The organism is Rhodococcus sp. KBS0724, from assembly GCF_005938745.2.
Classification (GTDB): domain Bacteria; phylum Actinomycetota; class Actinomycetes; order Mycobacteriales; family Mycobacteriaceae; genus Rhodococcus_F.
Map to the genome: position 1 here is coordinate 2943699 of NZ_VCBX02000001.1, position 57671 is coordinate 3001369.

55 protein-coding genes and 2 pseudogenes (2 of these 57 cut by a window edge) are annotated in these 57671 nt (G+C 62.1%); 38 read left to right on the top strand and 19 right to left on the bottom strand.

Features of this window, described 5'->3' with window-relative positions:
• From FFI94_RS13560 to FFI94_RS13575, 4 genes and pseudogenes are all read left to right on the top strand, one after another.
• Positions 1-772, top strand: the final stretch of a protein-coding gene (locus tag FFI94_RS13560; RefSeq protein ID WP_138868323.1) for an ABC transporter substrate-binding protein. 842 nt of this gene lie to the left of the window's left edge; the window shows 772 of its 1614 coding nt (coding positions 843-1614); the start codon falls outside the window, past its left edge; it ends in the stop codon at positions 770-772.
• A gap of 125 nt (positions 773-897) precedes the next feature.
• Positions 898-1872, top strand: a complete 975-nt coding sequence (locus FFI94_RS13565) for a DUF2332 domain-containing protein (RefSeq protein ID WP_138868324.1) — start codon at positions 898-900, stop codon at positions 1870-1872.
• Between the two features lie 83 nt (positions 1873-1955).
• Positions 1956-2380, top strand: a pseudogene (locus FFI94_RS13570) (hypothetical protein).
• 137 nt (positions 2381-2517) lie between these two features.
• The gene (locus tag FFI94_RS13575) at positions 2518-3918 is read left to right on the top strand and encodes a cytochrome P450 (protein WP_138868325.1); all 1401 of its coding nucleotides are present in this window, start codon (positions 2518-2520) and stop codon (positions 3916-3918) included.
• Here FFI94_RS13575 and adhP read toward each other — a convergent pair whose 3' ends face one another.
• Positions 3919-4959, bottom strand: a complete 1041-nt coding sequence (adhP, locus tag FFI94_RS13580) for an alcohol dehydrogenase AdhP (RefSeq protein WP_185993194.1) — start codon at positions 4957-4959, stop codon at positions 3919-3921.
• Positions 4960-5168: 209 nt separating this feature from the next.
• Here adhP and FFI94_RS13585 point away from each other — a divergent pair, with 209 nt between their 5' ends.
• From FFI94_RS13585 to FFI94_RS13615, 7 genes are all read left to right on the top strand, one after another.
• A complete protein-coding gene (locus FFI94_RS13585) occupies positions 5169-5753 on the top strand; it encodes a biotin transporter BioY (RefSeq protein WP_185993195.1) in 585 nt (194 codons plus the stop codon).
• The gene (locus tag FFI94_RS13590) at positions 5750-6856 is read left to right on the top strand and encodes a class I adenylate-forming enzyme family protein (RefSeq protein WP_138868326.1); all 1107 of its coding nucleotides are present in this window, start codon (positions 5750-5752) and stop codon (positions 6854-6856) included. Before FFI94_RS13585 ends, FFI94_RS13590 begins: the two co-directional genes overlap by 4 nt.
• Positions 6853-7980, top strand: a complete 1128-nt coding sequence (locus FFI94_RS13595) for a thiolase family protein (protein ID WP_138868327.1) — start codon at positions 6853-6855, stop codon at positions 7978-7980. Before FFI94_RS13590 ends, FFI94_RS13595 begins: the two co-directional genes overlap by 4 nt.
• 10 nt (positions 7981-7990) lie before the next feature.
• The gene (locus FFI94_RS13600; protein ID WP_138868328.1) at positions 7991-9373 is read left to right on the top strand and encodes an AMP-binding protein; all 1383 of its coding nucleotides are present in this window, start codon (positions 7991-7993) and stop codon (positions 9371-9373) included.
• Positions 9374-9441: 68 nt separating this feature from the next.
• Positions 9442-10614: a helix-turn-helix domain-containing protein gene (locus tag FFI94_RS13605; protein ID WP_138868329.1), complete on the top strand. Its 1173-nt coding sequence runs from the start codon at positions 9442-9444 to the stop codon at positions 10612-10614.
• Between the two features lie 147 nt (positions 10615-10761).
• Positions 10762-11583: an alpha/beta fold hydrolase gene (locus tag FFI94_RS13610; protein WP_138868330.1), complete on the top strand. Its 822-nt coding sequence runs from the start codon at positions 10762-10764 to the stop codon at positions 11581-11583.
• Positions 11584-11690: 107 nt separating this feature from the next.
• Complete coding sequence (locus FFI94_RS13615) at positions 11691-12305, top strand: hypothetical protein (RefSeq protein WP_260684094.1); 615 nt, start codon at positions 11691-11693, stop codon at positions 12303-12305.
• Positions 12306-12320: 15 nt separating this feature from the next.
• Here FFI94_RS13615 and FFI94_RS13620 read toward each other — a convergent pair whose 3' ends face one another.
• A complete protein-coding gene (locus tag FFI94_RS13620; RefSeq protein ID WP_144298288.1) occupies positions 12321-12674 on the bottom strand; it encodes a hypothetical protein in 354 nt (117 codons plus the stop codon).
• 346 nt (positions 12675-13020) lie between these two features.
• Here FFI94_RS13620 and FFI94_RS13625 point away from each other — a divergent pair, with 346 nt between their 5' ends.
• Together FFI94_RS13625 and FFI94_RS13630 are read left to right on the top strand one after the other, a co-directional pair.
• Positions 13021-13209, top strand: a complete 189-nt coding sequence (locus FFI94_RS13625; RefSeq protein WP_185993196.1) for a helix-turn-helix transcriptional regulator — start codon at positions 13021-13023, stop codon at positions 13207-13209.
• Between the two features lie 9 nt (positions 13210-13218).
• Positions 13219-13869, top strand: coding sequence for an orotate phosphoribosyltransferase (locus tag FFI94_RS13630; protein ID WP_260684096.1), 651 nt, complete (start codon positions 13219-13221; stop codon positions 13867-13869).
• A gap of 113 nt (positions 13870-13982) precedes the next feature.
• Here the strand turns inward: FFI94_RS13630 and FFI94_RS13635 are convergent, their stop codons facing one another.
• The 5 genes from FFI94_RS13635 to FFI94_RS13655 all read right to left on the bottom strand — a co-directional run bounded on the left by FFI94_RS13635 (position 13983) and on the right by FFI94_RS13655 (position 18818).
• The gene (locus FFI94_RS13635; protein WP_138873171.1) at positions 13983-14909 is read right to left on the bottom strand and encodes an aminoglycoside phosphotransferase family protein; all 927 of its coding nucleotides are present in this window, start codon (positions 14907-14909) and stop codon (positions 13983-13985) included.
• Positions 14910-15046: 137 nt separating this feature from the next.
• A complete protein-coding gene (locus FFI94_RS13640; RefSeq protein WP_138868333.1) occupies positions 15047-15841 on the bottom strand; it encodes a phosphotransferase in 795 nt (264 codons plus the stop codon).
• Between the two features lie 75 nt (positions 15842-15916).
• A complete protein-coding gene (locus FFI94_RS13645; RefSeq protein ID WP_138868334.1) occupies positions 15917-16612 on the bottom strand; it encodes a TetR/AcrR family transcriptional regulator in 696 nt (231 codons plus the stop codon).
• A complete protein-coding gene (locus FFI94_RS13650; RefSeq protein WP_138868335.1) occupies positions 16609-17427 on the bottom strand; it encodes a Fic family protein in 819 nt (272 codons plus the stop codon). The genes FFI94_RS13645 and FFI94_RS13650 overlap by 4 nt, the downstream gene beginning before the upstream one ends.
• The gene (locus FFI94_RS13655) at positions 17424-18818 is read right to left on the bottom strand and encodes a putative nucleotidyltransferase substrate binding domain-containing protein (RefSeq protein WP_260684098.1); all 1395 of its coding nucleotides are present in this window, start codon (positions 18816-18818) and stop codon (positions 17424-17426) included. The genes FFI94_RS13650 and FFI94_RS13655 overlap by 4 nt, the downstream gene beginning before the upstream one ends.
• A 200-nt stretch (positions 18819-19018) precedes the next feature.
• Between FFI94_RS13655 and FFI94_RS13660 the strand changes: the two genes are divergently transcribed.
• From FFI94_RS13660 to atzF, 5 genes are read left to right on the top strand one after another with little or no spacing between them, the layout of a single operon-like run.
• Entirely contained in the window at positions 19019-20542 is a 1524-nt protein-coding gene (locus FFI94_RS13660) for an amino acid permease (RefSeq protein WP_138868336.1), read from the top strand.
• The gene (locus FFI94_RS13665) at positions 20539-21444 is read left to right on the top strand and encodes an urea amidolyase associated protein UAAP1 (RefSeq protein ID WP_260684100.1); all 906 of its coding nucleotides are present in this window, start codon (positions 20539-20541) and stop codon (positions 21442-21444) included. Before FFI94_RS13660 ends, FFI94_RS13665 begins: the two co-directional genes overlap by 4 nt.
• The gene (locus tag FFI94_RS13670; RefSeq protein WP_138868338.1) at positions 21441-22094 is read left to right on the top strand and encodes an urea amidolyase associated protein UAAP2; all 654 of its coding nucleotides are present in this window, start codon (positions 21441-21443) and stop codon (positions 22092-22094) included. Before FFI94_RS13665 ends, FFI94_RS13670 begins: the two co-directional genes overlap by 4 nt.
• Positions 22091-24103 (top strand): 5-oxoprolinase/urea amidolyase family protein, encoded by a 2013-nt coding sequence (locus FFI94_RS13675; protein WP_138868339.1) that lies wholly within the window; start codon positions 22091-22093, stop codon positions 24101-24103. Before FFI94_RS13670 ends, FFI94_RS13675 begins: the two co-directional genes overlap by 4 nt.
• The gene (gene atzF / locus FFI94_RS13680; protein ID WP_260684101.1) at positions 24100-25788 is read left to right on the top strand and encodes an allophanate hydrolase; all 1689 of its coding nucleotides are present in this window, start codon (positions 24100-24102) and stop codon (positions 25786-25788) included. Before FFI94_RS13675 ends, atzF begins: the two co-directional genes overlap by 4 nt.
• Positions 25789-25815: 27 nt before the next feature.
• Here atzF and FFI94_RS13685 read toward each other — a convergent pair whose 3' ends face one another.
• The gene (locus tag FFI94_RS13685; RefSeq protein ID WP_138868340.1) at positions 25816-26244 is read right to left on the bottom strand and encodes a pyridoxamine 5'-phosphate oxidase family protein; all 429 of its coding nucleotides are present in this window, start codon (positions 26242-26244) and stop codon (positions 25816-25818) included.
• Between the two features lie 57 nt (positions 26245-26301).
• On the bottom strand, positions 26302-27600 hold the full coding sequence (locus tag FFI94_RS13690) for a serine hydrolase (protein WP_138868341.1): 1299 nt from the start codon (positions 27598-27600) through the stop codon (positions 26302-26304).
• A 175-nt stretch (positions 27601-27775) separates the two neighbouring features.
• Between FFI94_RS13690 and FFI94_RS13695 the strand changes: the two genes are divergently transcribed.
• Positions 27776-28597 carry an acyl-CoA thioesterase II gene (locus tag FFI94_RS13695; protein ID WP_138868342.1) on the top strand — a complete coding sequence of 274 codons (822 nt, stop codon included), beginning with the start codon at positions 27776-27778 and terminating at the stop codon, positions 28595-28597.
• Here FFI94_RS13695 and FFI94_RS13700 read toward each other — a convergent pair.
• On the bottom strand, positions 28591-29202 hold the full coding sequence (locus FFI94_RS13700; protein ID WP_397495441.1) for a hypothetical protein: 612 nt from the start codon (positions 29200-29202) through the stop codon (positions 28591-28593). The genes FFI94_RS13695 and FFI94_RS13700 overlap by 7 nt on opposite strands.
• A gap of 89 nt (positions 29203-29291) precedes the next feature.
• On the opposite strand from FFI94_RS13700, the gene FFI94_RS13705 reads away from it, so the two are divergent.
• Both FFI94_RS13705 and pdxT read left to right on the top strand, forming a co-directional pair.
• Complete coding sequence (locus tag FFI94_RS13705; RefSeq protein WP_138868343.1) at positions 29292-30146, top strand: acyl-CoA thioesterase II; 855 nt, start codon at positions 29292-29294, stop codon at positions 30144-30146.
• Positions 30143-30748, top strand: coding sequence for a pyridoxal 5'-phosphate synthase glutaminase subunit PdxT (gene pdxT / locus FFI94_RS13710; protein ID WP_138868344.1), 606 nt, complete (start codon positions 30143-30145; stop codon positions 30746-30748). The genes FFI94_RS13705 and pdxT overlap by 4 nt, the downstream gene beginning before the upstream one ends.
• Here the strand turns inward: pdxT and FFI94_RS13715 are convergent.
• Complete coding sequence (locus tag FFI94_RS13715) at positions 30745-31680, bottom strand: hypothetical protein (RefSeq protein WP_138868345.1); 936 nt, start codon at positions 31678-31680, stop codon at positions 30745-30747. The genes pdxT and FFI94_RS13715 overlap by 4 nt on opposite strands.
• Positions 31677-32033 (bottom strand): GntR family transcriptional regulator, encoded by a 357-nt coding sequence (locus FFI94_RS13720; protein WP_138868346.1) that lies wholly within the window; start codon positions 32031-32033, stop codon positions 31677-31679. The genes FFI94_RS13715 and FFI94_RS13720 overlap by 4 nt, the downstream gene beginning before the upstream one ends.
• Before the next feature lie 146 nt (positions 32034-32179).
• Between FFI94_RS13720 and FFI94_RS13725 the strand changes: the two genes are divergently transcribed.
• From FFI94_RS13725 to FFI94_RS13770, 10 genes are all read left to right on the top strand, one after another.
• Entirely contained in the window at positions 32180-32935 is a 756-nt protein-coding gene (locus FFI94_RS13725) for a YebC/PmpR family DNA-binding transcriptional regulator (protein WP_033234674.1), read from the top strand.
• 131 nt (positions 32936-33066) lie between these two features.
• Complete coding sequence (gene ruvC, locus FFI94_RS13730; RefSeq protein WP_138873174.1) at positions 33067-33639, top strand: crossover junction endodeoxyribonuclease RuvC; 573 nt, start codon at positions 33067-33069, stop codon at positions 33637-33639.
• Positions 33636-34232, top strand: coding sequence for a Holliday junction branch migration protein RuvA (gene ruvA / locus FFI94_RS13735; protein ID WP_138868347.1), 597 nt, complete (start codon positions 33636-33638; stop codon positions 34230-34232). Before ruvC ends, ruvA begins: the two co-directional genes overlap by 4 nt.
• Positions 34229-35326, top strand: coding sequence for a Holliday junction branch migration DNA helicase RuvB (gene ruvB / locus FFI94_RS13740; RefSeq protein WP_138868348.1), 1098 nt, complete (start codon positions 34229-34231; stop codon positions 35324-35326). Before ruvA ends, ruvB begins: the two co-directional genes overlap by 4 nt.
• A gap of 138 nt (positions 35327-35464) precedes the next feature.
• Entirely contained in the window at positions 35465-35812 is a 348-nt protein-coding gene (gene yajC, locus FFI94_RS13745; RefSeq protein ID WP_138868349.1) for a preprotein translocase subunit YajC, read from the top strand.
• 128 nt (positions 35813-35940) lie between these two features.
• Positions 35941-37674, top strand: a complete 1734-nt coding sequence (secD, locus tag FFI94_RS13750; RefSeq protein ID WP_138868350.1) for a protein translocase subunit SecD — start codon at positions 35941-35943, stop codon at positions 37672-37674.
• On the top strand, positions 37671-38891 hold the full coding sequence (gene secF / locus FFI94_RS13755; protein WP_138868351.1) for a protein translocase subunit SecF: 1221 nt from the start codon (positions 37671-37673) through the stop codon (positions 38889-38891). Before secD ends, secF begins: the two co-directional genes overlap by 4 nt.
• A gap of 2 nt (positions 38892-38893) precedes the next feature.
• Positions 38894-40627: an ABC transporter substrate-binding protein gene (locus FFI94_RS13760; RefSeq protein ID WP_138868352.1), complete on the top strand. Its 1734-nt coding sequence runs from the start codon at positions 38894-38896 to the stop codon at positions 40625-40627.
• A gap of 35 nt (positions 40628-40662) precedes the next feature.
• Positions 40663-41214, top strand: a complete 552-nt coding sequence (locus tag FFI94_RS13765) for an adenine phosphoribosyltransferase (protein ID WP_260684104.1) — start codon at positions 40663-40665, stop codon at positions 41212-41214.
• A gap of 97 nt (positions 41215-41311) precedes the next feature.
• Positions 41312-43726: a bifunctional (p)ppGpp synthetase/guanosine-3',5'-bis(diphosphate) 3'-pyrophosphohydrolase gene (locus tag FFI94_RS13770; protein WP_138868354.1), complete on the top strand. Its 2415-nt coding sequence runs from the start codon at positions 41312-41314 to the stop codon at positions 43724-43726.
• Between the two features lie 52 nt (positions 43727-43778).
• Here FFI94_RS13770 and FFI94_RS13775 read toward each other — a convergent pair whose 3' ends face one another.
• The 4 genes from FFI94_RS13775 to FFI94_RS13790 all read right to left on the bottom strand — a co-directional run bounded on the left by FFI94_RS13775 (position 43779) and on the right by FFI94_RS13790 (position 46631).
• On the bottom strand, positions 43779-44354 hold the full coding sequence (locus FFI94_RS13775) for a hypothetical protein (protein ID WP_138868355.1): 576 nt from the start codon (positions 44352-44354) through the stop codon (positions 43779-43781).
• A gap of 16 nt (positions 44355-44370) precedes the next feature.
• On the bottom strand, positions 44371-44874 hold the full coding sequence (locus FFI94_RS13780) for a flavodoxin domain-containing protein (protein ID WP_138868356.1): 504 nt from the start codon (positions 44872-44874) through the stop codon (positions 44371-44373).
• 87 nt (positions 44875-44961) lie between these two features.
• Positions 44962-45762: a peptidylprolyl isomerase gene (locus tag FFI94_RS13785; RefSeq protein ID WP_138868357.1), complete on the bottom strand. Its 801-nt coding sequence runs from the start codon at positions 45760-45762 to the stop codon at positions 44962-44964.
• The gene (locus FFI94_RS13790) at positions 45762-46631 is read right to left on the bottom strand and encodes a peptidylprolyl isomerase (RefSeq protein ID WP_138868358.1); all 870 of its coding nucleotides are present in this window, start codon (positions 46629-46631) and stop codon (positions 45762-45764) included. Before FFI94_RS13790 ends, FFI94_RS13785 begins: the two co-directional genes overlap by 1 nt.
• A gap of 166 nt (positions 46632-46797) precedes the next feature.
• On the opposite strand from FFI94_RS13790, the gene FFI94_RS13795 reads away from it, so the two are divergent.
• From FFI94_RS13795 to FFI94_RS13825, 7 genes are all read left to right on the top strand, one after another.
• A complete protein-coding gene (locus FFI94_RS13795) occupies positions 46798-47478 on the top strand; it encodes an MBL fold metallo-hydrolase (protein ID WP_138868359.1) in 681 nt (226 codons plus the stop codon).
• Between the two features lie 16 nt (positions 47479-47494).
• On the top strand, positions 47495-48766 hold the full coding sequence (gene hisS, locus FFI94_RS13800; RefSeq protein ID WP_138868360.1) for a histidine--tRNA ligase: 1272 nt from the start codon (positions 47495-47497) through the stop codon (positions 48764-48766).
• A complete protein-coding gene (locus FFI94_RS13805; protein ID WP_138868361.1) occupies positions 48756-49385 on the top strand; it encodes a hypothetical protein in 630 nt (209 codons plus the stop codon). The genes hisS and FFI94_RS13805 overlap by 11 nt, the downstream gene beginning before the upstream one ends.
• A 53-nt stretch (positions 49386-49438) precedes the next feature.
• Complete coding sequence (locus FFI94_RS13810) at positions 49439-50428, top strand: malate dehydrogenase (protein WP_138868362.1); 990 nt, start codon at positions 49439-49441, stop codon at positions 50426-50428.
• Positions 50429-50803: 375 nt separating this feature from the next.
• Positions 50804-51505: a TetR/AcrR family transcriptional regulator gene (locus FFI94_RS13815; RefSeq protein ID WP_138868363.1), complete on the top strand. Its 702-nt coding sequence runs from the start codon at positions 50804-50806 to the stop codon at positions 51503-51505.
• Positions 51506-51530: 25 nt separating this feature from the next.
• Positions 51531-52697, top strand: coding sequence for an NAD(P)/FAD-dependent oxidoreductase (locus FFI94_RS13820; RefSeq protein ID WP_138868364.1), 1167 nt, complete (start codon positions 51531-51533; stop codon positions 52695-52697).
• Positions 52698-52896: 199 nt separating this feature from the next.
• The gene (locus FFI94_RS13825) at positions 52897-54240 is read left to right on the top strand and encodes an HNH endonuclease signature motif containing protein (RefSeq protein WP_138868365.1); all 1344 of its coding nucleotides are present in this window, start codon (positions 52897-52899) and stop codon (positions 54238-54240) included.
• Between the two features lie 86 nt (positions 54241-54326).
• Here the strand turns inward: FFI94_RS13825 and FFI94_RS13830 are convergent.
• From FFI94_RS13830 to FFI94_RS13840, 3 genes and pseudogenes are all read right to left on the bottom strand, one after another.
• Positions 54327-55778 (bottom strand): annotated as a pseudogene (locus FFI94_RS13830) (APC family permease).
• A 221-nt stretch (positions 55779-55999) separates the two neighbouring features.
• Positions 56000-57013: a MerR family transcriptional regulator gene (locus FFI94_RS13835; RefSeq protein WP_138868366.1), complete on the bottom strand. Its 1014-nt coding sequence runs from the start codon at positions 57011-57013 to the stop codon at positions 56000-56002.
• Positions 57014-57028: 15 nt separating this feature from the next.
• Positions 57029-57671: the 3' portion of a HEAT repeat domain-containing protein gene (locus FFI94_RS13840; RefSeq protein ID WP_185993197.1), read on the bottom strand. It continues 23 nt past the right edge of the window; the window shows 643 of its 666 coding nt (coding positions 24-666); its start codon lies off the right edge, out of view; its stop codon occupies positions 57029-57031.

Consider the following 57671-nt stretch of genomic DNA (forward strand, 5'->3'; position numbering starts at 1 on the left):
CGCGGGAGACGTGGGATACGTCTACACCGTGAACATGGGCGGCGTCGGCAACATCAATCAGCGTGAGGGACGCGCCGCGTCTGATGTGCGGGTGCGCAAGGCAATCGTGGCGGCATTCAACCCCGACACCTTCAACGAGAGGGTCGAGGCCGGCAACGGAATGCCCGGTAGCGACATGTTCCAGTCATGGTCGCAGTGGCACGGATCCGTTGCCGGGAACGGGTACGACCCCGAGGCTGCAAAGAAGTACCTCGACGAAGCCAAGGCGGACGGATACGACGGCAAACTCACCTATGTGGGCTTGAACGACCCGGCAACTCAGCGGAGTGCGCTCGCGTTCCAGGCAATGCTGCAGGCCGTCGGATTCACGGTCGACATCGTTTACACAACCAGTATCAACGACCTCGTGAAAACCATGTACGCCCAACATGATTACGACATCGGGTATGCCGGATTCAACGTGCTCGACGAATCACCCTTCGTCCGGATGTACGGCAACCTGTACAGCGAATCGTCGTCGAACGTGATCGGTTACAAGAACGCGACCATGGATGCCCTTCTCATCGAGATGCAATCGGCCCCGACCGACGAAGATCGCAAGAAAGTGATCGAGCAAATCCAGACTCTTGTCAACGAGACGGCTCCTATGCTGGTCGTCAACACGGGCAAGTACTTCATTCCGTGGAGCAAGAACGTCTACGGAGTCACGCCGAGCGCCGACGGCATCATGTTGTTCGGAAACGCTTGGATCACACCTGATTCGACGTCGTAAAGCGTCGTAGAGAACAGGGGGAAGGCGGGGCCGCTCGGTGGGTTATCCACTCGGCGGCCCCGTCGTTATCTTTCAGGGTGATGGAAAACCTTTCCGCACCCCACCACGTTTGGTAGACATCGATGGTGGACACTTCGCTCTGGTACCGATCGTTTGCGGAAGTGGAAGCGCGAGGAAACTCCGCAATCTACGAGGAATGGGGTCTTGGAGTAGCAGCGGACCCACCGATCCTCGCTCTCATCGATCGACTTCCCGAGCCCCGCCGCCAACCCAATCTGGTTTTCGGCGCCAGTAGTCACCTCGGCGCACCTCCCAGTTCGTATGGGTTGTTTCGTCATTGGTTGACAGCTCACTGGCCTGACGTCGAAGAACTGGCACGGACCCGGACGACCCAGACCAACGAAGCCGGCCGCGCCGCCGTACTGCTTCCTCTACTCGGACTGTTGGACGGCCCACTCTCCCTCATCGAGGTTGGCGCCTCGGCCGGCCTGTGCCTCTTTCCGGACCGGTACAGCTATCTCTACGACGGCAACCGATATCTGCATCCGGTCGATGGTCCGTCCGCTGTACTGCTCGACTGTGCGACGACTGGCCATCCGCCGATTCCCGCGAAGCTCCCTGAAGTGGTCTACCGGTCGGGTGTCGACCTGAATCCGCTTGATGTGACTAACGCCGACGACATGAGGTGGTTGGAGAGTCTCGTGTGGCCTGAGCAGGACCATCGTCGACAGCGATTGCGCACTGCTGCCGCTGTCGCCAGGAAGGATCCGCCGCGTCTAATACGCGGTGATCTCAATTCCGCTGTTGCCGATCTTGTCGAGCAGGCACCTCGAGGAACAACGGTGGTGGTCTTTCACAGTGCCGTCCTCAACTACCTCGTCCCAGCGGATCGAGAGGCGTTCGTGGACGTTGTTCGCTCGTTGCCATGTCATTGGATTGCGAATGAAGGGGTCGGAGTCCTTCCCGCCATCGACGCCAAGTTGACAACGTCAGCGGAGAAATACCGCAGCAAATTTGTTGTCTCCCTGGACGGCGTGCCCCGTGCAGTGGCCGGCGGTCACGGACAGTTCCTCGACTGGGCAGATCAAACTACACGGTAAGTGTTCACCCGTTCGGGGTGATGTCCGGTTTGCTGAAACTCGGTTGACTGTCCTCACACTAATCTGCCGACGAAGGGGACGTCATGACTGCTTCGCATCAAGCTCCCGCAAACCATCCTGTGCGACAGGGCATTGCGATTGGTACTACGGTAGCGGCGGCCGCGCTGCTCTTCGTTGCGGGAATTGCTTCTCTCCTGCAAGGTATCGCAGCTCTCGCCGACAACGATATCGTGATCGTCGGAATCAATTACACATACAAATTCGACGTCACAACGTGGGGTTGGATCCACATCGTCCTGGGAATCATCGGAATTGTGGTGTCGTTGGGGCTGTTTGTGGGTCAGACGTGGGCTCGTGGAATGGCCTTTGTGATCGCAGCACTCTCGATCGTGGCGAATTCCTGTGGTTGCCCTACTACCCGCTGTGGTCGATCGTGATCATCGCACTTGATGTCGTGGTGATCTGGGCAGTCGCGACCTGGCGGCCGGCCGCTACAGATTCGATCTGATCAACATCTGAGACGGTGAAGTCGCTGGCACCCGACGGTGTCCATCGGCTTCCCCGTGTGAGTACCCGTCCTGCGTCTCTCGGCAAGTCGCCGCTCGGTGGGACGGGCAGTCGAGCGGCCCCATAGACTTCCGGCGGATGTCAGCATCAACAGGCCAGGAGTCGTCAGTGAGCATCGAAGTTCCGCCCCACCCGCCGCGGCGAGTGCCGATTCTCGGGGACATTATCGGGCTGGATCCGGTCAAGCCGATGCAGAACACGGCACGGATTCTGGCGTCGCTCGGTCCCATCTACCAGCGTCGAATTCTGACAATGCGATTGAGCTTCATCGGCGGCGTCGATTTGGCTGAGGATGTCAACGACGAGAAGCTCTGGCAGAAGAATCTGGCCCGGCCACTGCGGCAGTTGCGGCCGATTTCGGGGGACGGACTGTTCACCGCCGAAAACGACGAACCCAACTGGGCCAAAGCTCACGCGATCTTGATGCCCGGCTTCACACAGGCAGCGATGCGCGGCTATCACAACACCATGCTCGACGTCGTCACGGAGATGGCTGAGGCCTGGGACAAAGCCGACGCGCCCGTCGACGTGTCCGAGGAAATGAGCAAACTGACCCTCGAGACAATCGGCAGGGCAGGATTCGGCTATCGATTCAATTCGTACGACCGACATGATGTGGATCCGTTTGTGACGGCGATGCTCGGAGCGCTCGAATACATTCAGCAGAAGGGGCTTCCGATACCGGGCCGGGCCTTGTTCGATCGCCGTCGGCGACGCCGCCACGGCGCCGACGTCGAGTACCTGAACTCGGTGGTCGATCGAGTTATCGAAGATCGGCACGTGAACAGTCCGGATCGGCCAGATCTCCTGACCTTGATGCTCGAGTCGGTAGACCCGGAGACTGGGGAGAGACTCGATCCCGTCAACATTCGCTACCAGATCTTGACCTTCCTTGTAGCGGGCCACGAAACTTCAGCCGGCGCTTTGTCTTTTGCGCTGTGGCTGCTGTCCCAGCATCCGGAGGAAGCTTCGAAGGCTCGGGCGGAAGTTGACGCGCTGTGGCCGTCGCGGGAGATTCCGGCAGTCGAGTTCGATCAGGTGGGCAAGCTGCGTGCAGTGCGCCGAGTGCTCGACGAAACGCTTCGGCTGTGGCCCACGGCTCCGGGATATTTCCGCGAAGCCAAGGAAGACACCCTGATCGGCGGGAAATACGCCTTCCAGAAGGGCGACTGGGTCATGGTTGTCCTGCAGCGAGTCCACCGTGACAAAACCGTATGGGGCGCCGACGCAGACGAATTTCGCCCGGATCGTTTTCTGCCCGAGCAGGTCAGGTCGCGGTCCGGTGCCGCGTACAAGCCGTTCGGCACCGGACCGCGCGCGTGCATTGGACGCCAGTTCGCGTATCACGAGATGCTGATGGCACTAGCCGTCATCTTGCATCGTTACGAGTTCACAGCCGACCCGACGTATGAACTCGAGGTTCAGGAGCAGCTCACGATGCGACCGAGCGGGTTCACCGTGACGGTCACTCGCCGCTGATCAGGAATTGATTCTCGTGTAATCGAGAACGATACGGCCGTCGATCCTTCCGGCTTCCATGTCGGTGAAGATGGTGTTGATGTCCTCGAGTTTCCGAAGTGAATAGGTGGGTTTGATGAGCCCTCGGGCGAAGAAGTCCACCGCTTCGCTCATGTCCTTCCGGGTTCCGACAATCGATCCACGCACGGTCAGTCCCAACAGCACTGTGGTGAAGATATCGAGGGGGAATTTCTCCGGGGGGAGTCCGACCAGGGAGACGGTGCCGCCGCGGCGCAGACTGCCGACTGCTTGTGGGAAGGCGTGTGCGTTGACGGCGGTGACCAGTGCCCCGTGAACTCCGCCGTCAGTGAGGGCGCTGACGGCTGCGGCAGGATCTTCTACCGTCCTTGCGTTGACGGTGTGTTCGGCGCCGTGCTTGGTCGCGAGTTCCAATTTGGCGTCGTCGACATCGACGGCCACTACTCGAAGCCCCATCGCGACGGCATACTGCACCGCAATGTGTCCGAGCCCGCCGATTCCGGAGATCAGGACCCATTGCCCGGGTCGGGTGTCGGTGACTTTCAGACCTTTGTACACCGTGACGCCGGCGCACAGGATGGGTCCCACGGCGGACAGATCGACGCCGGCCGGAATGATCGGCGCGTAACGGGAGTCGACGAGCATGTACTGCCCGAAGGAGCCGTCAACCGAGTAGCCGCCGTTCTTCTGGTTCGGGCACAGGGTTTCCCACCCGGTTTCGCAGTACTCGCATTCACCGCACGCACTCCACAGCCATGCGTTTCCGACGGTGTCGCCGACGCCGATCCGGGTGACCGACTCGCCAACCGAGATGACCGTCCCGACGCCTTCGTGGCCGGGGACAAACGGTGGGGACGGCTTGACCGGCCAATCGCCATGTGCTGCATGTAAATCGGTGTGACAGACACCTGAGTACTCGACGCGTACCAACGCTTCGAAGGGGCCTGGTTCCGGGACTTCGATGTTGTCGATCGTCAACGGTTCGGTGAACGAATGCACAACCGCGGCTTTCATGGTGCCCATAACTGCACTACTCCTCGCATTACTCGACTACTTGTTCCACAGGACTGGACCGTATTCGGCATGTTCCTGCAGTGTTCGTATGTCCGTGTTCATCATGGACCCTTCCGGTCTGAAGTGTGAAGGTTCGAAGCAATCGTGCCTGGCGGGGTTACTGCGGGGGCGGCGGAGCTGCTATCTTGAACGTCGTTCAAGTATCTGGAGGAGTGGGCATGTCAAGTCTCGAGGGCGCCCAGGCGCCGCAGGTCGGCGTTCAGGCAAGGGAAATGGCTCAGATCGCGGTGTTCGCGGCGCTGATCGCTGCGTTGGGTCTGCCCGGTGCGATCACGATCGGTATCAGTGGTGTGCCCATCACACTGCAGACGCTCGGAGTCATTCTTGCCGGAGCCATCCTCGGTGCGCGGAAAGGTGTTGCGGCAGTTGCCGTCTTCATCGCACTGACGATGATCGGGTTGCCGCTGCTGTCAGGTGGACGCACCGGATTGACCGCCCTCGCCGGACCTAGTGCCGGCTATCTGGTCGGGTGGCTTCCCGCGGTCCTGTGCATCGGTTGGCTCACCGCCCGGATCCTGCCCAAGTACCCGCTTGTGCTGGGCATTCTGATCAATGCGTTTGGCGGTATCGCCGTCGTGTATCTGTTCGGCACGGCGGGACTGGTACTTCGTACGGACATGGGTATCGGCGCCGCGCTGAGCACAAACGTGGCATTTCTTCCCGGCGACGCGTTGAAAGTGGTTGTCGCGAGTGTTGTCGCCAAGGGTGTACACCGAGCTTATCCAGGACTGATTCGTCGGTGATCGGACAACTCGGGGGACACGGCGATCAGTGCGCGCTTGATCTCGGGGGCACAGTTCTCACTTATGCAGAACTTGACGCCGCGATCGAGCGATCACCTCAGGTTGCCGTGTGCGACGCGTCGGCGCTGCCGGTGCTGGAAGCGCTGATCTGCGTCTATGCCGCCGCGAGGCGCGGAACTGCGGTGATCGTGGAGGATCCAGTGGCGCGGTCCGAGCGCGGCGAGATCGATCCATCGTCGTTTCTGCTCGTCGCCACGTCTGGTTCCAGTGGACGACCGCGTCCGCTGGCCAGGACAGTGGCGTCGTGGTTCGACAGCTTCCCCGAGTTCACCACCATCACCGGCATCGAGGCACACGATCGCGTGCTCATCACCGGTCCGCTTCACGCGACGATGCATCTGTTCGGTGCAGTTCACGCACTGTGGCAAGGCGCGTGTGTCACCGACGACCCTACGGATGCGACGGTCGTGCACGCGGTTCCAGCCGTTCTACGACGCATCGTGTACGAGGCGCCGCGGTTGCGGACAGCGATAGTAGCCGGGACCATGTTGGACGACGGGGCCCGGGCTGCGGCGTCGGGGATCGAGATAGTCGAATACTACGGCGCTGCAGAGCTTTCCATTGTCGCTGCCCGGCGGGTACCTGATCCGATGCGGCTTCTCGACAGCGTCGACGCCGAGATCCGCGACGGACTCTTGTACGTCCGTTCGCCGTATCGTGTGCTGGGTGCGGCGGAGTGGTTCGGAGTCGGAGACAGAGCGGTCCTCGGAGCGAACCGGGAACTGACGATTCTCGGGCGCGGGGAGTTTGCGATCAACGTCGGCGGAACCACGGTCATGGCCGAGGACGTCGAGCGAACCCTGGAAACCGTAGACGGTGTCACCGGCGCTGCCGTCATCGGCTCACCGCATTCGGTTCTCGGAGAGACGATTACCGCAGTAATCGAGCACGACGACGCCGTAACACTTCATGCAATTCGTGCGCAGGCGCGTGCGTTGTTGGCGAGAGAAGCTATGCCGAGTCGCTGGATCACCGTCGACGAGCTGCCACGCACCGGTAGTGGCAAAGTCGCGCGAGGACGCGTGAAAGAGTTGCACTCATGAATTCAGCTCCTGTTCTGGTGGCCGCGCGGCGAACCCCGATCGGTAATGCAGGCCATGGATTTGCCGACCTGACCACGACGGACCTTGCCGCTCCGGTATTGAACGAAGTGCATGCTGTGCTGCGGCGATCCGGTATCGAGGCCGAGGTGGACGACGTCATCCTCGGAAACTGCATGGGTCCCGGTGGCAATCCCGCTCGTATCGCGGCACTGGCAGCGGGGTTGGGTTTCTCGATCCCGGGCGTCACTGTTGACCGGCAATGCGGTTCGGGCCTCGATGCGGTCATGCACGCTGCGTTGCGGGTGCGTAGTGGGAACGACACACTGATCCTGGCCGGTGGCGTCGAATCCGCAAGCACCGCGCCGTGGCGCTTCTGGCCACCAGTTCAGGGCGGTGAGCAAACGCGGTACACCCGGGCACCGTTTGCTCCGCAGGGCTTTGCCGATCCCGATATGGGTTGTGCCGCAGATGATCTTGCGCGGTTGCGCGGTATCAGTCGTGAGCGGCAGGATGCGTACGCAACCCGTTCGCACACGCTCGCTGCTGCCACAGATTTCTCCGCCGAAATCGTGCCGATCGGCGGCGTCGACACCGACCAGCGGATTCGCCGCGGCATGACTGAGGCACGATTGGCGAGGCTCCGTCCAAGTTTTGGGGCTGACGGCACAGCCACGGCCGGAAACTCGTGTGGCGTCTCGGACGGCAGCGCAGTGCTGGCGGTGACGACGGAGTCTCTCGCACAGGGAATGCCGGCTCTGCGGATTCTCGGTACCGCTGTAGCGGGGTCCGATCCGGCATTGCCGGGACTTGGCCCCGTCCCTGCCATTTCGGCGCTGTGTGCAAAAACCGGAATCAGTGTCTCCGACCTGGGAATTGTCGAGATCACCGAGGCATTTTCCTCCGTTGTCCTTGCTGTTTCGGACGAACTCGGACTCGATGAATCCATCATCTGCCCGCAAGGGGGTGCCATCGCGATGGGCCACCCGTGGGGCGCATCGGGAGCCGTCCTCTTGGTGCGCTTGGCAAGTCAGATCCTGGCCGACGATGGACCGGAACTGGGACTCGCAGCCTGCGCAATCGGCGGCGGTCAGGGTATCGCGATGCTGGTCGAGCGTGTTTCGTGAGGGCGCAACGATGAGTGAACTTCTCGCGGAGCGGATTGCTCACCGAGTTCGCGACAATCCGTCGAGGATTGCGGTTGTCTCCGCGCGCGAGGAGATCAGCTACGCCGACTTCTGGGCGAGGGTGTCCCGGGTTGCATCGGGACTGTCGTCGATGAACCGAGTGGCGGTACTGCCGACGTCGGATGTCGAATCCTTGGTGGTTGTCGCGGCAGCGATGCGCGCGGGTACCAGTGTGGTTCTGTTGCACCGACACCTTCTCGAGACTCAGCTCGAGCGGGTGCTCGAACTGACCGTTCCTGGAGCCGTTGTCGCGGAATCGAAGCAGCACAGGCGGTTACGTCGTCAGGGGTTCTCCGGTGAACTCGTTACCGCGGTCGACCTCGAATGTGACGGGGCGTCGAATCAGGCGTCGGCCGACTCTGAACTGCTGATCGGTGTCACGTCGGGCACTACCGGTGAGCCCAAGCTCTTCGTCCGAAACCAGTTGTCCTGGGCGCGAACTCTTGATCGGTCGGATGCGGTATTCGATGTCGGCGTCGGAGACAGAGTCTCGGTGCCGGGCGTCCTCGACCACACGCACTTTCTGTACGGAGCTCTCCACGCGCTCACTCGCGGTGCCCTCGTCGATCTCCGCGGCGCGGAAACGGCAGTGAAAGCCGGTGCAACCCATCTGTATTCGGTACCCACGATCGCCTGGGATCTCGTGCGATCAGGTATCGAGCCAGTCGAGTGTGTCCGTGAGGTGATCTCGTCAGCCGCTCGGTGGCCGCGCTCCGGACGCCGCGCGCTGCAGGCAACGTTGCCACGTGCGTCGTTGGTGCACTTCTACGGGGCATCGGAATTGAGTTTCGTGTCTTTTGATCGAGGACTTGGTGACATCGACGAGTTTTCGGCCGGCGAGTTGTTCGACGGAGTTGACGCCGAGATTCGGGACGGTCTTGTGTATGTGCGGAGCGACATGCTCTTCGACGGCTATCTGACCGAAATGGGAGTGGTAAACGGCCCGCTCGACGGTTGGATGACTGTCGGTGACCGAGGACGCGTGGAGGTCAGACGCCTGCAATTGCTCGGCCGGGAGAGCGACATGCTGATCCGTGCGGGCCTCAAAATGGAACCGGCCGCTGTCGAAGCGGCGTTGACTGCTCTGGCCGGTATTGCAGAGGCCGCGTGTATCGGCGTACCGGATGCACGAATGGGGGAGGCTCCAGCGGTCGCCATCGTTGTCAACGACGACGCATTGCAGACCGATGCGATCTGGCGGCATCTGCGAACTACCCTTCCCAGCCCGAGCATGCCGGTGCGGATTCTCCGGGTCGATCGGTTACCGCGCACGCCGCGGGGAAAGCTCGACCGTGCTGCTCTTGCGATTACCCTCTCGGATTCGGAAAGGTAGATCACACCGGGCTTCGGCGGTTTCGCGTGGCTGCGACACGGGATGTAACAGACAATTCAGTAGTGCACATGAAGCTTCAGGAAGTTGTCGACGAGCTTGCGCAGGTGCTGGAGCGTTCCGTGGTCATCAACGATGCGGAATATCGTCCAGTCGCCGCGAGCGCACAGGGAGACGATATCGATCGAATACGCGCGGAGAGTCTGCTACGAAGATCGACGCCGGACGCTGCCCGTCGCTATCTCGAGGGATTGAGCGTCGACGATCTTCGGTATCCGACTACGGTCGATCTCTCCGGATTCGATGCGCGGGAACGTCTTGCCGTACCAATCCGTAGCGATGATCGGCTGTACGGAGTGCTGTGGCTCATCACCGGTGGTCTGCCGGCCCTGACGGAGTCCGATCTTGCCGCCGTTGACGTTGCAGTGGACTCTGCTCTTCCAATGTTGTTCTCGGACAGCGTAAGTCCAGACGATTCGTACGGACGTGAACGCAGCGACGGCTACCTCATGCGTCTACTGTCCGACGATGTGGCAGTGCGGCGGCAAGCATTCACCGAAGCGCTCGGGCGTCACGCCCTGGTGCGAGGGCCGGATACCGTCATTCGTGCGGTGCTCGTCGACGGCCAGGAAAACTCGATCGCATTGAACGTTTTCGGGCGATGCCTCGACAGACCGCGGGATTCATCCGTCCGATTTCTCGGGCTGTGCGGTGACTGCCTGATCTTTGTGAGCCATGCACACGACAGTGCCGTGCTCGAGGAGAAGATCCGCACCGAATCTGCGGATCGGGTGTTCACCATTCGCAGCATCGGATCCGCCGCGCACCAGCACGACGACGATGATCTCCGAGTTGTTGCGGATCGGGCCGTGACGGCCGCGAAGACTGCCGCGGTTTTGCCGGAGTTCGGAGCGCGAGCTGACTATTCGGAGCTCGGCAGTTGGATTCTCCTGCAGGCAGTGGGCGGTGATCGATCATTGCTTTCCTCGTTTTCCCCTGCCGCTTACGAGCTGTGGGAACGCAGCGATGCCGTACAGCGGCAGACAGTCGAGACTTACCTCGATTGCGGCGGGCACGCCCAAGTTGCGTGCGAACAACTTCATATCCACCGCACCACGTTGTATTACCGACTCGAGAACATGCCGGAATCGGTGCGTCACGCGCTCGACGACGGTTTAGCGCGCAGTACGTTGCACGTCACTCTCAAGTTGATCCGACTGTGGGAAGCAACAGGACGCTTGTAGATCGAGTCGTGTTCGACATTTGTAGGAAAAGGTGTCGATCTTTGTCTCTGTTGCCACCGGCGTGGGCATCCGTAGCCTTAGGGAGTCGGGCAGCCGGCACGTGCACGCTTTCAGATCTCCCTCCACACCAAGAGAAAAGAGCACAGGATGCCGTACATCACCACCTCTGACGGAACCGAGATCTACTACACGGAGCAGGGCACCGGTCAACCCGTACTGCTGAGCCACGGGTGGCCACTGAGTTCCGACGCATGGCAAGTCGAGCTCAAGTTGTTGGCGGATGCCGGGTATCGGGCTATTGCACATGACCGTCGTGGACACGGCCGTTCGTCGAAGACGTACACCGGCAACGACATGGACACGTATGCACGTGACCTCGCTGAACTGGTCGAAACACTGGACCTGAAAGACCTTGTTGTCGTGGGTCATTCGACGGGCGGCGGTGAAGTTGTCCGGTACGCCGCCCAACACGGAAAAGGCCGGGTGGCAAAGGTGATCACTGCGGGCGCGGTCCCACCGCTCATGGTCCGAACCGAAGAGAATCCCGAAGGCACTCCCATCGAGGCGTTCGACGGAATCCGCGCTGGTGTACTCAAGGACAGGTCACAGTTCTACAAGGATCTGAGCGAGGCGTTCTACGGCGCCAATCGTGAGGGCGCGGAGGTCTCGCAGGGTGCGAAGGACGACTTCTGGCGACAGGGGATGTTGGTGAATCTTGCGGCAGCATACGACTGCGTCAAGGCGTTCTCCGAGACGGATCAGACCGCGGACCTCCAGGCGATCGATGTTCCGATGCTTATCGCGCACGGCGATGACGACCAGATCGTTCCGATCGCTGCGGCGGCCGAAAAGTCCGTCAAGCTGGTCAAGAACGCCACTCTCAAGGTGTACCCAGGAGCCCCGCACGGCATCTACGGCGCCTATCAGGATGCCCTGGACCAGGACATTCTCGAATTCATCAAGGGCTAGCGTTCTGCAAAGGTGGTCCCGCTCATTTGGGTGAGCAGGACCACCTTTTGCGCTGCCGGACTTGGTGCCGGGGAGCAGTGCCGATGTAGATCACTAGGGTTGTGCCGGTGATCATCGCTGTCGAAGGGCCTAGTGCCGCAGGTAAGACCACGTGGTGTCGAGCCGCCGGCAGGCAATTCGTCGCCGAATACACCCCGACGGGACAAGAACCGGATGGATCTGACGCGATTGCGCAGGCCGCGTACTGGGCGAGCGTGAACGCAGGGCGTTGGACGCAGGCGTTAGCGCTCGAGGATGCAACAGGTAATGCGATGTGCGACAGCGACCCGCTGAAACTGCACTACAGCTGGTGCCTGGCCGCTGTTGGGGTAGAACCAATCGCGCGGTTCGAGAACGAGTTTGCTGCGGTTCGGCAGATGTTCGCACAGCGTCGTCTCGGGTTTGCTGATGTGGTGTTGCTATCGATCCCCGATACCCAGCAGTTGGTGAAACAGCGTGACGGCGATCCGACCCGGCGACGCCGGAGCTTCGAGTTGCATGCGCGTCTCGCCGCACCGCTCGCCGAATGGTACGCAGCAATAGATCGGCTCGATCCGGGCCGTGTCCTTCATGGTTTCCCGGCTGAGGTTGACATTGCAGCGCCGGCGCAACCGCGCCCGAATCGTTACGACGTCAACTTGCTCGACAGCTTGCGTGACGAACTTCCCGCACTGGCGCATTAGCGAAGTCCGTGTGTGTCAATATTCGGCGCTGTACCGATGAGAGGTCAACGACCACGCAACACGATCGGCCGGCACTGTTCCTGGGTCGAAACCGCATGAAGTGTGAACAGTGAGAATGGATTCGAACGCGGCCCGCAACCGACCGACTTCGTCCTCGTGGAGAACCCACCACAGCGTTCGTCCGACTGTTTCGCCGTGGTGTGCCGGTGTGATCGCCTGTGTCCATTCATCTTCGAGTCTGACCAGTGTTGCATGATTGTCGTGGCCTGTTCCGGGGTCCGTGGTTTGTTCGTCGCTGCCGGCCGAACACAACGCCGCGATCATCTGATCGACAGAATCGCGCAGGCCGAACACGCTTACCGAGATCACCGCGACGCGAATGCCTCCCGCTTGCAACGCTTACCCTGCTAGATAGCTTCTTTGGCGTCGAATTCTGCGATGAGGCTGGTCAGGTTTCCGATCGTCCGGCAAACGTACTTGTCGAGGCACAAGTGGTAGTCCGGATGCTATATGTGGCTTGTGTTCTGGTATCGATGATCGCTCCCGCATACTCCGTCCGGAGACGAAGAGAGTCAGAGTACACCGAACCCGGCGCCAGCGCCGTAGGTGCCTGAGTACCCGGCAACGCGCTAAACCCAGTGGATTTTCATCGGATGCACACGGTTCAAGGACGTTCCCTGGCGAAACCGTGGGCACTAGACGAAGAGTGGATGGATTGAACAGCAAACTCGACTACCACTGGCACCTGCGTACGGTCATGGCCACCCGCGGCATGTTCTCCACTAGTCAGGGCTACTACCTGGTCGTCGAACGACCCGAACGGTTGAGCCTGACCACACTCGCCGCCTTGATAGACATTCTGGGCTGCCGGATGGAGGAACTGATCGAACCGGTTCGGCACTAACGAGCCCTGATGGGGAACCGGACAGCATCCGGGTACGCCGCAGTGGTGCCGGCCGATCCGCAGTCGATCATCCGTGCCCGGCCGGTGCACGCGGCGCGGCCGGACCGGACGACAATGATCGCCATGGACGAAGACCTGGAAAATCTGGCCCGCGACGTGGACCGAAAATGCCGACTCACAGGCAGGTTCGAGCTCCGTTCCGGAATCACCACAACCGAGTACTTCGACAAGTACCTGTTCGAAACCGATCCCGCCCTGCTTCGCCGCATCGTCGATCGCATGATTCCGCTGGTTCCCGAGAAAACCGAAGTACTCGGTGGCCTGGAAATGGGCGGCATCCCGATAGTGACAATGCTCAGCCAAACAACCGGCCTCCCTGCGGTCTTCGTCCGAAAAGAACCGAAACACTACGGAACAAACAAGTTGGCAGAGGGCATAGACGTCGACGGGAAGAACATCACCCTGATCGAGGATGTCATCACCACTGGCGGCGCTGTTCGAAACGCAACCCTCGCGCTTCGAGCACTGTCAGCAGATGTTTCGGTGGTGCTGTGCGCAATCGACAGATCAGGTTCCGATGGCGCTGCCCTCGCGGATATCGACGTCGGTATCCGATCCGTTTTCACCAAAGAATTCCTGGACTCGATACTCGCCGGCTGACTCTCGCGAAAGCATCATCCACAACGCTCACGAGGAGAAGAACCGGGGACGATTGCCATGGTCGCGGAGGATTCCCTGTGTGCCTGCACCTGGTCGCGGGTGTGCATCTCGTGTCAGAGTTCGGGGACGATGTCGCCGATGACCTGAACAATCGCATGTTTCGCCCAGGCCGTGATCTGCTCGTTCATATCTCGGTAGTACGGCAACGCCACCAACGCGATCGACAGAGCCCATGCCCGGCCCCGCTTCCATGTGTCCTCGTCCACGTCGGCGTGCGCCCGGAACACGCGCCGTGTGTTCGGTGTCAGCAGCGTCCATGCGACAAGGCAGTCGATCGCAGGATCACCCAGGGATAGTCCGCCCCAATCGATCACGGCCGAGAGACGGCCGCCACGTACCAGGATGTTTCCCGGATGCAGATCCGAGTGCATCCACACCGGCGGGCCTGCGTAGTCGATGACATCTCGCGTCTTCTCCCACACTGCCTCCGTCAACGCTGCGTCCACCAGTCCGTCGCACGCAGCAATGCTCGCTCTAGTCGCTCTAGTCGCTCTAGTCGCGCAGTCTCGTCGCGCAATCGACTCGGCCCGGTAGGAATGTAGCGGCCCCACCGGGCGCAATCCGAAGGTGTCGATTCGACGTAGGCTGCACACGAAGTCGGCGAGTTGGATTGCGAGATGGTCATCAGCTATACCGGGCAACGGATTTCGCCCCGCAAACCACGGATACACCGACCACCGCCACGGGTATCCGAAGGCCGCCTCACCCACACCCACCGGAAGTGGCACGGGGACAGGTAATTGCGGCGCGAGCCGCGGCACCAACGCTTGCTCCTTCGTGATTCCCTGCGCCGCAACCGGAGTGCGGGGCATCCGGATCACCAGTGACCTACCAAGCCGGATCATGACATTGTCAGTACCGATCGACTCGACCAGATGCAGCGGCAGATCGGCCCATTGCGGCATCTGACCCGCGAGCAGACGCGGGATCAGAGCGAGGTCGATGTCCGGTTCGTCTTTGTGAAGCTTGCGGATGTGCATGGCCACAAGGAAACCACTCCGAAAGGTCCAGCGTCGAAACCTTTTCCTCGAGTATCGGTATGCGGGTGCTGAAGCCGCCCGTTCCCACGAATCGGTTCCACGGAAATCGCGGATCTACTGCTCGATTGTGCGGGGCATCAACGAATAGCGGCGATGATTGCCTCGGAGTTCTCACGAATGTAGATCTGATCTCGGGTGTAGATGTCGATGTGCTCAGCAGCTGTGCGGGTCGCGGTGCCTGGCTCCGCTGCCTCGATACGGGCGAGAATGGCTCGCTTCATCGCCCCCAAACGGTCGATCAAAATCTCGGGCAGCAGAGATGCGCGGGGGTCCGGGTAAAGTTCGAAAATTCTTTTCAGACGGTCGAATTGGTCGATATCAGCAGACCAGCCACCGTCGGAGAAGTTATCCGGGCTACACAACGGCGCGAATCGGTACGCGAAATAGGCAAGATCATCGATGCGACGGCCTGGGCCGGCTTCGTCGAAGTCGATTATCCCGATCGCACGCGTGCCACTGAATACGAAATTGTATGGCGCAGCGTCCCAGTGGCACACCGCTTCAGCCCTGAGGCCCTCTGGGAGGTGGTCAGCGTGTCCTTCAGGTAGCCGTAGTCCAACGGTGGCATCGTGGAGTTGACGAAGGATCGTCACTGCCGTTTCCATCGCCTCGCGACTGCGGACCTCCGGCGGTATCGGGTAGTTCCCGGCCGTTCCTTCCAGGTAGGAGAGCTTTTCGCGTCCTTGGTCATCGATTCCCAGGAAGCGGGGGCTGTACTCGAACCCCGCCTGTTGCAGGTGGTCGAGCAAGGTGTGGACGGCGCGAGAGTGGGTGCCGGTCATCCTTCGGACCGAACTGCCCACCCGATGCACTACCGTGCGATTTCCGCCCACGAGGACGACCTCCTCGGAGGAATCTTCTTCAGCACTCACAATGGTCTCCCCGTATAGCCGAGCATGCACTCTCGTGTCAGCGGAGTTGACGCTCGAATTCGTTACGTTTGACTATCACGCATTACCTGCACGGCCGGCGTATCCGTCAAGCAGCGTCGTAGTGCGAGAAGCGAGTTCAGCTGTTGACCCAATCCATCCCAGGATCCGAATCGATGCGTCGGCAATGACGTCGGGAGATGTGGGGATTCCGGTTCCTTCGGTTTCAGCGTCTGACCTGGTGTTGATCACGGTCTCGACGAGACGGAACGGTAGCTGCGCAGTGCGGAGATCGACGTCGCGGTCGGGATTGATCTGGACCAGCGCGTCTCGAGCGAATTCTGTGTACAGATTCATGAGTGTGCCGCGCTGGGCTCGGAACGGCTCGAATCGTTCGGTCCGCAGCTCCGGCAGCAGGTAGAGGGCACCAAGATTCCATCGGGACGCCGCGAGTTGCTGCGCGTCGAACCAGGCCAGGGCGTACATACGCACCGCGGCGGGTTCCGGACTCTCGCGCATTTCCTGAGCAAAAGCCAGGGGCGAGGTGACTGTCCCGACTAGAAGAGCCGTCAGTAGGTCGTCTTTGTTGGCGAAGTGGTGGTAGAGCGATGCCTGCCGGATCCCTACCGCATCGGCGATCATCCGAGTGGACGTGCTGGTGAAGCCGCCGGTGGTGAACAACTCGGCTGCCGCATCGAGAATTTCGTCGCGTGCCGTTGCGCCGGGACGCTTGCGTGTCGACAGCCGTGGGCGGCCGGCTCCGGTGGTGGTCATGACTCCATCCTTCCATCACTGCGGTCCACGAGCGCGCGCCGCAACAGGGGAATCAGCGGGCGCGGCGACGGAGCGCCGGTCCGGCGGAAGGGGGACGAATCACGAGACGCAGCAACCCATTCCGCAGCATCGATGCTCGACAGGTCGAGCAGGAATCCGGTCGAGCTGGTGAGTTGGTGGAGTAATAGGCTGCCGGTGCGGCCGTTTCCCTCGCGAAACGGATGCGCGTGGTTGTAGGTGACGTAGACAGTCGCCAGCGCGTAGGCCAGCCCGCCACGGTCGGCTCGGTGCCAATCGGTCGCCGCAACTGCGATTTCGACTTCACGCAAGTATCGGCTGATCGAACCGACCGGTGCGAAGCCGTCGCCGTTCTTGGTGATGTCGACGATGCGTTGCTGCCCCGCCCAGCCGAACACGTCACCGAACACCTGCCCGTGTAACCCGAAGATGTACTCGGCATCCACCTGCCTCGGCGTCGGCGCGGGTTGCAGATGGGCTTGGAGCAGGCGAGCTGCGGTCGCGGCATACTCGACGTCCCGCAGCTGAGTATGGTCCTGGAATCCGAAGTTGTTGCGCAGCACGGTGGTCCCGGTGACCAGGTACGGACGCGGTAAGGCGAGCCGTCGCCGGCGCGGGACTGCGCGCGCGGATGCGGCGCTGCGGTGACGTTCGATGTAGTCCTCGCAGGTGAGGGTGCCGACGGCCAGTGCGTCCAAATCGGTGAGGTCGTCGCCGCTGGGCTGCCATCCTTCGAGTCGCTCGGCCGCCACGGTCTGACGAACCGCGTGCCGCTGCGCGTCGGTCAGTTCGGTCATGCCGGTGGCCCCGTGTATGCAAGTTTTCGCTGCAGGCCTGCGATCTCACGGACGGCGCTCGCGAGCAGACTCCGGTACAGGGGGGTCAGCGAGTCCAGTGGCAGGACGTCGGTCGGGGCTTCGCCTCGTTCGATCTGCTCGCACTGGTGCCGCAACCGGATCTGTGCGAGCACGTCGAACGACTCGGCAAGCATCGTCGCGTCGTCGTCGGGGAGAATTCCCGAGGTCGCTGCCGCTCGCAGTCGCACTGTGGTCGACGGGTCCGCGCAGCCTGCCGCGAGCCCGGCCCACCGCGCGATATTCACGATCGGCATCACACCTTGTGCCTTGATGTCGACGGAATCCGTGCGGCGAGTAAGACGCTCGCGCAGTGAATGCATCCGCGCCTTACCTTCGACGGCTTCCTTGAGCAGCAGCCGTAGTGCGTCGGGATGGAGTCGCTCGGAAACAACGGGGGACATGGCAAGGTGGTCGTCGCCGAGCGTGACGCGACTGTCCGCGAGCAGTGACACCATCACGACACCCTGATCGGCGTAAGGATCGGCGAGCCAGCCGTCCAGCCCGCGCAGCCAGTCGGATTCGGAACGCGCGAACCGCGGGCTGGACGCAACCGCTCCATTGGCATCAGAGGGGAGTCCGCAGCGCTGCAGTAGTTCGTGTACCCGACTTCCATAGGCGGCTTCGCGGGCTTGCCGTTCGGGACTGTGGTCGTCCGGCCAGATCAGCGCGCTGTCGACGTCGGAGCTGGGCATGGCCTCGCGGCGAGCGACGCTGCCGAGGGAGAGCCAGGTCGAACCGGGATGGCCGTCGGCGATGAGGCTAGCGGCCCGGGTGACGGCGGCGTCCATGAGTACCGACGCGATGGCGCTGACATCGATCGCCGCTACGCGTGCTCGCCACAGCCCCACCACAAGTTCCGGGATCCGTGCTGTCGCGGCCACCAGTTCGTCGGCGTCGGTTGCCTGAGAAATAGTGCTGCGCACCAGGAATCCACTCCGCGTTGCAGTGGCGAACAGGTCGGCGTCCTCGACCACACCGAGAACGTCGCCGCGTGAGGACAGTACCGGCAGGTGCCTCACGCCGCGTTCGAGCATGTCGAGCAGCACGTCGGCGCCGAGTCGGTCAGCGCTTGCCGTATGCACTGGAGTGGTCATCACTTCGGACACTGGGGTAGTGGTGCCGAGTCCGGCCGCAACAATCCGCCTGCGTAGGTCTCCGTCGGTGAAGATGCCCAGCGTGCCGCTGCCAAGGGGAATGAGTACGTAACGACGGCCGGCAGCGGTCATGGCGCGGGCAGCATCGGCGGCGGTTGTCTCCGGTTCGCAGGTAAGTGCGGGCCCACGCAACAACTCGCCCACCGGGAGCATCGATGGATCGCGGACGACGTTCATGGCCCTTATCTAATGCTGTGCCGCCCCGCGGAGCATCACCGACTACCCATGTGAGGGTTCGGAAACGTTTCGTTAACCGATGTCATCGACTCGCAACGCAATCGCTACACAGCGAAACATGAGAGACACCGGCCGGGAACGGGAGCGCAGAAAACTATCAACTGACAGGAATACCGCCCCCAGGCCTCCCAGGAGAATCAATGACGATCGCGGCACCTAAGCCCAGCGACGACAACGACCTCGCCGAGTTCGGCTACGAGCAGCAACTGCACCGCTCGCTCGGCAAGTTCGCCTCGTTCGCGGCAGGCTTCTCGTTCGTCTCCATCCTGACCACGATCTTCCAGTTGTTCGGGCTCGGCTTCAGCTTCGCGGGACCGGCGTTCTTCTGGACGTGGCCGTGCGTGTTCCTCGGCCAGTTCATGGTGGCGCTGAGCTTTGCCGAACTTGCTGCGCGCTACCCGATCTCGGGTGCCATCTACCAGTGGTCACGGCGGATGGGCGGCGAGATCATCGGGTGGTTCGCCGGTTGGTTCATGATCATCGCGCAGATAGTCACCGCCTCCGCGGCGGCGATCGCCCTGCAGGTGGTGTTGCCAAACGTGTGGAGCGGATTCCAGATCGTCGGCGAGGACAGTTCCCTGACGTCGTCGAGTGGCGCGACCAACGCTGTACTGCTCGGCTCGGTGTTGCTGGTGCTCACGACAACGATCAACTGCGTTGGCGTGAACTGGATGTCGCGGATCAACAATATCGGTGTGACCTGCGAGATCATCGGCGTCATCGCGGTAATCGGGATGTTCTTCACCCACGCCCAACGTGGTCCGCAGGTGGTCTTCGATACCGGCGCCGCGGGCAGCGAGCCAGGCTACATCTGGGCCTGGATCGTCTCGGGATTGATGGCGGCATACGTCATGGTCGGCTTCGGCTCGGCGGGCGAGCTGGCCGAGGAGACCCGCAATCCGCGCCGCGTCGCGCCGCGCACCATTCGACTGGCACTGTCGGTGTCCGCTCTCGGCGGTGGCCTCATGATCGTCGGCGCGCTGATGGCAGCGCCGAGCCTCACCGACGGCCGGCTCGCAAGCGAAGGCCTGCCGTACGTACTCGGCGCAATCCTGAGCTCCCCGTGGGGCACTCTCCTGCTGATCGACGTCGCTATCGCGGTCTTCGTGTGCACCCTCGCGATTCAGACTGCCGCATCCCGGCTGATGTTCTCCATGGCCCGCGACGGCCGCTTGCCGGCATCGAAGACCCTCTCGAAGGTCAACGCCCGCACCGGAACTCCGATCGCGCCGTCTGTCCTGATCGGTATCGCCTGCATCCTGGTGCTCGCGGTGAACGTCGGAAACTCGGCAATCTTCACCACGCTGTCGAGCGTGTGCATCGTGCTGATCTATCTGGCGTACCTGATGGTTACCGTTCCGCTGCTGCGCCGCCGGTTGCAGGGCTGGCCGCACGGAGATGTCCAGTACGACTCCGAGGGCCGAAAGCTGTTCTCACTGGGGGCCTTCGGCATTCCGGTCAACATCGCGGCGGTGCTGTACGGAGCCGCAATGGTGATCAACCTGTCCTGGCCACGCGCCGAAATCTTCAACCCTTCCGGTGACATGCCGATTCTGCAATGGGCTGCCCCGATCACCGTCGTTGCCGTCGTCCTGGTGGGCGCTCTCTGCTACCCGCGCGGCAAGACCGTTCCGAACCCCGTCACGATTGGAGCTACGAAGTGACCACGACCGACACTGCCATAGACATCACAGCAGCCACCGACATCACAGCAGCCACTGACACCACAGCCGCCGCCCGCGAGCACGCCCGCTCGCAGGCCGGCGCGATCACCGACTCGATGCCAGTCCTTCCCGCCTCCGAATGGCCCACGCCTCCGGTCGGCATCACCGCGGACCGGCTGACCTGGGCGGAGACGGTGCCCGGCGGCCGATACACCTCGAAGGTGCTGGCCCGCGGCACGCGGATCCGACTGCGCGACATCGCCGGCAGTGCCTGCGCGAATGTGCTGCTGTACCGGGCGGACGCTCCCCACGAGCGGCTCAACATTGCCGACACCGTCAAGGTGCCGTGGCAGGCGTACCTGCGGGTGGGCCATCCACTGCTCTCCGATCAGGGACGGATACTGGCGACTGTTGTCGCCGACACCTCCGGTCACCACGACGCGTTTTGCGGAACTACGTCATTGGCCACGAACACAGCCAAGTACGGAGAGGGATCCGTACATTCGGGAGCACCCGCCGGGCGGGAGTTGTTGACTCTGGCCGCGGCCAAGCACGGCCTGACCGCCCGCGACCTGCCGCCGGTGCTGACACTGTTCCACGGCGTACGAGTCGAGCCGAACGGCGCACTGACCAGCACCGGAAACGCAGGCGCCGGAACGGAGTTGGAGCTACTGATCCATCTGCCGGTCATCGTGCTGATTGCAAATACCGCCCACCCGCTGGACCCGGACACCACGTTCGGCACCACGTCCCTCGAAGTAGTGGCGTGGGAAGCGCCCGAGGACCTCGACGCTCTGCCCGGCAACGACCCTGAGTACCTCCGTGCAGTCCTCAACACCGAGGACGCCTGGAACGCCGCCAAGCCAGCACATGAAGCACATTTCGGAAGGGACGCCAAATGACCACCGCTGTAGAGACTCCCGCTCTCGTCCCCGGAGCCGTGATCCTCGATGAGACTGTCGGCGCCCGCGGACCCTGGTCTGCGATCGTCCGAGCCGGCGACGTCCTGACCATCGTCGACCTGTACGGCAACCAGGCCGTCGACTCCCTCTTCTATGCAGCCGACGATCACGGCGTTCGGTACTCGGCTGCCGCAACCGTTGCAGCGCAGCGCAATCTGTTTCTCACCACGGGATCGGTGCTTCGTGCCGACGATGGAACTGCACTGATGACGCTTGTCGGTGACGAGGTCGGCAACCACGACACCGTCGGAGGCGCGTGCTCGCAGGAGTCGAACACCTTGCGCTACGGCCACCACACCAAGCATCAGCACGCGTGTGTCGAGAACTTTCTGATCGAGGGCGCCAAGTGGGGACTGGGCAAACGTGACTTGGTCTCCAACATCAACTTCTTCATGAACGTTCCGGTCGACGCGGATGGAACACTCGGCATCGTCGACGGACTCTCCGCACCGGGTAAGAGACTGGCTTTGCGCGCGGAGATCGACACACTGGTGCTCGTGTCGAACTGCCCCCAGATCAACAACCCCTGCAACGGCTTCGACCCCACAGCGGTGCGGATGATCGTGACCCGGCCGGAGGGACAGCGATGACCGAGATCACCGTTCAGCGTCCCGGCATGCTGAGCACCGTTCAGGACTGGCCGGGCCGCGTCGGTTACTGGCAGATCGGTGTACCCCCGTCAGGCCCGATGGACGACCTGTCCTTCCGACTTGGCAACGAGGCACTCGGCAACGAACCGGGAGCAGCTGGACTCGAGTGCACGATGGCCGGCCCCGCGCTGCGATTCGCCGAGGCCACCGTTGTCTGCGTCACCGGCGCACCGGCCACCGTCCGAGTGAACGGACTGCAGGTCCGGGCCTGGGCGCCGGTCCACGTTCCGGCCGGCGGCGTCCTCGACGTCGGGGCGACAACCGGTCCGGGACTGCGGATTTACGTGCTGGTACGCGGAGGAATCGACGTGCCCGACTACCTGGGCAGCGGTGCCACCTTCACACTCGGCAAGTTCGGCGGTCACGAAGGCCGGACGCTACGCGAGGGCGACGTATTGAGCTGCGGGGCAGGTCTGTGCAACCCCGATGCCGCCCAACCGGTTCCGATGGAACACGTCCCGGTGATCGGTGGCCGCTGGGAGATCGCCGTTACCGAGGGGCCACACGGCGCACCGGAGTTCTTCACCCGCAACGACATCGACACGTTGTACGCCACCGACTACGAAGTGCACTTCAACTCGGACCGCACCGGCGTCCGCCTGATCGGGCCGCAGCCGGACTGGGCGCGCAACGACGGCGGCGAAGCGGGTCTGCACCCCTCCAACATTCACGACAATGCCTATTCGGTTGGCGCGCTGGACTTCACCGGTGACACCCCGATTCTGCTCGGGCCCGACGGACCGAGCCTGGGTGGATTTGTCTGCCCGGTTACCGTCGTATCCGCAGAAAGGTGGAAGCTCGGGCAGTTGAGCCCCGGCGATACCGTGCGATTCGTACCGATCCGCGCCGATCGCGCCGCGTCGAAACGTCAACTGGGCCTGAGCCGCCGCGCGAGCCTGCCGGCCGTATTCAGCGGCGGCGGAGACGGGGACGACGGAGTGATCGCCCGCCGCGACGGCAAGACCGCAGTGACGTATCGCCGCTCCGGTGACGACAATGTTCTTGTCGAATACGGGGACATGACTCTCGACCTCGCACTTCGGGCGCGGGCGCACGCACTGCACCAGCGACTCGAGGCGGAGAAGCCGGCGGGGCTACTCGATCTCACTCCCGGCATCCGGTCGCTGCAGGTGCGCGTCGACCCTGACGTACTGCCGGTGTCGAAGTTGATGGGCTTGCTCGCCGAGGCCGAGGATCAGATCCCGGATTCGTCCGAACTTGTGGTGCCCAGCCGATCGGTCCGGATGCCTCTGTCCTGGGACGACCCGTCCACTCGCGAGGCAATCAAGCGGTACATGCACGGTGTTCGCGCCGACGCGCCGTGGTGCCCGTGGAACATCGAATTCATTCGGCGGATGAACGGGCTGGACTCGGTTGCCGACGTCTTCGACACGGTATTCGATGCCGAGTACCTCGTGCTCGGGCTTGGCGACGTCTATCTCGGCGCTCCGGTGGCCACCCCACTGGATCCGCGTCACCGTCTGGTCACTACCAAGTACAACCCCGCGCGCACCTGGACGCCGGAGAATGCCGTCGGGATCGGCGGTGCCTACCTGTGCATCTACGGCATGGAAGGGCCAGGCGGCTACCAGTTCGTCGGCCGCACAACCCAGGTGTGGAACCACCGGTATCCGGAGAAGTCCGGGCCGTTCGAGGACGGCACACCCTGGTTGCTGCGCTTCTTCGACCGGATCTCGTGGTACCCCGTCGAACCGGACGAACTGCTTGAACTGCGCGCCGAGACGGCTGCGGGTGGGCCCGGCGGCGTGCACATCACGGATGGCAGTTTCTCTCTCGCCGAACACGAGCAATTCCTCACCGCCAATGCGGATTCCATTGCGGCATTCCGCGCCACCCAAGCCGTAGCGTTCGGCGCCGAGCGGGACGCGTGGTCTGCTGCCGGTGAATTTGCCCGCACCACAACAACAGTCAAGGAGGTGGCCGCGTGAGCGCACGGATTACAGCTACGGCGCGGGTCGCGGCAGCGTATCGGGCGATTGAAACCGCTGACAGGCCGGAGATCTGGATACACCTACGCCCCGAAGCCGACGTGATGGCCGAGGCCGCACTCGTTGACGCGTCCACTGCTGACCTACCGCTGCGAGGTGTGGTTCTCGCGGTAAAGGACAACGTCGACGTGGCCGGCGTGCCGACCACTGCTGGGTGTCCCGAGTTCGGGTACACACCCGCAGTCGACGCGGCGGCGGTTGCGGCGCTACGGGCGGCGGGCGCGGTCGTGCTGGGCAAGACGAACCTCGACCAGTTCGCGACCGGGTTGGTCGGCACTCGCAGCCCGCACGGCGCGGTGCGGGATTCGCGTCGGCCCGAGTACATCTCGGGTGGCTCGAGTTCGGGGTCAGCGGTTGCCGTCGCTCTCGGGCTGGTCGACATCGCAATCGGCACCGACACCGCAGGGTCCGGCCGTGTTCCGGCTGGTCTGCAGGGCATCGTCGGCGTCAAGCCGACGGTCGGAGTCGTCTCGACCGAGGGAGTGGTTCCAGCATGTAGTTCTTACGACTGCGTGACCATCTTTGCTGCGGATCTGGCCGGCGCCGAGTCCGCGATGGCCGTGATGGCATCAGGCGCACCGGACCGCCAGTGGCCGAGCGACGTCCGGTTGGCAGCGCCGCCGCGGCCACGAGTGGCAGTTCCAGCTTTGTTGCCCGGACTGGACGAGCAGTGGGCGGCGGCGTTCGGCGCAGCTGTCGAACGGTTGCGTTCCGCGGGTGCCGAGGTAGTCGAGATTGACCTGACGCTGTTCCTCGATGCCGCAAAGCTTCTGTACGACGGTGCGCTCGTCGCCGAAAGATATGCGGCGGTAGGTGAATTCGTCGACGACCATCCGGATGCTGTGGACCCAACGGTACGTTCGATCGTTGCGCCCGCCGGAGCCATTCCGGCGCATCGACTACTGGCGGATCGGGAGTTGTTGGCGCAGTTGCGGAACCGGGCGATGACGGAGCTCGACGGATGTGATGCCCTGATGGTGCCGACGGCGCCGGAACATCCGACGATCGCCGAGGTCGCTGCTGATCCGATCGGTGTGAACTCCCGGATGGGGACGTACACCAACTTCTGCAATCTCTTCGACCTTTCAGCCATCGCCGTTCCTGCCGGTACTGCCGGCGATGCGCAGTTCGGGGTGACGGTGCTGGCGCGTGCGTTCGAGGACGGCGTCGCCGCCGACATCGCGGCAATGGTGACCGGTGACGAAGCAACAGGATGGACGTCGGAACCGGCGGACACGGTCGAACTGTCGGTCTTCGGCGCTCACCTGCGCGGTCAGCCGCTCGAGCATCAGCTGACTGGGCTCGGCGCCCGGTGGCTCGGCCCGGTAGTAACCGCTCCGCGTTACCGGTTGAGTGCGCTGGACACAACGCCGCCCAAACCGGGATTGGTCCGGGTGGCAGATGGCGGCGTGGCGATCGTGGGGGAGCGCTGGCAACTCACTCCCGCTGCTCTCGGCACGTTCCTCGCTGCGCTACCGACGCCGATGATGCTCGGTTCGGTCGAATTCGACGACGGCAGTTGGGGAACCGGATTCGGTTGCGACCAGGAGGCAGCGTCCACCGGCAAGGACATCAGCGAGTACGGCGGCTGGAAGGCTGCGCTGGACGCCGGGGCGGTGGGCTGACTTTCGAGTACTGGTCCCGGATTTCGCTCAGCTTTGGTCGTGATCGAACGTCACGCCGCGGCCGGTGATTTCGGTTGCCGTGATTTCGACAACGTTGTATTTGGGCGTCGGAATCCAGGACCGCAATCCCAATTCGTCGATCTTGGCGGTTTCGGTGAACGACGTAATCACCCGCGCGGTTCCGCGCACTACAACACTCCATCCTTGTTCTGGGCCAACGTGATCGGCTTCGAACAGAACGCGGTCGTCGATGGTCAGTTCGACGAGTTTGGTGCCCTCGGCGGTGCGAAAGTAGATGTGGTTGTCGTCGACCACATAGTTGACCGGGAAAATGTCCACGCGGCCGGAAGCTCCGACAACAATCCGGCCCAATGAGGCTTGGCTCAGCAGTTTCCAGCTGTCTTCAGCTGCAAGGACAACGACGGGTGAATTCGAGGAGAGATCGTTGGCGGTCATGTCTCATTTTCTCATGTGAGAGGGGGCAAATCGTGCGAGTTGGACGAAGATCACTAGTCAGCGAGTCGGTGTCGGCGAAGCGGGTACCGCAGCGGGATCACCGCCGGGTACGGCACTCGCGCCGTAGAAGGTGGGAATGATGCCCTTGGCCAGTACCAACGCCGACCCCTCGCCCGTTGGTACCGTCGCCAGGTTTGTCGCGATCACCATGGTGAGGTCGGTGCTCGGATCGTGTGCCATGAATGTCATGTATCCGGGAATTTGGCCGTCGTGGCCGATCAGTGCAGGTCCGAAGCGGGCGATGCCGAGACCGTAGCCGGCAGCGGAGGGATTGCTCGGGTCGGTTGGTTGGATGCTGTCGAGGCGAATCTTCTGCATGTCGTCGTTCAGCAGCCCGCCGCCGACAAGGGCTTTGACGTAGGTGGCCAGCTCTCCGACGGTCGAGATTGCGCCGCCCGCTGTCCAGGTCCAGGACGGGTTGGCGTCGGTCTCGTTGTTCGGCTTCAAGGTGCCGGCCAGCGCTGCGCTCAGTTCGGGTTCGGGGAGTGCAAAGGTGTCGATCGTGGAGACATTGGTGCCGAAGGAGTATCCCTGCGGATGGGGGTCGGGGATCGAGGAATCGTCTGCTGCCGGCAACGACGTGTGTGTCAGACCCAGGGGCTCGTAGATGCGCTCCTGGAACGCTTGTGCTGCAGACATATCGGTGAGTTTTTCGATGAGCAGGCCGAGTAGCACGATGTTGGTATTGCTGTACTCGAACTTCTCGCCGGGAGCAAAATCGACGGGGTGGGAGAATGCGATAGCCAGCAATTCCTCCGGTGTCCACGCCTTCTGCGGGTCATTGTCGAGCGTCGCGTTGAATTGTGGGTCGAAAGAGTAGCTGTACAACCCGCTGTGCATGTCCGACAGCTGCGCAATGGTGATCGTGTCGCCGTTCGGCACCCCGTCGATGTACTTGCCGATGGGATCGTCCAGGCTGAGTTTTCCTTCCTGCACCAACTGAAGAATGACCGTCGACGTCATTGTCTTGGTGTTGCTTCCGACGCGGAAGTAGTCGTCCAGCGACATCGGTTTGTCCTCGCCGATGACCTGGGTGCCGAATGTCGCGGTCCAGTCGCCTTGTGTCGGCGACGAGATCAGCACTACCGCTCCGGGAATGACGTTGTCTTTCATCAGTTTCTCGATGGCCGGCCGCAAGGTTGCCGCGTACGCCGGTTCGGCGTCATTGTTTGTCGAGGTGATCTGGCTCTGCGAAACGTCGGAGGAATCCGTCACCTCTGACGAGGTTCCGCACCCTGACAGGACGACGAGGCTGACCGTCAACGCAACGGCTGCCGTTGTGGTGTGAGGACGCATGGATTCTCCCGGTCTGCGATCGTGAATTCACCTGCACTTCGAATCGTAAAGAACTGGCGTGTCCGTTTTAGGTGTTTCGCGTGTCTGGGCTGGTTGAATTCGCTGAATGTATCCACGATCAGGCATTGTGTGACTGTCGGTGAGGATGCGGCGGACGCCGAGAACGGGAGTAGCGATGGCGACGATCGAAGAGATTCTGGAACTGGAACGCCTCGAACGGGACATTTTCCGAGGGATAATCGCGGAGACCACGCTGCCCCGAACATTCGGTGGACAGGTGGCAGGTCAGGCGCTTGTCTCGGCCGTGCGTACCGTCGATCCGGAATTCTCGGTTCATTCGCTGCACGGATACTTCCTTCGGCCGGGAAACCCCAAGGAGCCCACCGTCTTCCTGGTCGACCGCGTGCGCGACGGCCGGTCCTTTGCTACGCGACGGGTGACGGGAATTCAGGACGGGCAGGCGATCTTCACGATGTCGGCGTCGTTCCATGTTCAAGACGAGGGCATCGAGCACCAAGACGAGATGCCGCCGGTGCCCGATCCGGAGACGCTCGAGCTGGCCACCGACTCCGACGACGGTGAGACCGCGTGGCTGGCGCGTGAGTGGGCGGATTGGGATCTGCGACTCGTCCCACACGCCGATATCAGTAAGCGTCCCGGTGCCGCGGCTCAGCAGCAAGTGTGGTTCCGCTCGCGGGAGGCGCTGCCGGACGACCCGGTCTTCCACGTCTGCACTCTTGCGTACATGAGCGACATGACCTTGCTCGGATCGTCTCGCCGCCCACACATGGACGTACCGATGCAGGCCGCGTCGCTCGATCACGCAATGTGGTTCCTGCGCCCGTTCCGGGCGGACGAGTGGTTGTTGTACGACCAGACGTCGCCGTCGGCCGGTTTCGGTCGCGCGCTGACACAGGGACGGATCTTCGACCGGAGCGGAAACATGGTTGCCGCGGTCGTCCAGGAAGGCCTGACGCGTCACCTGCGTACTCAGTGAGTGCGCACAGCGGGCCGAGCCGGGTGGTCGTAACGCACGTCCAGGTCGATCCGGTCGGTTACACCGCACTGATGTTCGAGTAGTGCATCGACGGTCCACAGGTCGGTTGGCGGTGTGTGCCGCCGTAGTGCCGCCTCGGACATGTGCAACCGGACGGTGACGTCGAAGTCGAGACCGCGCCCCAGCAGCATCGGTCCGGCGACGACGATCACCGTCCGATCGTGAACGGGCCGACGGGAGGATCGTGCCGACCGGTCGGCTACTTCGTCCCACAGCTGGGGGAGCCACGTGCGACGCGTTCGCGCGCCCGTGACAACTTCACGGTCCAGAGCGTCGTAGTCGAACCACATCGTTCGATAGCTCAGCGGATCTTCGTGCCCGAACTCGAGTCGCAACGACGCCGGTCGCACGTAGTCGTGAAGAGAGACAACAGCACTCGGGCGTTGTCGTGACTCTGCGGCAACCCCGATCAGCTGCGCGAGTTCGACCGGTCTGGCGCAATCAGCGCCGTCCAGCGCCACGACCGCAACCGTCGGGTGTGATTCGCACAGTGATACAACCTGTTCGGCCAGGGCCTGCGGGGTGGAGGGAATGAAGACGTTCACGCCACCATGGTGCCGTGCGGCGGCGGCGAACCGATAATGTGAACCCGTTGCCCGCCGGCGCTGTCGGCTTTTACTCTGCCGGAGGACTCATGATTGGTATCGAGGAGATCCTCGAGCTCGAAACGTTGGAGAAGGACATCTTCAGGGGGGCCGTTCACCCCACTGTTATGCAGCGCACCTTCGGTGGACAGGTGGCCGGCCAGTCTCTGGTCTCCGCCGTCAGCACCGTAGACGAGCGATTCCACGTGCATTCGTTGCACGGATATTTTTTGCGGCCGGGTAATCCCAAGATTCCGACGGTGTATCTCGTCGACCGGATCCGCGACGGGCGCTCGTTCTGCACACGCCGGGTGAACGCCGTCCAGGACGGGAAGACGATCTTCTCGATGTCGGCGTCGTTCCACGTCGAGGATCAAGGCATCGAGCATCAGGACCGGATGCCGAAAGTCCCGATGCCGGAGGAACTGCCGGACCCGTTGACCAATCCGGATTTCGCCGGAACGCCGCTACACGAGGAGTGGCGGAACTGGGATCTGCGAATCGTGCCCGCAGACGTTGCCACATCGGCGCCGGATATGCCTGCGCAGCAGCGGGTTTGGATCCGTTATCGCAACACCTTGCCGGATCGCCCACTTCTGCATATCTGTACGTTGGCCTATCTGAGTGACATGACGCTGCTCAACACATCCAACGTGCCGCACAAGGACGTGAAGACGCAGAATGCCTCACTCGATCATGCGATGTGGTTCCTGCGTCCGTTCCGGGCCGACGAATGGTTGATGTACGACCAGACATCGCCGTCGGCAGGGTTCGGGCGAGCCCTGACGCAGGGGCGCATTTACGATCGAAGCGGCAATATGGTGGCAGCAGTAGTTCAAGAAGGCTTGGCGCGGATCGAACGCGAGCCGGTGGACCGTGAAGACAAGACAGGAACGCACGCATGACTCGTCCGTTGATCGGGGTACTCGCACTCCAGGGTGATGTTCGGGAACATCTTGCCGCATTGACGGATTCCGGGGCGGATGCCGTGGGTGTGCGTCGTCCGGAGGAACTCGACAAGGTCGACGGCATAGTGATCCCTGGCGGCGAATCGACGACGATGAGCCGGCTTCTTCAGGTTTTCGAGTTGCTCGACCCACTGCGTGAACGGCTTCGCGGTGGACTGCCTGCCTACGGTTCGTGTGCGGGCATGATCTTGCTCGCCAGCGAGGTGCTCGACACCCGGCCTGACGCCGAGCACCTCGATGCAATCGATATGACCGTACGCCGCAACGCCTTCGGTCGGCAGGTCGATTCCTTCGAATCGGACCTCGACTTCGAGGGCATTGTCGGAGACCCCGTCCGGGCAGTCTTCATTCGCGCGCCGTGGGTGGAACGGGTCGGCCCGGGTGTCGAGGTTCTTGCCCAGGTACCGGCGGCAGCAGGAGAGGCTGCCGGCCGGATCGTCGCTGTTCGGCAAGGTTCGGTGATTGCGACGTCGTTCCATCCGGAGGTAACCGGAGACCGTCGCGTGCACGAGCTCTTCGTCGACCTGGTGCGAGGCTAGATCTCGCGGGCATCAGTCCGCTGAACGAGTGAATTAAGGAGTCGGACACCATCTTCCGGGTGATCGACGGTCACGGCGAAAACGCGCCCGGTCTCGAGAGTCAATACGATTGCCTCGCCGGAGCGCAGCGTGACCGCCGTGCCCCGCGGAGTGATGCGATAGCCGTATCCACCCCACTCCAGCGGGCGGATGGTGTCGACCGATGCGGACTTCACCCGGGTGATGGCAATCTTCTTCCACCGGACGCCCCACGAACTGATGCTCAGCCCGGAATTGTCCACTCGGACCGTGACGGATGCGAAGGCCGCTGTCATGACGGTGGCGGCGAGCAGGATCGCAGCTACCCACCAGTCGGAGTACGCGGCGGTGCCGACCGTGAGTGCGGTCAGGCCGGCGGAGAGAATCCAGGGCCAGAGGCTGTTGACTCGGCCGATCCACGCTGCGCGTTCGGTGGCGGTCAGCGGCGAATCCAAGGTCGGGGTGGGGAGCGGTGGTTGCGCAGTCGCCCCGTCGCGTGCGGTGAGTGCCCACGCGCCGATTCCCGTCATCGCCGCGGCAATGGGAAGGGCGATCCACCAGCCGATCCGGGCGTTCTCGGGAGTGCCCGCATCGAGGGTGAGGGCAACACTGAGGATCCAGATCGTTGCGGACGTCGCGGCTGCGGTGGCTGTGACGGACAGAAGTAGGGGAGCGGAGTCGCTCGCGCGAATCGCGGTGGCAGCGGCCACCATGGAGGCGATCAACGACACGGCCAGCGTAATGGCGAAGAATGTTGTGGTTGTAGCGAATCCGTCCGGGGTCGATCCGGACCAGTGACTGGCGACGGTGGGCGGAAGCTGATCGCCCCACACCAGGCGCGCCACGATCAGCGCGGCCGTGGGGACGAAGGTCAACGAGGCTGCGGTCCAGAGTCGGACCTTGCTGGTCGTCATTGTGTGCTGGTCTCCTTGATGAGGTCGAGCATGTGGGCTGTGTCGAGACCCAGATTGCGGGCCTGGCGGACGAACTCTCGCGCTGATTCGTGGAGAGCTGTTGCACCGGAATCGAATTCGGCGCGGATGACGGCACCGCGGCCGCGTCGTAGATCGATGAGGCCCTCGTCGCGCAGCGTTGCGTATGCGCGTAGGACGGTGTGCAGATTGACGTCGACCGACTCGGCGAGGGCACGGGCAGACGGCAGTCGATCGCCTGGACCGATTTCGCCGCGGATGACGGCCCCGCGCACTCCGGCCGCAATCTGATCGGCGAGAGGCGTCGCTGAGGCGTGATCAATCCGAATCAACATGTTTGCATTCTATGCAAACAATCTCGTGTTTGGCGAATTAGTGTGCGGGGGATGCAGCACGTGGCGACGTGGGACGGGTAACATCGTCAGAGCTGAAAGAAGCGCATTCGGCGTGCGCAACACAGCAGGAAAGGGGCTTGAATCGCATGAGCGGCCACTCAAAATGGGCCACCACCAAGCACAAGAAGGCTGTGATCGACGCACGTCGTGGCAAATCCTTCGCGAAGCTGATCAAGAACATCGAGGTGGCGGCACGAACCGGCGGTGGCGATCCCACGGGCAACCCCACGTTGTTCGATGCCATTCAGAAGGCAAAGAAAACGTCTGTCCCCAACGACAACATCGAGCGTGCGCGTAAGCGCGGCGCCGGTGAAGAAGCTGGCGGCGCGGACTGGCAGACCATCATGTACGAGGGCTACGGGCCCAACGGTGTTGCCGTGCTGATCGAGTGCCTGACCGATAACCGCAACCGTGCAGCTGGTGAAGTTCGTACCGCGATGACGCGAAACGGCGGCAACCTTGCCGATCCGGGTTCGGTCTCCTATCTGTTCGCTCGCAAGGGCGTCGTGACGCTCGAGAAGAACGGGCAGTCCGAGGACGACGTGTTGATGGCAGTTCTCGATGCCGGCGCAGAAGAGGTCACCGATCTCGGTGAGACCTTCGAAATCGTGTGTGAGCCACAGGATCTTGTCGCGGTTCGCAGCGCCCTGCAGGAAGCGGGAATCGACTACGACTCCGCTGAAGCCGACTTCCGTGCATCGGTAGAGGTTCCGCTGGACGTCGACGGCGCTCGCAAGATCTTCAAGCTCGTCGACGCCCTCGAGGATTCCGACGACGTGCAGAATGTCTACACGAACATCGATCTGTCCGACGAGGTGCTTGCAGCACTCGACGCCGACTAGTTCAGGCGCAGTCGTACTCAACCCGGCCGTGACGGTAATCGTCGCGGCCGGGTTGCGTGTTGATGTCGGCAGTTCGCCCGTGCACCGCTAAGCTATCGAACAGCTGTTCGGTGTGGAGAGGTGTGACAAAAGTGCGCGTGCTCGGAGTGGACCCAGGCCTGACCCGGTGTGGGTTGGGCGTGGTCGATGGGAGCAACGGCAGAGTTGTGCGTCCGATTGCCGTGGACGTGGTGCGTACGCCTCCTGACATGGACCTCGGACCTCGCCTGCTCCGAATTTCGGATGCGGCTGACCTGTGGATCGAGCAGTACAAACCTGACGTCGTTGCTATCGAGCGGGTGTTCGCGCAACACAACGTCAGTACGGCGATGGGGACTGCGCAAGCTGGTGGCGTTGTTGCGGTTGCAGCGACGCGGCGCGGTATTCCGGTGTTCTTTCACACGCCCAGCGAGGTGAAAGCCGCTGTCACCGGGAGTGGAACCGCAGACAAGGCGCAGGTCACGGCCATGGTTACGCGAATCCTCAACCTGAAAACCGCCCCGAAACCTGCCGATGCTGCAGACGCCCTGGCGCTCGCGATCTGTCACTGTTGGCGGGCGCCCATGATCGAACGAATGGCCCGCGCCGAGACAATGGCAGCGGAACAGATGCGCAAGTATCAGGCAAAATTGGCCGAGACCACGAAGAAGGCAGGTTCACGATGATCGCGTCGGTTCGCGGCGAGGTACTCGACATAGCTCTCGACCATGCGGTTATCGAGGCGTCGGGAGTCGGTTACCGCGTCAACGCAACACCGGTGACGCTGGGCGCGCTGCACCGGGGGAGTGAGGCGCGGCTTTTCACGACGATGATCGTGCGTGAGGATTCGATGACGCTCTACGGTTTCTCCGACCTCGAGTCCAAGGATCTGTTCAGCCTGCTCCAGACGGTGTCGGGCGTCGGCCCCCGCCTGGCGATGGCCACGCTGGCGGTGCTCGAACCGGAGGCGCTGCGACGCGCCCTGTCCGAAGGCAATCTCACCGCGTTGACGAGGGTTCCTGGCATCGGAAAACGTGGCGCCGAACGCATGGTTGTGGAACTGCGTGACAAAGTCGACGCCGTACCTGCGACCGCTGGGGTGTCGGGGGCCGTCGCAGCCAATGCGATCCGTGATCAGATCGTCGAAGCCCTGGAAGGGCTCGGGTTCCCCCTCAAGCAGGCCGAACAAGCGACGGATTCCGTGCTCGCGGAAACACCCGACGCAACCACGTCCGTCGCACTTCGATCCGCTCTCTCGCTGCTCGGTAAAACTCGATGAATTTCGACCCGATCGACGACTTCGAGGACGAATCGCAGGTCAGCGCCGAATTGGTGGCGGGGGACGGCGAGGTCGAGGCAAGTCTTCGTCCCAAGAGCCTGGACGATTTCATCGGCCAACCGCGCGTGCGCGAACAATTGCAGCTGGTACTCACCGGGGCAAAGATGCGCGGTGGCACACCCGACCACATCCTGATGTCCGGCCCGCCCGGGCTCGGCAAGACGTCGATGGCGATGATCATCGCCGGTGAGTTGGGTTCTTCACTTCGGCTGACGTCAGGTCCGGCCCTCGAGCGCGCCGGTGATCTTGCGGCGATGTTGAGCAATCTGGTGGAGGGCGACGTTCTCTTCATCGACGAGATTCATCGGATCGCCCGTCCCGCCGAGGAAATGCTGTACCTCGCGATGGAGGACTTCCGTGTCGACGTAGTGGTCGGCAAGGGACCAGGTGCTACATCGATTCCGCTGGAAGTTGCCCCGTTCACTCTCGTAGGCGCAACCACTCGATCCGGCGCTCTGACCGGTCCGCTGCGAGATCGTTTCGGTTTCACCGCGCACATGGATTTCTACGAACCCGATGAGCTGCAACAGATCTTGATGCGCTCTGCAGGCATTCTCGGCGTGAATCTCGAAGTCGATGCCGGTGCCGAAATCGCTCGACGTTCGCGTGGGACGCCGCGTATCGCCAACCGGTTGCTGCGGCGAGTGCGAGATTTTGCCGAAGTACGTGCAGACGGGATCGTGACGATGGAGGTCGCGCAGGCCGCACTTGCCGTCTACGACGTCGACCAACTCGGATTGGATCGTCTCGACAGATCTGTCTTGAGCGCACTCGTGCGTTCGTTCGGCGGCGGCCCGGTAGGAGTGTCCACCTTGGCGGTTGCGGTCGGTGAGGAACCGTCGACGGTCGAAGAGGTGTGCGAGCCGTTTCTCGTTCGCGCCGGCATGATCGCCAGGACCCCACGCGGTCGGGTTGCAACGGCTGCGGCCTGGAAGCAACTCGGCATGACGCCGCCACCGGACGCGGCTGCTGGCGGTATCGAGGTCCGGGCGAGGGAACCACAAGCATCGTTGTTCGACCCGGACGCGGAGTGAATTCTCGTTGTCAGCGCCTCCCGTTAGTGGCGAACTGTCGGGATTCCTAAGGAACTAGTGGCACACTGGTGTCTTGCGTAGGTCCATCCGGGGCCCGCGTGGCGAAAAACATGCTACAAAACCGAGGTTGATCAACACATGTCGAGTTTGCTTTTCCCCCTCCTGATCCTCGCACTGCTGGTGCCGATGTTCCTGGGCATGCGTAAGCAGAAGAAGGCCATGGCCGCAACTGCCGAGATGCAGGATTCGTTGCAGGTGGGCGACCGTGTGCAGACCACGGCCGGCCTGTACGCGACCATCGCGTCGATGGACGACGACACCGTGGAGCTGGAGATCGCACCCGGCGTCATCACCACGTGGTCACGTCTGGTTATCCGCGAGCGTGTCGGCGACGTCGTCGAGGATTACAGTGACGACGATGACGTGTCTTCCGAGTTCGAAGAGTCGGCGACTGACACCGAGATCCGACTCACCAAGGATTCCTGAACGCAATCACGTCGTGACCCTGCTCTAGAGTTATCGTGTAGTTAACGCATCGCCGCACGTTCGAACGGCGCAACTCGAGCGGTCGTGGACCGCTCACGTCCGGCACCTAATGAGGAGACTTAAAGATCGTGGCACCTTCCACCGGAACGGTGCATCCAGCCCGCTACCTGGCCCTGTTCGGGGTCCTGGTCGTGGCGCTGTATGCGCTGGTGTTCTTTACTGGCGATAAATCGGCCACACCGAAGCTCGGTATCGACTTGCAGGGTGGAACGCGTGTCACGCTGACTGCGCGCACGCCGGACGGCAGCGCGCCCAGCCAGGACAGTCTGAAGCAGGCTCAGGAAATCATCGAGACCCGTGTCAACGGGCTCGGCGTGTCCGGATCCGAGGTCGTCATCGACGGTGACAACCTCGTCATCACGGTGCCAGGCGACGACAGCGCACAGGCGCGGTCGTTGGGTCAGACGGCTCGCCTGTACATCCGTCCGGTGACCGGATCGATCGACGTTGCCACACGCGACGCCAACCGCACGACGCTCACTCCCAGCGCCGAAACGCCGGCGGCGGAAGCGCCCGCAACGGAGGCTCCGGCCACCGAAGCTCCGGCCACGGAAACGCAGACTCCGCAGAACCGTCCTTTCCTGGCGCAGGAACCGACAACGAGCGCACCGGTTACATCTGAAGCAACGCCGAGTGCGGAGCCTGCGACACCGGCCGCTCCGGCTGACTCCGCAGATGCAAGTGACGCCGCCGCAGCCGAGATCGCCGCTGCGCGAGCGCTGCGTCAGAGCACCGATCCCACGGTTCAAGAGCAGGCCGTCGCCAATCTCGATTGCTCCGTGGCCGATCCGCTGCGTGGCAACGACGACCCGACCCTTCCGCTCGTCGCGTGCTCCCAGGATGGTGCGTACATCTACCTTCTCGGTCCCTCGATCATCGACGGCCAGGAAATCTCCGACGCGTCGTCGGTGTTCAACTCCCAGCAGTCACGCCACGAGATCAGCCTGTCGTTCAAGACCACGGGCAGCAACACCTGGGCACAGTTCACCTCGGCGAACATCGGCAAGCAGGCAGCCTTTGTCCTCGACTCGAAGGTTGTCAGCGCGCCCACGATTCAGGGCGCAACGCCGGCCGGTAGCGCCACCTCGATCACCGGCAGCTTCACCGCGGAAAGCGCGAAGGAACTGGCGAACACACTGAAGTACGGTTCGCTGCCGCTCTCGTTCGCGGCTTCGGAAGCCGAGACAGTGTCGGCGACGCTCGGATTGGCATCTCTGGAAGCAGCGTTGATCGCGGGCGCAGTCGGCCTCGTCCTCGTGCTCGTGTACTGCCTCGTCTACTACCGAATGCTGGGCGTGCTGACCGCGCTGTCCCTCGTTCTCTCGGGTGTCATGGTGTACGCCATCATGGTGCTGCTGGGCAGGTATATCGGATTCACCCTCGACCTTGCGGGTATGGCGGGTCTGATCATCGGTATCGGTATGACAGCCGACTCGTTTGTCGTGTTCTTCGAACGCATCAAGGACGAGATGCGTGAGGGCCGCAGTTTCCGTTCCGCAGTTCCTCGCGGCTGGGCACGGGCCCGCCGCACCATCCTCTCGGGTAACGCGGTGAGCTTCATCGCGGCTGCTGTTCTGTACGCGCTGGCGGTGGGTCAGGTGCGCGGATTTGCGTTCACTCTCGGCCTGACCACCATCCTCGACGTCGTCGTGGTCTTCCTCGTGACGTGGCCTCTGGTTCATCTGGCTTCCCGTTCGGCGTTCTGGTCCAAGCCCAGCGTCAACGGATTGGGAGCAGTCCAAGAGGTTGCCCGCGAACGTAAGGTTGCCGCCGCTGCGTCGGCTAAGGAGACACGAGCATGAGTGAGTCCAACAACAACTCTGCCGGAGATTCCGCGGCGGACCTGGAAGCACGTTCCGTAACAGCCGATTCCGGTGTCGACCAGGCTTCGATGCCCAAGCACGGTCTGCTGTCGCGTCTGTACACCGGCACCGGCGCATTCGAGGTTGTCGGCAAGCGTCGGTTCTACTACGGCCTGACCGGCGCGCTGGTAGCGATCGCACTGCTGGCGATGTTGATCCGCGGTTTCACGTTCGGTATCGATTTCGAGGGTGGATCGCGCATCCAGTTCCCGGCCGGAGACGGCGTCGAGACATCGCAGGTCGAAACTGTGTACTCCGAAGCTCTCGGTTTCGAACCGGAGAGCGTGCAGACTGTGGGCTCGGGTTCGAGTGCCACGGTGCAGATTCGGTCGGAAACACTTGATGCGCAGCAGGTCAACACGCTGCAGACGGCTCTGTTCGACGAGTTCCAGCCCAAGGACAAGGACGGTAATCCGTCCATCGGTGCGATCAGCTTTGCCGACGTCAGCGAGACCTGGGGTGGCCAGATCACCAAGAAGGCCTTGATCGCGCTGATCGTCTTCCTTGTCATCGTGAGTGTCTATATCGCGGTTCGGTTCGAGAGAGACATGGCGGTAGCCGCGATCATCGCGCTGTTCTTCGACATCATCGTCACTGCGGGTATCTACGCACTCGTCGGTTTCGAGGTCACACCCGCGACGGTGATCGGTCTTCTCACGATTCTCGGTTTCTCTCTGTACGACACCGTCGTCGTGTTCGACAAGGTGGAGGAGAACACGAGAGGCATCCTGCATCTGACGCGTCGTACGTACGGTGAACAGGCAAACCTCGCCGTCAACCAGACGCTCATGCGTTCGATCAATACCACGGTCATCAGCGTGCTGCCCGTTATCGCCCTGATGGTGGTTGCGGTGTGGATGCTCGGTGTCGGCACGCTCAAGGACCTCGCACTCGTCCAGTTGGTGGGCATCATCGTCGGCGCGTACTCGTCGATCTTCTTCGCGACCCCGCTCCTCGTGTCGATGAAGGAACGGTGGGGACCTGTGGCCGTTCACACCCGTAAGGTTCTCGCTCGCCGGGCTACGCTTGCGGAAAAGGGTCTCGGCGCCAAGGACGCAGAATCTGTCGGAGCCGGAGCATCGGCAACACAACGTGCCGCAGTTGCTCCCGCGCCTGGCGCTCGGCCGACCGGAAAGCGAAAAAAGAAGGCTCACTGATCATGCTCCAAGCGAGGCGAGCAGTAGTTCGCTCACTGTCGTTTGTTGCTGCCACCGCGGTGGTCACAGGTTCGTTGGCGGCCTGCTCGGAGAACACCACCGAGCAGGCTCCGTCCATCGGCTATGCAATCGACAACACGATCACCACGTACAACGGAAACACAGCCGCCGGAGCCGTCTCGGGAACGATGGCAGCGCTCAGTCGGGTATTACCGGGCTTCACATTCACCGGCCCGATCGGTGCTCCCGTATCGGATACCGACATCGGTACCGCGGCGCAAATGCCGGGCGAGGCATTGACGGTGGCGTACACGCTCAATCCATCCTCCGTGTACTCCGACGGTGTGCCGCTGACCTGTGATGATCTGGTTCTCACGTGGGCCGCGTCCAGTGGCCGATTCACGAAAACTGTCGACGGCGACGAGGTGCCGATGTTCGACGTGGCGAACACGTTGGGGTATGCCGATATCGACCGGGTCGAGTGTCAGCCTGGTGCAAAAGATGCGACCGTCGTGTTCAAGCCTGGACGCGCGTTCACTGAGTGGCGGTCGCTGTTCGGGGCGACTGCGCTGATGCCGTCGCACATCGCCATGCAACGCGCCGGTGTACCCGACCTGGTGTCGGCCGTGAACTCGGATGACACCGAGGCGCTGACGAAGATCGCCGATTTCTGGAATACCGGGTGGAACATGACGCCCGGCCAGTTGGACAAGGCGGTGATGCCGTCCTCTGGCCCGTACCGGGTCGAGGACTACACCGAAGACGGTGGGCTGGTGCTTGTCGCCAACGAGCGGTGGTGGGGAAATGCTCCCGCCACCGACCGCATCGTGGTCTGGCCCCGCGGTGTGGATCTCACCAAGGATGCTGTCGATCAATCGATCGAAGTGATCGACGTGGGTTCCGGTTCAGCGGGTGATCTCAGTGCGCTGTCCGGTTTCACCAGCGAGCAGATTCCGTCGAGGTCCATCGAGCAGTTCATCTTGTCGACGTCGGGGGTTCTCGGCGACGATGCAGCCCGGCGGGCGTTCGGGCACTGTGTGCCTCGATCGACGTTGTTCGAGCAGTACGGAAGCACACCTGATGCACCGGCAGTCGGTGTCGGGTCCGGAACCGTGGATTCGCGTCTGGTAGTTCCGGATTCGCTGGTGTACAGCGATGCTGCGGCGACCGACGGTGATCGATACGGCGCGGCGGATGTCGCAGCCACCAAGGTCTCGTTGTCCGAAGCCGGATTGGACGAGCTGACCGTCCGCGTCGGATACCTCGCGCCCGACCCGGTGCGGTCCCAGATCGTGGCCGACGTGAAGGCGGCGTGCGAACCGGCCGGAGTCACGATCGAGGACGTCAGCTCCCCGGATTTCACACCGGACGCACTGCGCACGGGCGGCGTCGACGCGGTCTTGGCCGGTACTGCCGGTCAGGCGGGTGCGGCAGGCATGGCAGATATGATCGACGCGCGCGGAGCGCTGCGGTCCGGTAACTCCACGAACTTCGGTGACTACGGAAATGTGCGGGTCGATCAGATCATCGACCAGTTGGACACCGATCCTGGTATAGCTGCGCAATTGGGACTGTCGGTGGAGGCGGAGAATATCCTGTGGACTCAGGTGCCTACTATTCCTCTGTTCAATCAGGTGCGAACTGTTGCCGTCGCTCAGGGAATGAGTGCTGTGGTGGCCAATCCGACTCGATCGGCCAGCGGCTGGAACATGGACAGATGGGTATTACGTAGATGACGATTTCGAACGAAATCAGTGTGGGTGGGACAGAGATGACGTCTGACGAACTGACAGCGGTGCATCTGGCTGCGTCGGATGCTGTTGTCCGGTTGACGCGGTGGGCCGACAATTTTCCGGGACCGGGTGTGCGTTTTGCAGACCTGACACCGGTGTTCGCCGACGCCGAAGGATTCAGTGCTGTTCTCGACGGGTTGATTGCGTGTGCACCCGACGTGGACACGATTGCAGCCGTCGACGCGCGTGGTTTCCTGCTCGGAGCCGGTGCTGCGGCTCGAATGGGTGCCGGTGTGGTTGCGGTGCGCAAAGTGGGCAAACTGCCGCCACCCGTTCTCTCGCGTTCGTACAGCCTCGAGTACGGTTCGTCGACGCTCGAGATTCCGGCAAACGGGTTCGATCTCACCGGACGGAATGTTTTGGTCATCGACGACGTTCTGGCTACCGGAGGGACATTGGAAGCAGCAGTGCAGTTGGTGGAATTGGCCGGCGCCAACGTCGTCGCGGTTGCGGTGGTGCTCGAGATCGAGGAACTTCGGGGCCGAGATCGGTTCGTTAAGTACCCACTGACATCCCTGGTCAAGGTCTGAGTATTAAAGTTGGCACCTGGGGGTCTGGTAGACCTCCAGGGCAATTTCCCGTTGCAGGGCGGTTGCCTCAACCAACTCGGTGGTAGGAGGTGGCGACATGACGTCGAATCTTGATCGATCACAGAACTCGGGTGCAGTGTCGCAGGAGTCGGGTACCAACCCGACTTCGGATACGACACCATCGAAGTCCGGTGTTCCGGACGACAGTTCTGCTTCGTCGCAAACAGCAGGCAATCGGATCGGTCAGAGTGCAGCCGTACCGGCGTCGGCGTCTCGCCGCGTTCGTGCTCGCCTCGCTCGGCGAATCACGGGGCAGCGCAATGCCACCATCCGCCCGGTTCTCGAACCGCTGGTCAGCTTGCATCGTGAGTTGTACCCGAAGGCCGATCTGGCGCTCCTCCAGCGCGCTTACGACGTCGCGGAGGAACGGCACGCCAGTCAGCGTCGTAAGTCCGGCGATCCCTACATCACACACCCGTTGGCTGTTGCGAGCATCCTCGCCGAGTTGGGAATGGACACCACCACGTTGGTGGCCGCATTGCTACACGACACGGTGGAGGACACCGGGTACTCCCTCGAAGAGTTGACGCGCGATTTCGGTGACGAAGTTGCGCACCTGGTCGACGGTGTCACCAAACTCGACAAGGTTGTTCTGGGGACGGCCGCCGAGGGCGAGACCATCCGGAAGATGATCATCGCGATGGCGCGTGATCCCCGCGTGCTGGTCATCAAGGTCGCCGACCGCCTGCACAACATGCGGACCATGCGCTTCCTGCCGCCGGAGAAGCAGGCCCGCAAGGCGCGAGAAACTCTCGAAGTTATTGCGCCCCTTGCTCATCGACTGGGTATGGCGACGGTCAAGTGGGAACTCGAAGACTTGTCGTTCGCGATCCTGCACCCCAAGAAGTACGACGAGATCGTACGTCTGGTTGCTGATCGCGCGCCGTCGCGAGACACCTACCTGGCGAAGGTGCGGGCCGAGATCAACTCGACGCTGTCGGCCTCGCGGATCAATGCGGTGGTCGAAGGACGGCCCAAGCATTATTGGTCGATTTATCAGAAGATGATCGTCAAGGGCCGCGACTTCGACGACATCCATGACCTTGTCGGCGTCCGCATTCTGTGTGACGAGGTCCGTGACTGTTACGCGGCCGTCGGTGTTGTGCATTCGCTGTGGCAGCCGATGGCGGGGCGGTTCAAGGACTACATCGCGCAGCCGCGGTACGGCGTCTATCAGTCGCTGCACACTACGGTCGTCGGTCCGGAGGGCAAACCTCTCGAGGTCCAGATCCGTACACAGGACATGCACCGGACCGCCGAGTTCGGTATCGCCGCGCACTGGCGGTACAAGGAGACCAAGGGTAAGCACGCGGGCGACATCGCCGAAGTCGACGACATGGCGTGGATGCGTCAGCTACTCGACTGGCAGCGTGAGGCGGCCGACCCGGGGGAGTTCCTCGAGTCGCTGCGCTACGACCTCGCGGTCAAGGAGATCTTCGTCTTCACCCCCAAGGGCGACGTGGTGACTCTGCCTGCCGGCTCGACTCCGGTCGACTTTGCGTACGCCGTGCACACCGAAGTGGGTCACCGCTGTATCGGTGCCCGTGTCAACGGACGTCTGGTCGCCCTCGAGCGCAAGCTCGACAACGGAGAGGTGGTGGAAGTCTTCACGTCGAAGGCAGCCACCGCCGGCCCCAGCCGCGACTGGCAGTCGTTTGTCGTCTCCCCGCGAGCCAAAGCGAAGATTCGTCAGTGGTTCGCGAAGGAACGACGCGAGGAAGCTCTCGAATCCGGTAAGGATCAAATCGCGAAGGAAGTACGACGCGTCGGACTTCCGTTGCAGCGCTTGATGAATGCCGAGTCGATGAGCACAATCGCGCACGAGCTTCGGTACCCGGACGTCTCGGCTCTGTACACCGCGGTAGGTGAGAGCCAGGTCAGTGCGCACCACGTCGTACAGCGTCTGGTGGCTCATCTCGGTGGCGTCGGCGCAGTCGAAGAGGAACTCGCCGAGCGGTCGACACCGTCGAACATGCCGGTGCGGACTCGTAGCACTGGCGACTCCGGGATCTTGGTTCCCGGTGCTCCGGGCACGGTGGCAAAGCTGGCCAAGTGCTGCACACCGGTGCCGGGCGATTCCATTTTGGGATTCGTGACGCGCGGCGGTGCGGTCAGTGTGCACCGCACCGATTGCACCAACGCCAATTCGCTGCACGACCAGTCCGAGCGGATCATCGATGTCGAATGGGCACCGTCCGCGTCGTCGGTGTTCCTGGTCGCCATTCAGATCGAGGCGCTCGATCGTCACCGCCTGCTCTCCGATGTGACCAAGGCGTTGGCGGACGAGAAGGTCAACATCTTGTCTGCGTCGGTGAACACGTCCGGTGATCGAGTTGCCATCAGCAAGTTCACCTTCGAGATGGGCGACCCGAAGCATCTCGGCCATGTTCTCAACGTGGTCCGCAATGTGGAAGGCGTGTACGACGTGTATCGAGTGACGTCGGCGTCGTAGTTCTTTGGCTACATCAGGCACCGCGCGGATTCTCCGCGCGGTGCCTGATGCGTTAGACGTTCGGGGACGTTGCTGTCGCTGCGACGATTCCGGCGCGCCAGCCGGGTGCTCTACCACCGCGCGGTGGCTCTATCCCGGAAAGGTCGACGCCGCATCGGGTCAAGACCCAGGCGACAACGGAATTCGAGTTCCACATGTCACCTACGCCGAGAGCATCCCGTCCCCAGATGTAGGGAGGCACTGATCGAATCTCGTCGAGAATCTGCTCGGCAACTGCCGAATCGGTCGATAGAGACAGCGGACTTTCGACGGCTTCGTCGATATCGTCGACCTTTCCGTTCCGCCAACAGTGCACTTCGTATCGGAAGTACTTCGATCTTCCGGCCCAGTGCGCGCCGACCGGGCCTTCGGCGACAACACCACGATCGGGTTCGTGGTGCTGCCATACCGGAGTCATCTCGATCGTATAGACGTTGGGCGGCACTGTGATTCGCAGCGCGCAATGGTAGAGCGGCCCCGGTGTTCGATGAGTGAACCAGGCGCTCAGCCGTTCGTAGACAATGCCGTTGAAGCGCACCAGATGTCCGCCGGCGCCAAGCGGAAGCCAGTAGAGATCGACGGCGGTCACGTGAGTGCTTCGACCTTCACCGATCCGAGCGGGCGGCGAGGGTCGTGCAGATGCTCTCGGCCCAGGCGGCGATATCGTCCGGCGACCGGAAATCGCCTTCCGTTGCTTTTGCCGCGCTGGTCGCAATGCGCTCGGCGAACGAGAGCACCGACCGATCGAGTTTGCCGCCGAACATGTGGTGCTCAACTGCCCACGGGGTGTTGATCCACTTGAGGTTGTCCGCGTTGTCACCAGGGGTGATGGGGCCACTCGAGAACAACCACACCGGACGCTTCTGCAGGGCATCGAGATCGCGATCCACTAGACGGGTGGCATCCTTGAGCCATTTCCCCAGGTAGATTGCGCTGCCGAGAACGACGGCGTCATAACCTTCGACGGTTATGACGTCGTGGGCTTTCTTGACCTCGACCTGAGGTTCGATACCGCGTGCCCGCAAACCCGACGTGATCGCGCGACCCAACTGCTCACCGATCTCCGCGGTAGATCCGTGCTTACTGGCAGTCGCAATCAAGATTCTCATGCAGTGATGATCCCTGTTTGTCGGCAATACGAAACAGAAAAGGGCGATACGAGACGAATCTCGCACCGCCCTTTTTGAGGCGTCAGATCACGCGACTACTGCTGTTTCGATGGAGATCGGGGTGTTCGGAGCACCGCCACCGGTAGCTCCCATGCCGCCGTCGTCACCGTCGGCGGCGATCTTCTCGATGGTTGCCAGACCGGCGTCGTCGATGGTCCCGAAAACGGTGTAGTCGGGCGGGAGAAGTGAGTCGTCGTAGACGAGGAAGAACTGGCTACCGTTGCTGTCCGGCTGTGACGAATGAGCCATCGCCAGGGTGCCGCGCGGGTAGACGACGGGCAGCGACAGCGCCGGATCGTTCTCGGCATACACGGTGGTCGGGTACTCGTTGGCAAAGGCGAATCCCGGTCCGCCGGTGCCCTGGCCCGAAGGGTCTCCACACTGCAGGATCTGCAGGCCCGGGCTGGTGACGAGTCGATGGCACGGGGTGTCGTCGAAGTACTTCTGCTCGACGAGGCTGACCATGCTGTTGACGGTGCACGGAGCCGCAGTGCGGTTGAGTTCCATGCCGATCGGGCCGGCAGTGGTGGTCAGCTGAACGGTCACGGTGCCTTCGGCGGGGACGCCGGTGGAAGTAGGCGTGTCAACCGTCTTTGCTGCGCCCGCTGCGGGGGCGTACGTGCAGTCGACCGTGGCACCGGCGGGCGCCGGAACGGCAGGCAACTGCTCGAACTGCGACATGTCCAGGGGCGCCGCCTTCGTGGTGGACTTCGCGCTCGACTGAGTGCTCGACGAGGCCGAACCGGACTCGGAGTCGTTACTGGAACATCCGGCGAGGACGAGGGCGGCGGCACCAACGGCCGCGATCAGAATGGACGTTCGCTTCATCAGTCGATCCTTACAGTCTTGATATCGGTGGTGAGGTTCGGCTTGCCGTCGCCCTCGGGAGTGCTACCACCCGCCGCGATCTTGTCGAGCGTCGCGAGCCCCGTCTCGTCGATCGTGCCGAATACGGTGTAGTTGGGCGGAAGCTGCGAATCGCCGTAGACGAGGAAGAACTGGCTGCCGTTCGTGCCGACGCCGGCATTGGCCATCGCGACCATTCCGCGGGTGTACTTCACTGGCAACTGAGCGGCGGGATCTGCGGCGTCGAACGCTGTGGTCGGATACTCGTTCTCGAACTGGTAGCCGGGTCCACCGGATCCGGTGCCGGTCGGGTCACCACACTGCAAGACTTCGAGCGAAGGACTCGTCGTCAGGCGATGGCAGGTGGTGGCGTCGAAGTAGTTCTGACCCGCGAGGCTGACGAAGCTGTTGACCGTGCACGGAGACTTCGTTCCGTCGAGGATGAGGCCGATGTTGCCCTGCGACGTCTCCATACTGATGCTCGGCGTCGCGTCCGGGGCGGTGGTGGGAATGCCGTCGGTGTTCGGCAGGTTGTTCGGTTTCGCCGCAGTGCCCGCGGGCGTGTACGAGCAGGAGACTGTGTCCGCCAGCGGCGTGAGCAATCCGGCAGGCATGGCAGCGGCAGTCTGTTCCGACGTCGGTGTGGCGTCCTCGGCGGTGTTCTCGGTGCTGCTGTCGTCACCTCGGGTCAGGAGGACGATCCCCGCGACGACGGCGATAGCCACGACGACTCCGGCGGCCGTGTAGACGATTGTCATTTGCTTGCGCTTGCGCGCCCGCTCTGCGCGGCGTTCGAGCTGACGCTCGAGCTTGCGTTTTGCCGCCTGGCGGCGCTGCTCGTTACTCGGCACTGCTGGAGTCCTCCATATTCACGGGTGGATCTGCGTCTGGTCGGTATAAGTTCAGTTGTCGGAAAGTCTCCCACTGCAACCTGAGAACTTACTGGCGGGGCAGCAGCTTTAGGCTGTACGTGACACCGTGTTGCCTGATTCGCCCTTCGAAGAGGAGTTACCTCAAGTGCTCGTGACTGGTTTTCCGGCCGGGATGTTCCAGACCAACTGCTACATACTCGCTCAGGACGATGCCTGCGAGTGCGTGGTGATCGATCCGGGTCAGGATGCCGCTGAGCCGCTGTTCGAGTTTCTCGACTCCAAGGACATGTCGGTGACGGCTGTGCTGCTGACGCACGGGCATCTCGATCACATGTGGTCTGCGCGCGAGGTCTGCGAGCGGTACTCGGCGCCCGCTTACATCCACCCGGATGATCGCTACATGCTCACCGACCCCGCTCGCGGAATCGGGCCGACGATGAAGGACTTCATCAAGGACATGTCCTTCGTCGAACCGGACGAGGTCATCGAATTGTCCGACGGGGACTCTTTCGAACTCGCCGGAATGTCCTTTGCGGTCGATCACACGCCGGGCCATACGCAGGGATCTGTTGTCTTCCGCACTCGAGCGGGCACAGCAGAAGGTCCCGTAGACCTGGCCTTCACCGGCGACACATTGTTCCAGGGCTCGATCGGGCGAAGTGACCTCCCCGGAGGCAACCACGAGCAGTTGCTCGATTCGGTCGCGAGGAAACTTTTGATCCTCGACGACGCGACAGTCATCCTCCCCGGACACGGCGACAACAGTTCCATCGGCGCCGAAAGAAGCTCCAATCCGTTTCTCGTTGGACTCAGCGGACAGAAATAAGGAAAAGTAACCACTCGTGAGTAAAGCCAGCACCTTCTCTGCACCCAAGGGCATCCCGGATTACGTTCCGCCGCAATCCGCTGAATTTGTTGCCGTCCGTGACGGTTTGACGCGCGCCGCACGTCTGGCCGGATACGGCCACATCGAATTGCCGATCTTCGAGGACACCGCTCTGTTCGCCCGCGGCGTGGGCGAGTCGACCGACGTCGTCAGCAAAGAGATGTACACGTTCGCCGATCGCGGCGATCGTTCCGTGACCCTCCGTCCCGAGGGTACTGCCGGAGTCATGCGGGCCGTGATCGAGCACAACCTCGACCGTGGGACGCTTCCCGTCAAGGTCAGTTACGCCGGTCCGTTCTTCCGCTACGAGCGTCCGCAGGCAGGCCGCTACCGTCAGTTGCAGCAGGTGGGAGTCGAGGCCATCGGCATCGACGATCCGGCGCTCGACGCCGAGGTCATCGCGATTGCCGACGCGGGGTTCCGCTCGTTGGGCCTCGACGGTTTCCGTCTCGAGATCACCTCGCTCGGCGACGACACCTGCCGTCCGCAGTACCGTGAACTGCTGCAGAAGTTCCTCTTCGCGCTCCCTCTCGACGACGAAACCCGTCGCCGCGCCGAGATCAACCCGCTGCGCGTCCTCGACGACAAGCGTGCCGACGTCCGGGCTATGACAGCTGACGCGCCGCTCATGCTCGATCACCTGTCTGACAGCTGCAAGGCGCACTTCGACGAGGTCCTGAGCCACCTCGACGCGTTGGGTGTTCCGTACGTCGTCAATCCGCGCATGGTTCGTGGCCTCGACTACTACACCAAGACGACATTCGAGTTCGTTCACGACGGTCTGGGCGCGCAGTCCGGTATCGGCGGCGGTGGTCGCTACGACGGCCTGATGGAGCAGTTGGGCGGACAACCGTTGTCCGGCATCGGTTTTGGTATCGGTGTCGATCGCACGGTGTTGGCGCTCGAAGCCGAGGGTAAATCGGTCGCTCCGCCGGCCCGCGTCGACGTGTTCGGTGTGCCGATGGGATCCGAGGCCAAGGCCAAGCTGGTGGCGATCGCGCATCAGTTGCGGGGCAACGGTATTCGCGTCGATCTGGCGTACGGAAACCGTGGGATCAAGGGCTCGATGAAGGCTGCCGACAAGTCCGGCGCAGCTTTCGCACTTGTCCTGGGTGAGCGTGAACTCGAAGAAGGTGCTGTTGTCCTCAAGCACCTCGCGACGGGTGAGCAGGAGTCGGTTTCGCTCGACGAGATCGTCGGCAGGCTCGGGACTCTCGTTGTCTCGTGACGTAGAACCGGTTTCGCTCGATCTTGTCCCGATCGCGCTGATTGCGCCGAGGCTCAAGCGGATCGCCGTCGTGGTGGTTGTGGTCGGTGTTGTCGTCGGCTTGATTGTCAACGTGTTTGCTTCGACGACGGTGGCGCTGCTGGTCGGCTTCATCATCGCCGTGCCGACGTCGCTTGCGATCTTGATGACTCTGCGCCGTCACATCACGTTGTACGGCAAAAGGATTCGCGCGCAGGCCGGGTTCCGAACCGGTGAGGTCGATGCGGCTGAGGTGGTTACTGCCGAGCTCATGGTGCGCACGGGGCGGATCAGCGAAGTCAGCATGAAGTTGACCGACGCGCGATCCAGCGTTCGAATTCCTCTTGCTCTTTACACCGCCGGTGGCGGGCGCGAGCTGGAAATCCTTGCGCTCCGCAAGCTTGCCGACGCTTTGGCGTCGAGTGAGCTGGTGCCGGCAGCAGCCTTGTCGTCGGTACTGATCGAGCAACTGCGCGCGGAAGCGCGTGGTGCCGGTTTGGCGGAGCGGCCACTGTACCGGGCTGTGGAGCTGGTGAGCGCAACGGGAAGAGTGCCGAGAACCACACTCACGGACCACGAAGTGGCGGGTTTGCTGGACTAGCGTGGAAGTCGTTCGCAGAAGTGAAAGCAGAACGGCAAGTGGAGGAGTCGGCAATGAGTGTTTCGCCAGTAACCGTCACGGTGACCGGAGCGTCGGGTCAGATCGCCTACGGACTACTTTTCCGTATCGCTGCAGGTGACATGCTTGGGCCCGATGTTCCCGTTCGCTTGCGACTCCTCGAAATTCCTTCTGCGGTGTCCTCTGCTGAGGGCGTGGCGATGGAGCTCGAAGACGGCGCTTTCCCATTGCTGAGCTCCATCGACATTACCGACAACCCCGACGTTGCGTTCTCCGGCGCACACGTCGGGATGTTGGTGGGTGCTCGTCCGCGTAGTAAGGGTATGGAACGCGCCGATCTGCTCAGCGCCAACGGCGCGATCTTCACGGCACACGGCAAGGCGATCAATAACAACGCGGCCTCTGACGTGAAGGTGCTCGTGGTGGGCAACCCCGCCAATACCAATGCGCTGATTGCGATGAACAACGCTCCCGATGTTCCGAACGTGCGGTTCACCTCGTTGACCAGGCTCGATCACAACCGCGCTATCGCTCAGGTGGTCAAGAAGACCGGTGCGGCGGCGGCGTCCATTCGTAAGGTGTCGATCTGGGGTAACCACTCCGCCAGCCAGTACCCGGATCTGTCTCACGCGACGGTCGAGGGCAAGCCGGCGCTCGACGCGATCGGGGATCGGGAATGGGTGGAGAACGATTTCATCCCGAGGGTGCAGGTACGGGGTACCGCGATTATCGCAGCCCGGGGATCGTCGTCGGCTGCCAGCGCGGCAAGTGCATCGATCGATCACGTCCGCGACTGGGTCGGTGGAACAGCAAAAGGGGACTGGGTGTCGATGGCGGTTCCGTCGGATGGTTCGTACGGAGTTCCCGAGGGCCTGATCTCGTCGTTCCCCGTCACATGCGCCGGCGGCGAGTACAGCATTGTTCAGGGGCTGTCGATCGACGAATTCTCGCGTGCTCGCATCGATATTTCGGTGAACGAACTCGGACAAGAACGAAACGCGGTTCGCGAACTCGGTTTCGTCTGAACCGGATTCGCGCTCAATCCAACGGCACTATCGCCGTTGTGGACGCAAGTTGCGGGTCGAAAACTCCAGCGGTGTTCCGGGGTTCATCTTCGATGGTGTGACGGACTGAGATTTTGCCGGTCACAAGGATGCTCCCCGAAAAGGGGAGCGTCAACAGCGTTCGATATCTCGGATCTGGGCAGTTCTTGTTGAACCGTCGCGTTGCACTTGATCGTCGCCGCGTCGCGCGTTGATTGTGCAGTCGCGCGCTTGATCAGTGCTGCGACTGCTCATTTGTGCTGCGGGAACGAGCTGAATTGTGTGGCGAGTACTTCGACCAAAATACGTGACCCGACGAACATGTTCGTTACGAACATGTTCGTGTAGGGTTTCGGTATGTCAACTCCCAACCGCAGCCGCCGTGAGCGACCGGCAAAACCTGCACTTTCTCGAGAAGGGATCATTGCCGCAACAATCGAGATCGTGCGCGCTGAGGGCCTCGAGAAGGCGACCATGCGTCGTGTTGCGCAGGCGCTCGAAACTGGTCCTTCCGCGCTGTATGTCTATGTCGCGAATACTGCCGAACTGCATGGCGGCGTCCTCGATGAGCTCATTCGATCAGTTGATATTGCATCGGAAGGAGACTGGCAAGATCGTCTGGTGGCGCTTCTGCGCGACTACGCAGACGTTCTGTTTGCATTTCCAGGTCTGGCGAGATCGGCGCTTGTGCTTCGGCCGTCTGGCCCGAATTTGCTCCGGATATTCGATCGGGTGCTCGGGCTTTTGATCGATGGCGGGGTTGATCCCGCGCGTGCGGCATGGGGTGCGGATCTACTTCTGCAGAATGCCACCGCGGCTGCCGCCGAGCACAGCACTCCCAGTTCGAGTGATATCGATGCGTCAGTCGATGACGAGGCTGCATGGGAAGGTCTTGTGCTGGCGGTTCGCACCGCCGATGCCAAGAAGCTTCCCAGTATCGCAGCGCACGCCGACGCGATTCTCGGCGGTACACCCACCGAGCGTATGACGTGGTCGATACGAGCGCTCATTGCCGGCATTGCGGCCACTCCGACATCGTTCCACCATGAATTGACCTGACTGACACTACTTTTCGAGGAGCATCATGACTACTCACCATCCCATTGCGATTATCGGTGGGGGACTCGGTGGCCTCATCGCCGCCCGCGTCCTCCACGTTCACGGCATCACATCGGCCGTGTTCGAACTTGAATCCGGCCGCAACACCCGAGTCCAAGGTGGCATGCTCGATATTCATGACCACAACGGCCAGAAGGCCATACACGCCGCCGATTTGTGGGAACCATTCACTGCGTTGATTCATCCTGGTGGCGAAGCAATGCGCATACTTGACCACACCGGAACCATCCTTCGCGAAGAGGCTGATGGAGGCGCTCTCTCGCGACCCGAGGTAGACCGCGGCCAACTCCGCGACATGCTCATAGATTCTCTGCCCGACGAAGCTATCCATTGGAGACACAAAGTCACCCGAATCCGCCAAGTCGAGGGTATTGCCGGCCGCCACGAGGTCTCTTTTGCAGATGGTGAGAGCATCACCACCGATCTCCTCATCGGCGCAGACGGCGCCTGGTCGAAGGTCCGGTCGCTCGTCTCCGACGCCCGGCCGACGTACAGTGGGATCTCCTTCATCGAAGCGGACTTACTCGACGCCGATCAACGTCACCCGTCCGCTGCTGCGATTATGGGCGGCGGCATGCTTTTTGCATTCCGCGGAAACATCGGAATCCTGGGCCACCGCGAAAGTGATGGGAGTCTGCACAGCTACCTCGGTGTCCGTGCCGACGAGAACTGGGTCGACTCGATCGATTTCACTGATGTCCCCGCCGCAACGAGTGCGATTCTCCACTTGCTCGACGGATGGGACAACTCCCTTCGCGACTTGATTGCTCGTGCCGACACCGGCTTGACTCCGCGCCGAATCGTAGCCCTCCCGACCGGGCATTCCTGGGAGCGTGTCCCTGGCGTCACGCTCCTCGGCGACGCCGCACACGTGATGTCCCCATTTGCCGGTGAAGGCGCGAATCTTGCGATGTACGACGGTGCTTTGCTCGCACTAGCCGTCAGTGAGAACTCCGGTGACATCGAATCTGCACTCGCTGTCTACGAAGCAGACCTATTTCCGCGAGCGGCCAAGGCTGCTGCCGAATCTGCCGAGAGCCTCGAAATTCTCTTCAGTGAGAATTCACCGCAAGGGCTTGTTGACATGTTTGCAGGCTTCGACGAGGAAGAGGTTGCGGGCGCAACGACGTGACAGAGTCGTGACCGCGCTCTTGCGGTTCCGACTTAGCTGGAAACGCACCACCGAAGATCTTCGAGCTGAACATCGAACAGCATCGAATATTGCTGTGTATCAATGGCTCTCGAGTGGCGATTTGTTGAAACCTGCCCGAAATATCCCTTGATTCGAATGGGTGTTCGAGTATAATTAGGTCACGGGTGGGGAGGCCTTGATGACCATGGTTAGCGATTCAATTGCGGTGGGGGATGTTGTAGCCGGTTCGGCTGTGGGTGTGCGTGGCAGGTTGTGGCGGTTACGTCCGGCCGAGGTTCGTGATGTTGCCGTGTCGGTGTCGGCGGAAATTCTTCGGTTGGAAGCGATCCGGGTTGCCGCTGTCGACGAGCTAGCACTCAATCCCGACGAACAAGTGCTCTGCTACCGCGGTGTGGGCCGGTGGTTGGCGGCCAATACGATGCTGCAGAACTCGGCCGGCAACAAGATCGCTGCCCTCGGTGCCGCACTACGGTTGTTCCCCGATATTGCTGCGCAATTCGAGGCGGGTGACCTCTCGCTCGATCATGCGGCGCTGATCGCCGCGTTCTGCGAGTCCCCACCAAAAGGGATGCCGGACATCGCGTTAATGCCAAGCCTGAAAACCCTTCTCGCCGCCGCATCCGGAGTAGAGGCTACGACTGTCAAGGTGCGGTATGCGATTGCTGTTTTGGAGCGGATCTTCGAATCCGATGAGCCTCCGCCCGGTGAGGATAATGATCTGAATGCGCTACGCATTGCTCCGACATTGAACGGTCGGGTCGTGATCAAGGGCGATTTCGACGCGTTGACCGGCGAGATGCTGTTGTCGGCGCTGTCGGGGTTGTCGATGCCGAAACCGGCTGCGGACGGGACCCCGGATCAGCGGTCGGCAGCCAAACGCACCGCCGACGCGTTCACGGAACTCATCCGCCGCTATCTCGACAACGCTGTCACCGGCGTGGATGGTGGTCAGCGTCCACATGTGAATGTGCATATCACTGCGAAAGACCTTGCCGAGCATCGGGAATGCGCCGCCACACGAGCAGACAACGATGACGCAGCAGATGAAGATCGCGATTTCGAGGATCTCGATGTCGGCTACATGCCCTGGATGGGGCCGCTCAGTGTCAGTAAAACCCGGATGCTCGCGTGCGACTGCATGCTCTCCACCGTCCTGATGGACGGTAACGGCGCACCCCTCGACGCGACACCGCTCAAACGTCTCGTCACAGCCGAGCAACGCATAGCACTGATTGCCCGGGACAAAGGTTGTGCCTTCCCCAACTGTGACGCCGTTCCGGCCTGGTGCGACGCGCACCATATAAAACCGTGGTCGACGGGCGGACTGACGGTGATGGACAATTTGACGCTGCTCTGTCGCAGCCACCACACGTTGATGCACAGCACCAGTGGGTTCCGCGGAATCTGGGAAATCAAGATGGGTTCCGATCACAAACCCTGGTTCATCCCACCGTCGGCGATCGACCCGAAACAACGACGTCGTCGCTCCACCACCCGGCAAGGCCCGGTGCACCGAGACTGAAACCGGCTGCGCCGGAACTACATACCGCGTAAAGCTTCGCATCACCAGCCAGACGATGCGAAGCCCACACGCATGTGGTCGTTCAATTAGAACTCGAAAGCATCCGGGAGGCCAGGCTCATTGTCCAGAGTTTCTGGTCTGAATTTGAGCAGGTAGCAGAAGTAGATCGCTCCTGCCGCAATCAGGCCGGCTACCACTAGAACCGGGGTCAAGGTTCCTGACGCAATCAGCACGAACAAGCTCAGCAGTATCCATACGAGCGCGGCAATCGCGATCGGCAATTCGAATCGCCCAAGGTCGAACGCGCCCGGCTTGTGATCGAGTCGCCTACGTACAGCCAGATAGAGCACGATCGTCATCCCGTAGAGCAAGAACGGAATGATCGTTGATGCCAGAATCAGTTCGAGTAATGCGGCACCCGGTAGCGCGACCATCAAGACGGTTCCGACAACAAGGATCAGTATCGTCGCAGGGATGGGTGTCTTGGTACGAGGGTTGACTCGCCGCATCAGTCGGTGTGCGGGGAAGCGTGCATCGCGCGACATCGCAAAAATGATTCGCGATACGCCAGTCATCACTACCAGTCCAGCAGCGAAGAACGCGAATGATATGGCTACCAACAATATTCGCTCCACCACGGGACCGAGTTGATCTCGCATGATTGCTGCAACCGGTGAGGCGCTTTCGGTGATCCGGGGGATGTCGTCGATTGCGACGGTCAATGCGATCAGGAACAGCATTCCCAGAATCCCGGCTGCCACTACCGATCCGACGATTGCGCGGGGAACACTCCGAAACGGGTCTCTGGCCTCTTCGGCCATATTTGCTGCGGCGTCGAAACCCTGAAGCGTGGCGAACCCCAGAATCATCGCAGCCATCACACCACCACCGACAGAAAAATAGTCGGGAGCGTTGTCGGTGACACCGCGCGACGTGAGGTTGTCGGTTGTGCCGTTTCCCGTCAATGCCACGGCGATGATCAGCGCAAGGCCGAGCACTACAACGATTGCCAATTCGACGCCTACGGCGGTTGAGTTGACCAGTGCGACAATCCGTGTCGAGGCGATGGCGAGGGCCGCCTGAATCAGAAGAATGACTACGGTGATTATTCGTGCTGTGTTCTCGCTCGGTTCCATGTTGAGCAGCGGCATGAGGCATTGACTGGCAAGTGCGTTGTCGATTGCGCTCACTCCAATCGCCAGTGCCCAGACTGCCAGCCACCCGAATACCCAGCCCACTTTGGGGTTCGCCAGACGCGACGCCCATTGCTAAGACGACCCGCTGAGCGGAATACGGGCTGCGAATTGCGCGTATACCAACGCAACCAGAACCTGTCCGAATACAGCCACCACCCACAGCCAGATCCCGACAGGCCCGGCGTTGGCAAGGACCGAGTCATAGGTTCCGAAGATGCCGATCACCACGGAGATGAACGCGAACGAGATCGCGAACATCTGGAAAGAGTTCAGAGTCCGCTTCAGTTCGGGTTCGTAGCCGGCGCGCCGCGAGACATTGTCTGCGGTTGGATCATCTGCCAGTGGCTTTGTCACCGTGGTGACCTCGTATCTCTGAAGAGAATGCCCCGAAGACGGTCTTCGCGACTTCACGCTAACTCAGTTGGCGGGCGGGAATCGTCGCGTTCCCAGGAAATACCACAGATAAACGTGATCTGAGTCGGAGGTTTTATCCCGCGAGATTTCAGTGGCGGCGCAAAGATGTTGCGGGGCTTTGTCTTCTCGACGTGTTCGTATCCCTACCGTCAGCGTTGTCGTTGTTTGCGTTCTTGCGTGGTCATGATCGCCGCTGCGGTGGCGGCGATCGTTCGATCGTGGTCGTGGGCCAGTCGAGTGAGAGCCTCGTGTGCCTCTGGGCCGGGAATTTCCGCAAGTGCCTGCGTGATTCGCAATCGGGTAGGAGGGTCGTTGGAGTTGTCGAGTGTGGCCTGCATGCGATCGAGGATGGTGCCGAGTGCATGGGAGACTTCCGTGAGTACTCCCAGAACTTCGGCAGCCTCGACGTCGTGCTGGCCGGTGAAGACCATTTCGAGGAGATCGGGGATCGCATCGATGCTGCCCCGAGCGCCTAGAGCGAGGGCCGCACGTGAGCGGACAACGGCGTCGGAATCCTCGAGTGCTCGTCTCAGATGTGTTGTTGCCTCCGCTGTGCGCACAGCTGCAATTGCGGCAACGGCGCGTCGGCGGACGTCGACCCCCGCAGATTCGAGGCCGACGGCCAGAGTCGTGAGTCCTTGACCCGCGGCGCGGGACAGCGACCACTGCAGTGCCCCGGCGACGTTGAGGTCATCTTCCGACAGCGCTGCCTCGGCCAATGCATCGATGGGCAACGACGCATTGCCGTCCTGCTTCAGGATCGCTTGTTGACGGCGGGCCGCAAACTCTGACTCGAGCGCGCGCAACAGGGTGACCATGCGTAACACGTCCTCCCATTCTGATGGTGCGGTGGCGTCGACGCGTTCGAGTTTCGTGAGCAGTTCCTGCTCGGCGGCGATGCGCCGGCGCGTGTGCGTGATGAGATCTCCCACCAGATCGGCCGGAGCAAAATCGGGTTCGTCCAGGGCGCGTCTGGTTTCGTCCAACGACAGCCCGAGAGTCCTCAGGCTCTCAACATGGAAGAGCCGTCGGATGTCATCGGCTGAGTACTCGCGGTAGCCGCCGGAGGTGCGGCCAGTGGGCTTCACCAGTCCCAAAGTGTCGTAGTGACGCAACATTCGCGTGCTGACTCCGGACTGCCGCGAGACTTCGCCGATCAACATCTCTTCTCCTGTTCTTTAGATTTGCGGACCGACGATCGAGACTCGCTGAGCCAACTCCGACGAGAGAGTGAAGCCGCTGTCGGGGTCGAGATAAAGCTGTCTGGTGGCGATTGCGTGGGCGTGAATCTTCGGATCGGGACTTGCCGCTGCAGCGTCGAGGACCGGTACGACGGATTCACCGAGACTCACCAGCGCCCGACTGAGGCTGAGGTGAATGTCTCTGTCACCGCGTCCGAGTTCAGCAACCAGATCGGCAGCAAGCGCGGCCTCGTTGCCTGACGGTACGAGGGCGACCGCTGCCCGCCACGCGCTCCGCGCAACCTCGTCGTGGTCGTCGTGCAGTAGAAGCGTCACTGCGGGCCAGGCCTGTCGATCCCCGATCTTGGACAGCGTGTGCAGCGCCTGACTGCGGGCCTGCGCGTTGTCGGATTGGAGCTCGTCGATCAGCCTCGGTACCGTGACTTCAGCTGGCAAACGACACAAAGCCCAGGTCAGCATGTCGCGGACGAAAAAATCCGGTTCAGCGGCACACCGAGCGACAAGAACATCCGTCAAAGCGGGATCGCGCAGCGTACCTACCGTGAGGGCAGCCCGAAGCCGGCCCGACGAGTCGGTCGTGGACAGCGCGTCGACGAGATGAGTATTCGACTCACCGTTG

Coding starts and splice junctions, on each gene's coding strand:
- FFI94_RS13610 (WP_138868330.1), top strand. CDS start 10,762: ATGCCGTACATCACCACCTCTGACGGAACCGAGATCTACTACACGGAG.
- ruvB (WP_138868348.1), top strand. CDS start 34,229: ATGAATTTCGACCCGATCGACGACTTCGAGGACGAATCGCAGGTCAGC.
- FFI94_RS13685 (WP_138868340.1), bottom strand. CDS start 26,244: ATGACCGCCAACGATCTCTCCTCGAATTCACCCGTCGTTGTCCTTGCA.
- FFI94_RS13670 (WP_138868338.1), top strand. CDS start 21,441: ATGACCACCGCTGTAGAGACTCCCGCTCTCGTCCCCGGAGCCGTGATC.
- FFI94_RS13585 (WP_185993195.1), top strand. CDS start 5,169: ATGTCAAGTCTCGAGGGCGCCCAGGCGCCGCAGGTCGGCGTTCAGGCA.
- FFI94_RS13760 (WP_138868352.1), top strand. CDS start 38,894: ATGCTCCAAGCGAGGCGAGCAGTAGTTCGCTCACTGTCGTTTGTTGCT.
- FFI94_RS13825 (WP_138868365.1), top strand. CDS start 52,897: ATGACCATGGTTAGCGATTCAATTGCGGTGGGGGATGTTGTAGCCGGT.
- FFI94_RS13720 (WP_138868346.1), bottom strand. CDS start 32,033: ATGTTGATTCGGATTGATCACGCCTCAGCGACGCCTCTCGCCGATCAG.
- FFI94_RS13605 (WP_138868329.1), top strand. CDS start 9,442: ATGAAGCTTCAGGAAGTTGTCGACGAGCTTGCGCAGGTGCTGGAGCGT.
- adhP (WP_185993194.1), bottom strand. CDS start 4,959: ATGGGCACCATGAAAGCCGCGGTTGTGCATTCGTTCACCGAACCGTTG.
- FFI94_RS13575 (WP_138868325.1), top strand. CDS start 2,518: ATGTCAGCATCAACAGGCCAGGAGTCGTCAGTGAGCATCGAAGTTCCG.
- FFI94_RS13820 (WP_138868364.1), top strand. CDS start 51,531: ATGACTACTCACCATCCCATTGCGATTATCGGTGGGGGACTCGGTGGC.
- FFI94_RS13765 (WP_260684104.1), top strand. CDS start 40,663: ATGACGTCTGACGAACTGACAGCGGTGCATCTGGCTGCGTCGGATGCT.
- ruvA (WP_138868347.1), top strand. CDS start 33,636: ATGATCGCGTCGGTTCGCGGCGAGGTACTCGACATAGCTCTCGACCAT.
- FFI94_RS13705 (WP_138868343.1), top strand. CDS start 29,292: ATGATTGGTATCGAGGAGATCCTCGAGCTCGAAACGTTGGAGAAGGAC.
- FFI94_RS13715 (WP_138868345.1), bottom strand. CDS start 31,680: ATGACGACCAGCAAGGTCCGACTCTGGACCGCAGCCTCGTTGACCTTC.
- FFI94_RS13630 (WP_260684096.1), top strand. CDS start 13,219: ATGGGGAACCGGACAGCATCCGGGTACGCCGCAGTGGTGCCGGCCGAT.
- FFI94_RS13650 (WP_138868335.1), bottom strand. CDS start 17,427: ATGACCGAACTGACCGACGCGCAGCGGCACGCGGTTCGTCAGACCGTG.
- FFI94_RS13785 (WP_138868357.1), bottom strand. CDS start 45,762: ATGAAGCGAACGTCCATTCTGATCGCGGCCGTTGGTGCCGCCGCCCTC.
- FFI94_RS13695 (WP_138868342.1), top strand. CDS start 27,776: ATGGCGACGATCGAAGAGATTCTGGAACTGGAACGCCTCGAACGGGAC.
- FFI94_RS13675 (WP_138868339.1), top strand. CDS start 22,091: ATGACCGAGATCACCGTTCAGCGTCCCGGCATGCTGAGCACCGTTCAG.
- FFI94_RS13770 (WP_138868354.1), top strand. CDS start 41,312: ATGACGTCGAATCTTGATCGATCACAGAACTCGGGTGCAGTGTCGCAG.
- pdxT (WP_138868344.1), top strand. CDS start 30,143: ATGACTCGTCCGTTGATCGGGGTACTCGCACTCCAGGGTGATGTTCGG.
- FFI94_RS13600 (WP_138868328.1), top strand. CDS start 7,991: ATGAGTGAACTTCTCGCGGAGCGGATTGCTCACCGAGTTCGCGACAAT.
- FFI94_RS13635 (WP_138873171.1), bottom strand. CDS start 14,909: ATGCACATCCGCAAGCTTCACAAAGACGAACCGGACATCGACCTCGCT.
- FFI94_RS13815 (WP_138868363.1), top strand. CDS start 50,804: ATGTCAACTCCCAACCGCAGCCGCCGTGAGCGACCGGCAAAACCTGCA.
- FFI94_RS13810 (WP_138868362.1), top strand. CDS start 49,439: ATGAGTGTTTCGCCAGTAACCGTCACGGTGACCGGAGCGTCGGGTCAG.
- FFI94_RS13645 (WP_138868334.1), bottom strand. CDS start 16,612: ATGACCACCACCGGAGCCGGCCGCCCACGGCTGTCGACACGCAAGCGT.
- FFI94_RS13690 (WP_138868341.1), bottom strand. CDS start 27,600: ATGCGTCCTCACACCACAACGGCAGCCGTTGCGTTGACGGTCAGCCTC.
- FFI94_RS13595 (WP_138868327.1), top strand. CDS start 6,853: ATGAATTCAGCTCCTGTTCTGGTGGCCGCGCGGCGAACCCCGATCGGT.
- FFI94_RS13660 (WP_138868336.1), top strand. CDS start 19,019: ATGACGATCGCGGCACCTAAGCCCAGCGACGACAACGACCTCGCCGAG.
- FFI94_RS13655 (WP_260684098.1), bottom strand. CDS start 18,818: ATGAACGTCGTCCGCGATCCATCGATGCTCCCGGTGGGCGAGTTGTTG.
- FFI94_RS13780 (WP_138868356.1), bottom strand. CDS start 44,874: ATGAGAATCTTGATTGCGACTGCCAGTAAGCACGGATCTACCGCGGAG.
- secF (WP_138868351.1), top strand. CDS start 37,671: ATGAGTGAGTCCAACAACAACTCTGCCGGAGATTCCGCGGCGGACCTG.
- FFI94_RS13725 (WP_033234674.1), top strand. CDS start 32,180: ATGAGCGGCCACTCAAAATGGGCCACCACCAAGCACAAGAAGGCTGTG.
- yajC (WP_138868349.1), top strand. CDS start 35,465: ATGTCGAGTTTGCTTTTCCCCCTCCTGATCCTCGCACTGCTGGTGCCG.
- FFI94_RS13835 (WP_138868366.1), bottom strand. CDS start 57,013: ATGTTGATCGGCGAAGTCTCGCGGCAGTCCGGAGTCAGCACGCGAATG.